Here is a 57,671-nt window from a genome sequence, read left to right on the forward strand (position 1 = left end):
CCTAATCTCTAAACCCTAATCTCTAAACCCTAATCTCTAAACCCTAATCTCTAAACCCTAATCTCTAAACCCTAATCTCTAAACCCTAATCTCTAAACCCTAATCTCTAAACCCTAATCTCTAAACCCTAATCTCTAAACCCTAATCTCTAAATCCTAATCTCTAAATCCTAACCCCTAACCACCATGCCTGACCCGCCGCCGAATCGACGTCGTACTCCAGAGCCGCCGGTGACTTTGCCGTTTCCGCAGCCGCGGGGGGATTGCGTTGTCAAGACAGACGATTCGCGACCGCTGCCAGAACACCGTCCTACAGAAGCCCAGTCCACACCATCCATTCGGTACGCCGAGCTGCATTGCCGCACGAACTTTTCGTTTCAGGAAGGTGCCTCGCACGCTGATGAGTTGGTCAATCAAGCCATTCGCAACGGGTTGTCGGCGTTGGCGATTACCGATCGGAATACTTTGGCCGGTGTGGTGCGGGCTCATACTGCGGCGAAGGCAGTCGGATTGAAACTCTTGATCGGTGCCGAAGTCACACCCGCTGATGGTCCGCCGGTTGTGCTGTGGTGCACCGACCGAGCTGCTTACGGTCGGCTCTCTCGTTTGTTGACCGTCGGACGACGACGTTCCAAGAAAGGTGAATGTCATCTGACCTGTGACGATATCGCCGAGTATGCCGACGGATTGATTGCGGGCGTCGTGTTGCGATCGTTGTTTACTGCCGATGACGAAACCCACATGGAATCTCTGCTGGCATACCGGGATCTCTTTGGCGATCGCTGCTATGGTTTGGTGTCTCGGCATCTGGGACCGAATGATGTGGTTCTCATGCGGAAGCAATTGCAATGGGCGAAAGCGGCCCGGCTTCCGTCTGTTGCCTCGAATGATGTGCGGTTTCATGAGCCAAATCGGCGATACCTTCACGATGTGCTCACGGCAGTCAAACACCATTGCACCGTGGCGGATTTGGGTCGACGCGGTTTGTCGAATGCCGAGTGTTATCTCAAGTCACCGGATGACATGGCTGCACTGTTTGCCGAGCATCCAGACATGATTCGCCGCACTGTTGAAATTGCCGACCGCTGTCATTTCAGCCTCGATGAACTGCGATACGAATACCCCACCGAACTCTCGCCGCCTGGTCAAACACCGCTGGAGTATCTCACCGAATTAACTTGGCAGGGAGCAAACCACAAATACCCCGAAGGTGTGCCAGGGAAAGTTCGGCAACTGTTGGAACACGAACTCGCGTTGATCGGCGAACTAAACTACGAAGCGTACTTTCTCACCGTGTGGGACTTGGTGCGGTTCGCGCGATCGAAAGGCATTCTCTGCCAAGGTCGCGGGTCGGCGGCGAATAGTGCGGTCTGTTACTGCTTAGGAGTGACAGCGGTGGATCCCTATCGCATGGACACGTTGTTCGAGCGGTTCATTTCCAAGGAACGCGATGAAGCCCCCGATATCGACGTCGACTTTGAACATGAACGTCGCGAGGAAGTGATTCAGTACGTCTACAACAAGTACGGTCGGCATCGCGCGGGATTGGCAGCCACGGTGGTGACGTATCGTCCCCGGTCGGCGATTCGGGACATCGGCAAAGCGTTGGGCTTGTCGCTCGACCGGGTTGATCTGCTCGCCAAAACCATCGGCGTTTACAAGATGGAAGGCGACCCAAACGATCGTCTTCGCGAAGCGGGTCTTGATCCTGACTCCACGCTCGCCAAACGACTGCTGTTTCTGCTGAATGAACTGCAGGGATTTCCCCGGCATCTCTCACAGCATACCGGCGGGATGGTGATCACCGAACACCGTTTGGATGAACTGGTCCCGATCGAAAACGCCGCCATGCCGGATCGCACCGTCATTCAATGGGACAAAGACGATCTCGAAGCGTTGGGCCTGCTCAAAGTCGATGTGTTGGCGTTGGGAATGCTCTCGGCCATTCGGCGTTGTTTCGAGTTCCTCGAACGCGACTACAATTTGCCGATGACACTCGATGATATCCCCGCTGAAGATCCTGCCGTCTATGACATGGCTTGCCGGGCGGACACGATTGGTGTGTTTCAAATCGAGTCTCGTGCTCAAATGGCGATGCTTCCCCGTCTGAAGCCGCGATGTTTTTATGATCTGGTGATTGAAGTTTCGCTCGTCCGACCGGGACCGATTCAAGGGGACATGGTGCACCCGTATCTCCGGCGACGAGCCGGTTTGGAAGAAGTCGACTTCCCGAACGATCGTGTGCGAGACGTGCTCAAGAAAACGCTCGGCGTGCCGATCTTTCAAGAACAGGCGATGAAGTTGGCCGTTGTTGCGGCGGGTTTCACACCCGGAGAAGCCGACGAACTTCGACGAGCGATGGCCGCCTGGCGACGGAAAGGTGTGATCGAACGGTTTCAACAGAAACTCAAGGACGGATTGCTAGCCAACGGTTACTCCCCCGAGTTTGCCGACCGGTTATACAACCAGATTCAGGGATTCGGTGAGTACGGTTTTCCCGAAAGTCACGCAGCAAGTTTCGCGTTATTGGTTTATGTCTCGGCTTGGGTCAAGTGTCATTATCCGGCCGTCTTCACCGCGGCATTATTGAACTCACAACCGATGGGATTCTATGCACCGTCGCAGTTGGTGTCCGATGTTCGTCGGCATGGTGTGGAAGTTCGACCGGCAGATGTGAATTACAGCGATTGGGATTGCACACTGGAACCGATTGGACGGAATCAGGAATTCGCCATTCGACTGGGTTTCCGCACGATCAAAGGGTTCTCCCAACTTGATGCCGAACGTTTGGTGACCGCGCGTGGCGGAACGCCATTCCGTTCGTTCCACGATCTTTCACACCGCAGCGGATTGACCTCCACCGTCCTCAAACGCCTAGCGAATGCCGATGCGTTTTCATCGCTCCAACTCAACCGCCGCGAGGCTCTCTGGCAAGCCCTGCCGGACCAAACACCTCAGCCGCTCTTAGACCTCAGCGAACCTGACCCAACCGTTCCAGACTTGCCAAAGTTGTCGAGTTGGGAAGAAGTCCTGGCCGATTACCGCACCGGCGGACTGTCACTCAAAGGCCATCCGATTCAATTCTTCCGCGATCAACTTATCAAGCACGGTGCCATCACCGCCGCCAGTTTGGCTCAACGCCCGGACGGTTCCCGTTGCAAAATTGCCGGGTTGGTATTACTGCGTCAACGTCCCGGTAGCGCGAAGGGTGTGACGTTCATCACGTTGGAAGACGAAACCGGAACCGCCAATCTCATCGTTTGGCCCGACACCTGGGAACGTCATCACACCGCTGCCCGTCGCGCTCAAGCCATGCTCATCACCGGCAAAGTTCAACGCCAGGGCATCGTGACTCATGTCGTCACCGAAACCATCGAAGACCTCACCCAAACACTAGCCGGCGTACCGATCCCTGCAAGAAATTTTCATTAATTCACTCGAAGTATGGATGATCGAAGCCGCTTTATCATCGATACTGATCGAAACGCGAATCAGTCACCAGGTTTCATCGAAAGAATTGAGCCTCAGTAAGGCATCACTTGATTCGTTTCAACAATCAGAGACCTGGTCCCAATCAACCGCCCAATTGGTCTCTTTATTTGGCTGGCATAAGTGAATATCGTAGGGCACGACTACTCACGACAAACGTCACGATGAAGACGAAAGCGGACACGATGACCGAGCATGCTGATGATCTTCTGGTCGAAAACGCCGGTCCCGTGACCACATTGACTCTCAACCGCGCGAAAAAACGAAATGCTTTGTCGCTCGAAATGTTGAAGGCGATCGACAAGGCCTTGGTGGAAGTCGGCGACGACAAAGCGACTCGCGTCGTCGTGTTACGTGCCGACGGTCCGGTGTATTCCTCCGGTCATGATCTGAAACAAATGACCGCCCGCAGCGAGCAAGAATACAGCGAACTGTTTCAGCAATGCCATGTGACGATGCAACGGCTTCGACAAATCCCACAACCTGTTATCGCACGTGTTCACGGATTGGCGACAGCGGCGGGTTGTCAGTTGGTGGCCTCTTGCGATCTGGTGGTGGCGTCGGAACAGGCTCGCTTTGCCACTCCGGGCGTCAAGATTGGTCTGTTCTGCACGACCCCGATGGTTCCCTTGGTTCGAAGTTTGCCGTCGAAGATCGCTATGGAAATGTTACTCACCGGCAACCTGTTGTCCGCCCAGCGAGCCTACGAATTGGGTTTCATCAATCGGGTTGTGCCGGAAGACCAACTCGACACCACAATCGCCGAGTTGGCGGAGCAAATTGCGTCAGCGTCTCCCCTGACAATCGCGACCGGGAAAGCAGCGTTTTACGATCAGCTCGCGTTGTCGGAAACCGAAGCATACGACCACGCCGTCAAAGTGATGACGAAAAATTCCATCAGCAGTGATGCACAAGAGGGGATTACCGCGTTCCTCGAAAAACGTCCGCCGCAATGGAAAGGTGAATAGCCAGGTCTCGCTATGGGATTGATCGGATTTGATAAACTCTTCGCCGCCGCAGACGAACGGAAACCGCAGATACCGGTCGCTGTCGCAGGCGGTGCGGACTCGACGGTTTTGTCAGCCTTGGCGGAAGCCCAAAACCGTGGATGGATTCAACCGATGATCTGCGGAAGTACAACCGCCATCGAAACTCAGGCACGTCAGATCAATGTCGACCTTTCTCGATTCACAGTCATTGACTCGAACTCACCAGCCGCAACTGCGGTTGATCAAGTTCGATCGGGCAATGCCCAACTCCTGATGAAAGGCCAAGTGGCCACACCCGATCTCATGAAAGCGGTTTTACATCGCGAAACCGGGCTCCGCACGGGGAAGACGATCTGCCAAGTCGTGCTGATGGAAATCCCACGTGACAGCCGTCGTTTTCTGATGGCCGACACAGGAATTACCATTGCTCCCACAATCGAGCAAGCTTCTGAAATATGTGACGCAATCGCCGAAACTGCAAACGGTCTGGGTGAGACGAATCCCCGGATCGCGATCATGGCAGCAACCGAAAAACTGACCGACGCCATGCCTGAAACGAACCTCGCCAATCAACTTCGTAAGTTGCGTGGCGAGACAAACCTCACCATCGAAGGTCCACTTTCGTTTGATTTGGCGTACTCCGCGAACGCCGGTTCGAAGAAGCAACTTTCGGGCGAAACCATCGGCTGTGCTGATGCCATGTTGTTTCCCAATTTGCTTTCCGCCAATCTGACGGTCAAAGCCATCATGTATACGGCCGACTGTCGATTCGGTGGCGTGCTGCATGGAGTGGCCTGTCCGGTGGTTTTCATGTCACGAGCAGACGACACCATCACCCGCCTCCGCTCACTCGCATTTGCGATCAGCCAAGTCGATTGACATCGCAGAAGTTTAGTCGAGGTAACCGCACTTTCGCAGATGATTCATACTGTCTGCCAGTCGTTGTTGACACCGTGCCAGTTCCGGGGGTTCGTCGGTGATGCCTTCGATTTCGAGACTGTAAGGACCGGTGAATCCAATCTCGTCGAGCGTTTCCCGAATGCGAACGAAATCCACGGAACCGCCTTCGCCCAACGCGGGAAAATACCAATCTTTGAGTTGGCCGTTATGATCCTTGAGGTGCACGTGTCCCACGTATTCCCGCACCGAACGCAAGCCCTCTAAGACATCGGTATCGCGATTGTAATAGGTGATGTTGCCGGTGTCGTAATTGAGACGCAAATGGGGGTGGTCCAACTCACGCATCGTGCGTTGCATTTCCGTCGGATTCACACTGACACCGGGATGGGTCTCGAAGCAATAAACAATTCCCAACTCGGCGGCTTGGTTGCCAATGACTTCCAGGTGCTTCATCAATTGCGGACGGTCTGATTCCGTTTCACACTCGCCCGCTCCGCCGACAACACGGGGCACTTTCAACAGGGCCGCGACCTGGAGTTTCCGCAATGTGACTTCCAAAATCTCCGACTTCAATGGATTTCCACTGCTAACATTCGCCGTCGTAATATCCAAGCCAGCGGCATGGACTCTCTGAACGGCGGATTCGACTTCGGTTTCGGTCGATGCATCGGTTAGCCAAGGGGTATCACCGAAAAATGTGGGAACGCCATGCGTCCGAATCGGGAATTCGACGTTCTGAATCCCGATTGTCGGCAAGTGCTCGACAGCTGCGTCCAGTCCAAACTTGAGATAAGAATTGGTGAAACAAGAGATCAAACGGTTCATGAGTTTTTTGCTTCGATACAACGGATGCGATTTCGCGGTATGCGGTCAGTCGAGGAACTCGGTGATGTCGAGCGGCGGACGGTGACGGTTCATATAACGTCGTCCCACCGTACCGAGAACGATCAGATTCAGAAAGTGCATCACGCCCAGAATCAGCAAGACCAACCCGATTTTGTCGGCCAACCGTTCGACCGCCTGAGACAACGTCTCCACCGTCGTTCCATACCGTAACGCCAACGACACATACGCGATATTCACCAGGTAGAAACCCACGAGCAGCAACATATTGACCGCATCGGCAACACGCTCGTTGCCATCGAAGATGTCCACAAGAAACACGCGGCCCCGCGACGACAACGTGCGACCAACAAAAACCGTAATCGCGATACTGGCAAGCAAGTAAACAATGTGAACAGTGAGCAACATCGCGATTCTCCTTTCCTCGTCATGACATTTGAAGTGGATTGGTTCCTAAACCGGTTCTTCACCCCAGGCTCTTCGACGTGGCGGGGTGTGTTTATCTGCGTTCCGAGCTTTCGCCAGAGACGCAATAATGATGAAGTGCATCACGCCGAGCACCAACAAAACCAAGCCGACTTTGGTGCTCAGCAGTTCCACCGCGGATTGCACGTCCCGCACGGCGTCGCCATACCGCAGAGCGAGGCTGATCACACCGAAGTTGATCAGGTAGAACCCGACAATTAACAAATGCGTGTAGGCATCGCGGTACACTTTGAGATCTTCACGGTTATCGCCCTCGACCAATCTTGGTCCATGTTTCCGAAGCGTGCGACCGACCCACCATGTCGCCAAGCAGCTCAAACCCAAATAACCAGCGTAGGTTGTCAGCAAGATGTCCATCGAAGTTCCTCCCCGAGATGTCCCAAAAATTGCAACTTTCAGAACCAATCTGAACAATTGCCATCTTGAATTCCGGGGACCTACCCGCAAAAGAACGACACCATTAACGACCGATTTGTAAGAAATCCCCACTTCGCAGTATGTCGATCAGATGACGTTACCCAGCGGGCGACTTGGGACGATGTCCCAGCCAACGGTAACGGATGGCCGAGTCACATGCGATCCAAAGTTTCTTCGGCTTCGAGAGTCGAACACGGGCGGAGTACACGTCGTAGTGCTTGCGTTCGATTCGCGTCAGAAGTCCACCGTAAATCCGGAGCATCGCCCCAAAGATCGGTCGGCCTTCGGGATGCAGACATTGAAATAGCCGCTCCGCTTCCGCGTAGAATTCCCGCGCCCGGGCGACTTCAAATTGCATCAGTTGTTGAAACGCGGGGTTGATTCGTTGCTGTCGAAGATCATCGAAGGAGTAACCGAACCGATCGAGATCTTCCTGAGGCAAGTACAGCCGCGACATCTCCGCATCTTCGGCTAAATCGCGGAGAATGTTCGTCAGTTGGAATGCCGTCCCACAGGCGATGGCGTACTGAATCGCTTCTTCACCGTCGAAACCCCACACGTGAATGCAACACAAACCGACCGCGCCAGCGACATGGTAGCAGTACGTCTCCAACTCGCTGAAAGTCTGAATGTGTGTCGTTTCGAAGTCGCACGCCACACCGTCGATCACCGCCGTCAAATACTCAGTGGGGATGTTGTGTCGTTCGATGATGTCGACCAACGCCGGATACAACGGATGCTCCGGTGGGTTGCCATCGACGGCGGAGTTCAAATCCTGACGGAATTGTTCCAGGTTGACACGGCGTTGTTCGAGTGGGACGGTTTCTTCATCGCCGATGTCGTCGGCCATTCGCATGAAGGCGTACAACGCACACATGTCGCGTCGCAACGGACGTGGCAACGTCAGGAAGGAGAAATAGAAATTCCCCGCGGTTCGCCGAGCGAGACGTTGACACCAATCGAACGAATTATCCAGGGGTGTGCTCATGCGTGGCGATCGAACGACGCGGCCGAAAACGCCGGCCAGTGGCTCGGATCACGCAACCGGCAAGCATCCGGACGGCGTCGGCTTTTGTCACTACGGGGCGAGTGTCCCACACACGATAACCGATCGCTTCGATGCGCTCTAGAATCTTGAGTCCGCCACGGACAAACAATTCAATATCCACCTGCAGTCGCCCCGGCAACCGAGTCACCAGAGGCAAGCCATTCAATAAGAACGTGCGAGCTCGATCGACTTCGAACTCCATCAGGTTCAGGAAGGCCGTGTTGGTGACGCGGTTCTCAAACTCTGCCTGCGAATAACCGAAGCGTTCCAAATCTTCGAGCGGCAAGTAACGACGACCGATGTCCCAGTCGCGATCCACATCTTGCCAAAAGTTTGCTAACTGCAACCCGGTGCAGACATGATCGGACAGGGCCACATTCTCTTCGGTGTGTTCTCGTCCCAGATACAACACCAGTCGTCCAACCGGGTCGGCACTACGGCGACAATAGTCGCGGAGTTGGTCAAAGGCTTCGTATTGCAGCAGATGTTGATCCTGTCGAAACGCGGACAGCAAATCGGCGAACGGTTCCATCGGAATTTCGAATTCCCGAATCGTTTCCGCGAGTGCGACAAACACAGGATGCCGAGTCTGACCGCGATAACAAGCTTCTAGTTCAGACTGCCACCATTCGAGCAATTGCTCCGCTCGTTGCCGATCTCCGACTTCATCCCCCAAGTCGTCCGACCACCGACAGTAGGCATACACATTATGAAAGTGTGGTCGCAAATGTTTGGGCAATAGCCAAGAAACGACCGTGAAGTTCTCGTAATGCGTCGTCGCAATCCGCTGGGTGTAGGCTGTCGCTTCGTCGAGCGTGGCCGTGCGGCCATTGGCCAAGGACTCCGGGCCCCAATCCGCAAGCTCTCGTTCGAATTGCTCACTCATGAGACGCTTATGAATCTGCCAGGGCTTTCGTGATATCGACAATCGCAGCTTTACCATCGCCGAACAGCATGAGTGCGTTATCTGCGGCAAACAACGGGTTTGGAATTTGGGCGAACCCGGGACTCAAACTCCGTTTGATGACAACCACCGTGCGGGCTTTATCGACGTCGATAATCGGCATCCCAGCGATTGCACTTTGTGGATCAGTTCGGGCGACCGGGTTCACGGTGTCGTTCGCACCCAGCACGATTGCCACGTCAGCTTGGTCCATGGTCGGGTTGATATCGTCCATTTCTTTGAGCTGCTCGTAAGGGATGTCCGCCTCGGCGAGCAACACGTTCATGTGCCCGGGCATCCGACCGGCGACGGGGTGGATCCCGAATTCCACTTCGCATCCCCGACTAATCAACTCGTTCGCCAAGTCCCGAACCGCATGCTGAGCCTGTGCGACCGCCATGCCGTAACCGGGCACGACAACCACCCGATGTGCGTCTTCGAGCAACATGGCGACTTCGTCTGCTGACGTCGATTTGACGTTGGCGTAGATGTCGTCCGCCGAGTCACTTGACCCGCTGGACTGCAACGTGCCGAATAACACGGCCGCCAGCGACCGGTTCATCGCTTTGCACATGATCTGCGTAAGAATCAACCCCGACGCACCAACCAGCGAACCGGCTGTGATCAAGACATTGTTGCCAAGCACGAATCCGGTCATCGCGGCAGCGAGGCCGGAATACGAGTTGAGCAGGGCGATCACCACCGGCATATCTGCACCACCGATGGAAACCACCAAGAAAATGCCCAACGCTAAACTCAATGGCACCATGATCCAATAGGCCAAATTTGCGTTGGGTGCGTCGAACGTCATCCACGCCGCCAGTGCAAGGCAACCAATCGCTAAAACGGCATTGAGGGCTTGTTGTCCGGGAAAGCTGATATTTCGTAGCGATTTCAATTCCCGCAGTTTCCCGAACGCAATGATACTGCCGGAGAAAGTGACGGTCCCGATCAATCCAGACAGTGCCGTCGCCGCGAGCGTGGGCGTGTCGACATCGCTCGCCATTCGTGAGAGAAACGCGCCGGCGACCAACGTCGAAGCAATCCCCCCAAAGCCGTTGAACAAAGCGACTAGCTCGGGCATGGCCGTCATTTCGATTTTGACCGCCAAAACGACGCCGGCAATGGTGCCCACAATCAAGCCGGCGATGATCAATCCCCAGCCGAATTCCGGCCCGATCAACGTAACGACCACCGCGACCAACATTCCCAGCGCACCGTACAGGTTCCCACGCACGGCGGTTCGCGGGTGAGTGAGACCTTTCAATCCGAGGATGAAAAGTACGGCGGCCACGAGGTAGGCCAAGTCGGTCCAAGCCGGATTCACTCTGCTGACTCCTCAATTTTGACGCGTGGATTACCCGCGGAAATTATTTGCGTTTGCGGAACATCGACAGCATACGGTGTGTGACGAGAAACCCGCCGACCACGTTCATCGTCGCGAACGCAATCGCCAAGACCCCGAGGACTTTCGCGGTGGTTGTTGCCCCCAATTCCAGAGTCAACAACGCGCCGATCAAAGTGATCCCGCTGATCGCATTCGATCCCGACATCAATGGCGTATGTAACGTTGGCGGAATCTTCGTGATGATTTCCACACCCACGAAAATCGCCAGTACGAAAACCGTCAGCAACATGATCCACTGCGTCGCCGGTGTGCTCGCGGTCGTCGAAGCCGTTTCGGCGAATAACATCGACATGGGGAATTTGCTCCTCAGTGGAGATTGGAAATTTGATCGCAGCGTTTTTTTGATCAGGACGATGGCGTCGGGCTCAACAGCTCGCTCACACGTGTATTCGTTACGTTTCCGCCATGCGTGATCAGCGTGTCATGGATGATTTCATCTTCGACATCCGCAGATAACTCGCCACCGTCCAGCACGGTTTTCTTCAAGTGAACCAGGAAAGTCGCCAAATTCTTCGCGTACATTTCGCTGGCGTGTCTTGGGATTGCCGAAGGCAAATTCAGCGGACCGAGAATCTGCACGCCTTGCTCGATGACGGTTTCTCCCGGCTGCGTGAGTTCGCAGTTACCACCACGCTCGGCGGCGACATCGACGACAACCGAACCTGGTGCCATCGCACGGACCATCTCAGCGGTGATCAGCGTCGGCGCTTTCTTTCCGGGTACAGCGGCGGTCGTGATGACGACATCGTTCTCGCCAACGACTTTCAACATCATCTCGCGTTGTTTGCGGTAGAACTCCTCGTCCATCGCTTTCGCGTATCCACCTTGACCTTCAGCGGATTGCAAATCGAATTCGACGAATTTGCCGCCCAAACTTTCGACCTGTTCTTTCACTGCCGACCGCACATCGTAGGCCCGCACGACCGCTCCCAACCGCTTGGCGGTGGCGATGGCCTGCAAACCCGCGACACCCGCGCCGACGATAAACACCTTCGCGGCGGAAACCGTACCGGCGGCGGTCATCAGCATTGGAAACATCTGTGGCAGTGTGTTCGCAGCAAGCAAGACGGCCTTATATCCCGCGATTGTCGCCATCGACGAGAGCACATCCATACTTTGTGCCCGGGTAATCCGAGGCAGCAGCTCCATTGCAAACGCCGAAACGCCGCAACCGGCTAATTGCTCGATCGCCTGTGGTTCGGACAATGGATCGCACATTGCGACGACAATTTGCCCCGAGCGGTACAACTCCAAATCCGGTACGCCCGCGGATGGATTCGCGCCACCGGCTCGAACTTGCAGAAGAACATCGGCTTGCGAGAAAACGGCTTGCCGGGAATCGACCAGCTCGGCGTCTTTTTCGACGTAACTTTCATCAGTGAAACCGGCAGCCAACCCGGCTTCCTTCTCGATCAGCACACGGCAGCCGGCTTTGGTCAGTTGGCCAATCGTTTTCGGGACCGCCGCAACGCGGGATTCGCCAGGAAACGTTTCCTTCGGAACTCCCACAACCAACGGCGATGGTGCGTCCGCCATAACTCGATTCTTTCTCTTCGACCAATTTCTGTCGAACGATCGGACCCGGCACGCTTGGAATCAGTGAAATTCACTGACCAAAATACCCGGATACGATTTTGAACCCATGCAATATTGGATGCCGTTATACAGAATGCCGAACGCGGACGGTAGCGCACGACGGGAGATTGCTGAGATTCCTGGCCCGATTTGTCAGCGTTAAGTCTCCGACCGGGTGTCGATCTCGGCTTCCAACAGGCTTCGTTTGCCTGTGAAATTGGGATTGTCAGCGTCGAGTGAAAGGACTGCTGTCCGCAAGACCGGATTCAAGAACGCAACCCGCATGGCATTGGGGATCCCCTTCAAGCTATCTGAAATCTCTAGCAACTGATCGGAGACACGCAGCAATTCTTCGTCGGTCGGCATATCTACCCGGTCGAAGTACAGTCGGATTGCGGTCAGAATCACTTCGAGATTACGACGATCGACATTCCGAGCATCGACCGCCTCAATAAGTTCGTAAAGTTGGTTGGTACTTTTCCGTGACCGCTGCTGACGCAAGACTTCGGCGATAGCCAATTCGTAAACGAAGTACCGCTCGACCGAATCGATCGTGTCCTGCGAACGTTCATTGAGGGATTCGAGCGCCTTATCCATGGCTCGATCCGCTTCTTTCACATTGACGGTATTCGTACTTTCCTGAACAGCAAGTTCCAACGCGATCACACGTTTGCAATGGAGTCGTGTCAGGTGAAACCACAGCGTGGTGCTGTTCTGAAACTGCAACTGGGTCGCTTTGCCAATGCCTTTCTCGAGTGCTTCAGCCGCGAGTTCATAATGGGGAGTTGGCCCGAAGAGGTAACAGTCCGCCAGACGTTCGTAAAGGTTCGGCAATCGACGTCGCCGTTCCAACTTTTGCCCAGCTCCCAGATTCGGATCAGCCTGTGATTGGAGGATTCGGTCGATTAACTCCTGATAGACCGCCACCGCACCATCTTTGGGAGGGGAGCCGTCCTGGTTGGAATCTCGTCCGAGGAAGTGCAGGGCCATGGCTTGCCCTTGACGATCGAAGACCCAGTTTTCATAGGCAAAGAGATTTCCATGAGCAATGTGACATCGATCGCGAAACTTGGCCGCCATGCCAAAACGATCTTGGGCGGTATCGAGCCGCCAACTATCCAACGCCAACCACCCCAGCCGCTCGGATATCTCCGCTTGCAACGGGTGTACGATCTCAGTTCCATCGCGTGAGGGGAACGTTTCATTTGCGAACTTCTCGATGGCTTCGAGATCGGCCGCCGCTTTTAGAAGTGTTTGCTTGGTCGAGGTGTCGGCCAATCGCATGACATCCGCCCGCTGACATGCCAGATGAATGCGAAACAACGGACTACCATCTAATTTCTCGGCTTCGTCCAAATGCACGCGACTCTCCAAGCTTTGCTTACGGTCGCTGAGGAAGCGTGCAAAATCCGCATGGAACAAAGCCAACAACGAAGGTGCCGCAGTCGGGTCGGTGTCGTAGGCATTCAGAGCTTGTTCATACATCAGCTCCGCGGCCAACTCGGCTTTTTCGTTCGTGCGAGTCATCGAATGCAGCATGACCGCGAACAAGTGAAGTTCTTGAGCCGAGGAGTCCGCCGGAATGGCCTCGAGAATTCGTTTTTTGTCCAAGTCGGGACCACTCGAGCTACCATTCAACGAAATTGGTTGCAATGGCTCGAGGGTTTCTTGGACTTCTTTAAGTTCTAACTGCTTCGCATCCTCGGCCAGTTTCTTCAAACCGCTCACACGACGACGGCACTCGGCGGGAAGTTCCGTGCTGATCGATTCGACGACCGATCCTAACTGCTGATACGTTTCCATGATTGACGACTGCCGAAACCGTTGCCGGAGTTCTTCCAACGAGTTCCCGCTGACCTCGGTTTCGCCATCTTGGATTTTGTCGAACACCAATTGTCGAGTTGCCGGTGTGAACCATGGTGTTTCGTCAAACCACCATCCGCCGTTAAGTCCCGGCAACGAGGCGTACTCGTGAGCCATCGCGATCTGAGCATCCGAGACTCTGCCGAAAAACTGACGCAACCCGAGAAACACCCCAATAGCCGCGATCATGCCCATCAAGCCGATCAGCACTCGACGACGCTGAAGACGCTTCGTGCGTTCGAGCATCCACGGAATCGGCAACACTTCCGTCGCGCCTTGCGATCCCGTTTCGATATCGCTGGCGTCAACCGGTATTTTGCTCGAACCACGATCGACACGTCCGGACGGAACCGTTGAGGGCGGTTTAAGTCCGATGGGTCGGCTGCGACCAGAGCGAGCCGAACCACGCCCGGAAGTGTTCTCCACCACACTGGGTGGCTCGGGATCGGGAACCAACTTTTCGAACTCAGTTTTGTCAGCAAACGCCTCTAAATCGACCGCTGCAATTCCCGGATGCAGGGGACGGTCTTCCGGGCGTTTTGCCATCATCCGATCGAGCAGCGTTTGCAACTCAGGTGGGCAGTCGCTGCGAAACTCCTTCAGCTTCGGTACCGGGAACGTCTGATGCGCACTTTGTTTGTAGATGAGCGTATTGAGTGCGTTCTCACTGTCGACATTTCGCGGAAATGGGACGGCACCGGTCAATAGGTAGAAAAGCGTGCATCCCAAACTGTACAAGTCGGCTTGAATCGTGACCGAAGCGGCATTCCGCCACTGTTCGGGAGCCATGAAATCGACGGTCCCCAACAAAGTTCCGTCTTTAGTCGTCACTCGGGAAACGGCGTCGTCGTGTTCGGCGCGAAAGCGGGCCAAACCGAAATCGAGAATCTTCACGCGTCCGCTGGAATCGAGCATCAGATTCGACGGTTTGATATCCCGGTGCACCAAAAAATGCTCATCGGCGTGTCTTAAGCCCAAGGCGGCTTGTCGTACCATCTCACACGCCGCCCCGACGGGCAGCGGGCCATTCTGCTTAGTCAATCGCTGAAGATCGTAGCCGTCGACGTATTCCATCACCAAGTACAAACGGTGCTCATCGTCGCCGGCATCGTGAACCATGACGATGTTCGGATGGACGAGTTTGCCGGCGTGTTCCATCTCCTGACGAAAGCGTTCGGCGGCGTCGACATCGTAACGATCCCGTAGCACTTTCAACGCACACAACCGACGCAGCACCATGTGCCGAGCTTTATACACGACACCCATCCCGCCGTAGCCACATTCGGCGAGAATTTCGTAGGTGTCGAGTTGGTGCGGTGTTTCGAGCATTTTTAACTTCGAAGCCGCTCCTGTTCCGACTGTTGGGGGCGAAAATTGGCTGAACAAGTCCTCAATTACCGTTTCGAATTCCGGGAAACGATGCAAATAGGAGTCGGCGGAAATCGAATCCCCGGCCTGTTCACGATAATCGAGTTCCAGCCCGAGCAGGTGCGGAAAGAGATCGCTCCGTTTGTCCTCGGGGACTCGGTTTAAGAAGTCTTCCAGGGGAGGCCGTGCCCCGCCACTCAGTTGCCGCTCGAATTCGTCGCAGATTCGATCGAATTTTGAATCGTCTGATCCCGAATCCAGCGGCCGTTCATCCGTCAATTGCCACTCTCTCCAAATCATCATTTGTTGAGTCCCTTGCCCAGGGCGTCGGGGCTTCCATCTTCGCGGGATTAGTGTTCGCAAGCAACGGTAAATCGAATTGACAACGGAAGTTGCTTACAAAAGAAAGGGCATGTGCTGGTCAGATCAGTTTTTGAGAGCAAAAGCGGACTTACTCAATCTCGTCGGGTGCGTCGTCGAGTTGGGCACCAGCTTGACTCCAACGACGCCGAATCAGGTTCAGTTTCCGCTCGACCGTTCGGGGCACGCAGCCAAGTTTCTCGGCGATTTCCTCATTCGTGAACCCGTCAAGTTTGAGTTTGGCGACTTCGCGTTGAGTTTCGTCGGAGAGCATTTCGAGGAGTTCCTCACAACTCTCGGCAGCCATCGAAGCCAACTCGGGCGTTGGTTCGTCACCAAGCACCTGCCCGATTCCCGCTTTCCCGTCCTCGTGACCGGGTCGCACGAAAATACTCTCGCCCCGGACCATGCCTTCACCGCGTTTTTTCGCCCGTTGGCGTTTACTCTCCGCGTAAGCTTTGCGGACGGTGATCGTCACCAAAAGTTTCCACAATTCCTCGCGGTCGCCCAGTTCAAATCGACCATTCGCGGCATGCCGGTAGAAACTGTTGAGCGCACTAAGAGCCACGTCTTCTTCATCGGCAGCCCGACGATTGATACCGATCCGATCAAATTTACGCTTCGCAAGACGGACGAGTTTGTCGAAATAGCGATCCCAGATTCGCTGAGCCGCCTGCTCATCACCGCCGCTGAGCTTTTCGATCCACACGGTCACATCATCGTTCTGATAATCGTCCGCCGACATCGTTGCGGTCTCCTCACCCTGCGACGCTCGTGAAACTCCGGCCCGGCATCTTCCTGCGGAATACGCGGACGTTTCGTATTTTAGGGGCCGAACGTTCGAGAGTCCAAGCCGATGTTCGTCGGCAACCCGGCTCAGCGGGGTTTCCATGACGAATTGAACGGGACACCTTACGCGACCGGCACAGATCCCCTGAATTCGCAGACGCGTTGTTCCGCTCGATTTGTGCCATGACGCTGCGAGCCGTGCCCCAGTGAATACGCCATCAAACACGGCTCACAGAGCCGTGGCACACGGAATCGTGGCATGCACGTGGTCAACCGTGCAATTCAGGGATCGGGTCGTGAGCGGCCATTCGGAGAATATCGTCGGGCACGCCACGACGGACTCGAAGTTCGCCAACGTCGAACAATGTCCGGAGAATTGTGGAGATCAGATGGGGAATCGTCACCGGCGTCGTGGCGGGTTCCGCGACATCGCGGGTCGATTGCCCGATGACTTGCCCCATCGGCAAACCACCACCGGACAGCATGAGCGGCGCCAGATTCCCCCAGTGATCGCGACCGCCGCGGTTGTTGATCTTCGGTGTCCGCCCCATTTCCCCACACACCACCAGCAGAATATCGTCGTGCAAACCACGGGCGGCGACATCTTCCAAGAACGCACTCACGGCGTGATCGAAAGGCGGAGCCATATACCGCATGCCTTCGTCGATCGTCGCGTTGTTGGCATCGGCGTGCATGTCCCATACGAAATTCGTCGTCACTGTCACGAACCCGCAACCGCGTTCGCACAACCGCCGGGCCAACAGCATGAGTTTGCCAAGGTACTTCACGTTGTCGATGTAACGCTTGAAGTTGTTCCACTTTTGATCGATGTGTCTCGGGTCGATCAAAGGACTCGTATCGTATCGGGCAATCGTCTGCGGGTCTTCTTGATCGAGATCGAATGCCTCCGCGACACCACCGAGAATCGTATCAAACGCCTGTCGCCTCAAAGGATCGATTGTCTCATTTTCCTGGTCGGCAAAGGCACGGAGTCGATCCAACCGATTGAGTAACGAGCGCCGATCCGACAGTCGATCCAAGGGCAACTTCAGTTCCATGTCTCGCTGCAAATCACCGCCGCTGCCGGGAATTAATGGAGCCGTTGCGGAACCGAATCCACCGGTCGACGTCAGTTTGCCAAACTGCGTGACTTCCGGTTCGGCTTTCGGGTTGATCGATTGTGGGATCAATAAGGTGTTGGTTGGCATTCCGGTTTTCGGATGATTCGCCCCAGCCACACGCGAATACAACGAGCCCAAATTCGCATCGGAACTGAATCGGCTGACAACCGGCTTGATGTCATGGCGGGCATCACCGGTCGTGAAGGACCGCACCACCGTCATGGACTTTGCCAAACTAGACAACCGCGGCAACGTACCGCCAAACGTGACCCCGGGAATCGACGTCGACAATTCCCCCGTAACACTGCGGATGTTCGACGGCGCGGTCATCTTGGGGTCGAAGGTTTCGATCTGACTCGGTCCGCCGTGTAAGAACAGGAACACCACCGATTTGCCGGTCGTCAGTCCGGGTACCGCCGACGCGATCTGTGCAGCGGACGATTTGCCGGACATGAGGTGCGGCAGCGTCAGTCCCCCCAGCCCCAAACCGCCGATGCGGAGAAAGTCACGTCGTCCGAGTCGCGAAGATCGATCGTAGACAGTCAGCATGGAAATCTCCCCTCAATCCCAATGAGCCTCCATTCGTATCAAAACATCTCCATTTGTTCAACACGCTGACTAGAATCCACAAGAAAAGCCGACCGGTCATCACAGTGACAACCGGTCGGCTTTTGGCATTCTCAGAATTCGGCCGAGCCGAAAACTATTTGGTCAATTTCGATGCGGCAGCAACGATGCCTTCGATGTCTTTTTCGCCCAGCTTGCCTTTGCCGAAGCCAAAGTTTTCTTTGACGCGGGAGCTGTTCCACATCAAGACGGTGACGTCAGCTTCTTTGTCGATTTGATAAGCTTCAGGACCAGCTTGGCCATCGAAGATGGTCAGCGGGGTGTGCTCGATTTTGTTCTTCTTAGCAACTTCGGCGAGCTTGGCTTCCGAGGCATCAGGATCGTCGGTCAACAAGACGACGAAAGCTTTCATGTCGGAGTTTTTGCCGATTTGGGCGTCGACCTTCTTCACCAGATCGACGGTCTTTTCGTCCATTTCCCGAGCGAAAATGCTAACAACCGGGCTTCCGCCATATCGGCAGCGGTAGCAGAGGGTGGTGCCTTTAGCCGGACCGGTGACGTCACGGACGTTGAAGGCGTTGACGAACGCGCCGGTTTTCAAGCCGGATTTTGGGGCTTCGGCTTGGGCTTGCGATGCAACCGCGACACAAACGGCGAGGGCACCGGCGAACAATTTGGCAGCTTGCATTGTCTTCTCTCCTCAAGAAATGGGAATGGGTTTCCAAACTGCGTTTTCCATGAAACGCTGGAATTTTACTGCAATTCGTCCGAAGTCAATAGAGCTTGGGGAACGAACATTTGAAAGAATTTTGATCTTTCCAAAGTGTGATTTACCTCACTGAATACCAAGCTGACTTCTCGGCGAATTTGTATAGTGTGTTTTACTGCAACTCTTGGACCTTTTTCAGAATGGCTTGGCTATCGCCCGCCGCTTGGACCTTCGTATTCTTCAATGCGATCTTACCATCGGGCCCGATGAGGAACGTCCAACGCTTCGCCGTGCCACCGCGAGCGAGAACCACGTCTTTCCCGTCCACGGTGCGGACGATCTGCTGATCTTTGTCATCGAAGGGCACACCGAACGCTTTCGCAACTTTGCCATCCGGGTCGGCCAGGAGCGTGAAATTCAGGTCCTCAGCTTTTTTGAACCATTGGTGATTTTGTACGGTGTCGCCACTCACACCGACCACGGTCACACCCGCTTCTTGCAATTTTTTCATGTCATCTCGGAAACCGCAGGCCTGTTTCGTGCATCCGCCGGTCATGTCGGCCGGATAGAAATACACGACCAACATTTTACCCTTGCCGACATAAGCCGCAGACTCCCATGTCTCGCCAGTATCGTCCTGAGCCGAAAACTTCGGAGCCGCATCTCCAACGCTCAAATCAGCCGCCGTCACAGCCTGACCAAACGCCAATAGACACCCCGCAAACGCGAACACTCGTAACATCGTTGTTTTCCTTACTGCTGATAAACTCGCAAAAATCATCCCATACGCATCAGAATACCCGGATTTGTTCCGAACGAGAAGTCGGTGGACCGTCCCGACTTGGCGTTTTATGATCGAGACAGACCGCGATGTATTATCGCGAACACTGAGAACTCTTCTCGACGGATGGAATCGATGACGAACCGAAAACGTTCGCTGACGGTCGGAGCCGTAGCGATTGGTGTGGGCATCTCGCTCGGCGTGGGCATTTGGTTGATGTCCAGCCGAGCCGAAAGCCCCGACTCGAAAACGACAGCAGCGACCACGGAACACACCGATCACTGGGGCGTGATTTACATCGGTCGGCAGCGTGTCGGTTATGTACATGAGACCGTCGAACCCTACGAGCAGAAAGATCAAAAACTGCTGCGAACAACGCAGGAGACCCACCTCAACTTCCAACGCTTTGGCCAGCCGACAATTATCCAAACGCGATTGGAAACCGTCGAAACCGGTACCGGCGAACTTCATTCGTTGATGTTCGAAACCAAGAACCCGCCGGCAACCGTGACGCGAACTTCCGCTGTCGTGAAGGGCGATCAATTGCAGCTGACTTCCGAAACTGCCGGCAAGATGGAGACCAAAACGATCCCTTGGAATCGGGAAACAAAATCGCCGTCATGGTTGGAACGCAACTTCCATGTCGATCCGCTCACCGAACAGGAATCGCGGGAGTTTCGCGTCTACATTCCGGAGTTGAACGACGTCGCAACGGTCACGATTGAAGCGGCGAAAATGGAAACCGAACGCATGCTGGACGGCGAACGGAAACGATTGCTCAAAGCGAAAGCCCAACGATCCACCGATCCGTTTCCGATCGACATTTGGTTGACGGAATCTGGCGAAGCGTTGAAGACCTCGCTCCCGATCTTCGGCAAGGAACTTACGACCTACCGCGTGAGCCAGGCGGAAGCATTGCGAAAAATCGCCGGGGCGGAATTAGATTTGTCGCTCGACACAATGGTATCCGTAAAGCCCATTCCCAAAGCGCACAACAGCCAGAAAATTGTGTACCGCATTCAAACGCCTGGTTCGGACGCCACCACGCTGATCCCCCAGGAGCCGTACCAGACGCTTCGCCGAATCGACGATCATACCGTCGACGTGACGGTCACTGCGATCGATCCGCATGACAAAGGAAAGTCGACCACCACCGAAGCTGTCTACTTGCAAGGCACGCGATTCCTACAGACTGACGATGCAAACGTGCTGGCACTTGCAGACCAAGTCTCGAACGACATCACCGATCCCGCAGCGATTGCAGTTCGCTTGGAGAAGATCGTGCATGAGTCGCTGACGAACAAGAATTTCTCGACGGCTCTTGCATCCGCTGCAGAGGTGGCAGCGTCCCGGGAAGGGGATTGCACCGAACATGCGGTGCTACTGGCGGCGTTGTTGCGAGTGAAGAAAATTCCTTCGCGGATCGCCGTCGGATTGGTCTATGTGCAATCGCTGAACGGGTTCGGCGGGCATATGTGGACGGAGGCATTTCTCGGCGGACGATGGGTGCCTTTGGACGCGACACTCGGGCAGGGCGGCACGGGCGCAGCTCACATCAAACTCGCCGAGTCCAGCTTCGCCGACGATGCCCCGGCTCCCGTGACCACATTTCTCCCGCTGATGAACATTCTCGGACGGATCAATATCGAGGTCTTGGAAGTCGAATGAGCGACGAACCGCCGAGATCGTCATTCGAGGACCGCACGTTCGGTTTGATGTCGTTGGGCATGGCGCTCTGCACGGCCCTGGCGGTGGGTCTGGTTGCTCTCGGCGCCAGACCGGTGTGGTTGATCGTGATTCCGATGGCGATCTTCGGAGCCGTTGTTGGGCTGACGCTCGAATTTTGTTGGCCGGCTGTTCCGCAAACGGATTCCCAAAACGAACCCGATCCGCCGACCACAGCGACCAGCGATTCGACATCTCAACTGGAATGTCTGGATTGCGGGGAAGCGTTCCAACTCAATCCGCAGCGTTGCCCGATGTGCGGGGGAAACACGACGAGCGTGGTTGCCGAACGTGCCAAACGATGATCAAACCATTCGACGACGGGTTTGACTCAGTGCTTCAAATAACGCTTCGAGCACCATCTTCGGCGGATTATTGCGGGTGAGTTGGCGTTCCGCGTGCATCGCTCGTTCGAGCATGCTCATCAGCATTTCCCAAGCTCGTGCCGAGTCGGCTTTCCACACCCCCGCGAACTGCTTCACCTGCGGGATGACTGTACTCGACGGGTTCGACTCCTCCGCGAGGAACTGTAACGTCCGGCGGTAAAACTCGATGACAAACCGCACCAACCAAACCGCATTCTTCCGCTGAGACGCTGTATCGGTTGCTAATTGTTCGATGCCGTCTTCAATCATCTGCTTCGAAAGAGCCAGCGGATTGTCGTTGTCGCGGGCCAACGCAGTGTAGAGCTTATCGCGGAGTTGTCGTAATTCGGGATCGAGCAACTGCAACGCGGTTGTCAGACTACCCTCGCTCAGTGAGGCAACGGCGGTGGCTTCGTCGACGTCTTCAAGCTGACCGGTCTCGACCAATAACGCCGCAATTTCACTCGGCGGCAATGGTGCAAACCGTACCGGTTGACATCGCGAACGAATCGTCGGCAACAAGGCAGATTCGTTCGAGGTAATCAAAAACAACGTCGCATATGGCGGAGGTTCTTCGAGGGTTTTGAGGAATGCATTCGCGGCTTCCGCGTTCATCTGCTGGACATCATCAATGATGGCGACACGACGTTCGACCATCATCGGACGTAAAGAAATATCGTAGCAAAGTCCTTCGCGACCACGACGTTCTTTGGCACCAGCGATAAGCTCGATTGGGAATACCGTCTTCCCCGCAGGCGGTTCGGCAGTGAGTAAGTCGGGGTGGGAATCGATCAGCACTTGGCGACACGACGGACATTCGCCGCACGCTTCGAGTTCCTCATCGGCGAACGTCGTGCATAGCAAACACTGGGCAAGCTTGTGAGCAAACAAACGTTTGCCGACGCCATCCGGTCCAACGAACAGGTAACCGGAGGCCAACCGCTTTCGCTTGAGTGATCGACGGAACAACTCGACCTGGGCTTGATGCCCGCGAACGCTGGTCCAGACGGAGGAAGTTGACATCTCGCGACACACTCATTCAGGAAAGTTCGGGACTTGTCCCAGGACTGATGAAGCCCAGGCAATCGCCGCGAAACACGGTCGCGCCTTGCGGACGTTCTCGCCGAACAAAGATTCCCGAAGACGTTGCCGAGACGTGAAACACAATCCCCGGCAACACAATCTCCGCCAACCGATCACCTTCCTCGACGGCATCGCCGGGTTCCACGAGCCAAGTGCACACGCTCGCGGGGCGGTCGTCTTGCCCCAAGTCCGGCACACACACGGGGATCGGCGATTGCCCGGCGGAGGTCATCATTCGGTTTCCGTGGGTGAGGGGTACTGTTCCAAAACCGATGCCATTTCGCCCGCGTGATAACTTGATCGCACGAACGGCCCGCTCGCAACTAACGCGAAACCCATCGCGCGGACAAGGTCCCCGATTTCGTCGAACTCTTCCGGGGGCACGTACCGTTCAACCGGCAAGTGTTCCGGGCCGGGTTGGAGATATTGACCAAGTGTGATCATGTCACACCCGACAGCACGCAAGTCGGCACACACGTCGAGCACTTCCTCCATCGTTTCCCCAAGTCCCAACATCAGCCCACTTTTCGTGACCATATTGGGGGCTTTTTCTTTGACGCGAGCGAGCAGATTCAGCGTGCGATCATACTTCGCATTCCGACGCACCCGGTGATACAGCCGTGGAACCGTTTCCGTGTTGTGGTTAAACACGTCCGGTCGGGATTCGATCACACGATCAATGGCGGCGTTATTGCCGAGGAAGTCTGGCGTGAGAACTTCAACTGCGGCTCCTGTGCGTTCGCGAACGGCGATCACACATTCGTAAAAGTGCTCAGCACCGCCATCCGGCAAATCGTCACGCGTGACGGATGTGATCACGACATGCTTGAGCCCCAACCGAGCCGCCGCTTCCGCGACACGTTCGGGTTCGTCGACTTCTAGTTGCTCCGTTTTGCCCTTCGGCACCGAGCAAAAACCACATGGCCGGGTACAGACATTGCCGAGGATCATGAAGGTCGCGGTCTGATGCGACCAGCATTCCGTTCGGTTTGGACAACGGGCACTTTCACAAACGGTATTCAACCGCAAGTCGGCGATGGTCCCGCTCGTGTACGCCATACCGGGTTCGGGTAGCGGACGCTTCAACCACTTCGGCAACCGACGCCGAGGTTTGTCGGCAACCGAATTGGAGGCAGGCGGGTCGGAGGGCAGAATGTTCAGTTCGTTCAGCACGGTGAGACGGTCTCGTTCGAAAGTTCAGATCGCTTGGTTTCGTCCAATGATGACATTGTAGACGTCCAAACCGCAATCGTCACCGTCACGGGATACGGATCACAAGAAAAATCGAGTCTCGAGCGCCCTCAATCTCCTATGCTCGCATCGCAACAGTTTGATACGTGCGTTTGAGCATCGGATGGCTCGTGTAGAGATTGGTGTGTCGATAGCGAAAACGCTCGGCCACATGACGAACAACAGATTCACGAACCTGCGACATTTCCGTCACACGGGTCCGTTGAGCCGCAAGAGTCGTCGGGCGATCGGCGATCGAATTGGAACTGACCAACTTTAACCAATTCAAATCGAGATTGACGTTCAGGTAAACACCTTGGCAGGTCACCCAACGTTTGATCGTGATCCCAGTGTGCGCAACCTGCCCGTGATGGCAAAACACACCCGGTTTTTCCGCCTTCCGTTCGGCGGGAACCATAAGTTCTTCACAAACATCGATGATGGCTTCTTCCAACAACTCTCGAAAATGAAACGCTGATATACCCATCCGACTCAGTGGAAGCACCGGATAGATGGCCAATTGGCCGGGCATATGCATGAACGTGCCACCACCACGACCGAGCCGACGCACCGGCACTCGACGGGCTTGTAATTCCTGATCATCCGCAACGATATGTGCCCGGCTACCTTCACGTCCGATGGTAATCAGCGGAGGATGTTCGCAGAGCAGAAGTGCTCCCTGCTGATCCGATCGCCCAGTCAACTCGTACACCAACCGATCCTGTAACGCCAAAGCGGCGTCGAAGTCGACGATGCCGAGCAAATGCACCTGCAAGGCAGCATCTCGCGGGTCCGTTGAAGAACTTGAGTCGTCCGTGCTCATCGAATCCATCCCTTCATCAATTGCGGACTATATGTTGGCAAAAATCACAACTGTGCTGACACTATCGAATACACGGCTGCATCGGTTTGTCAAATCTTTTTTCGAATCGCAAGTGGTGACATGCGGTTTCCCGGTCACCAAAATTGCTCGGTCGAGCCCAATTTTGACACATAATCCGGGCTTGGACAGACTCGCTTGAGAGAACATCAGAAAGAAGTCGTGTCCCGTTAATTATCGGTCGACACGCTCGTCGCATCTTGCAAGAGTGCGTGCATCACGACATTGATTCCGATTCGCAGGGCGTCTTCGGGGATATAACCCGGACAAGCCACCGTCACCTGACGTTGCAGGGCACAACTAATGTCGTACTTGCTGTACACGACAACAAGTCGACCGTCGATCGTGATGCCTTCCAAGAATGGTTCCACTGCCTCAACCGCAACGTTCGCCGGTTGATTCGGCTTTGGCAAACCTGGCACACGACGGCGGACACGACGAATATCATAGAACGTCTTGTCAGTGAAAATCTCATGGTCGATCGGGATTCGCTCTAGATTTTCGTTCGGAAAAAGCTTCTGCACGAGTTCCCGAAAACTCGCGTCAAAAGCATCGGAACCACAACAGGAATCAGTAAACAAGACTCCGCCACGTTGGAGATGCATGCGAAGCTGTTTCACTTCTGCGTCACTGAAATCGAACCCGCTTCGGCCGTGCATGTACACGAGCGGATACTTGAACAAGTTACCGTTCGCTGGTTCGATCGGTCGTGTTTTGGTGGTGGCGGCTTGGCCGACAACGCGGTTTAGGCCCATCAACAAATTGCGAAGTGCCTGCGGTGCGACATCCCAACCGCCACCGTGTTTCAACTTCGCGATTTGTAGCAAACCACGTTCGATTTTGTCTTGTTGGCCGTCGGCGAGGTCGTCCGCTTCGGCTTCCAACTTGTTTGGCGGTTCGCGTCCGGTGGCGTAAGCGACGATGTTCACGCCCATCTGAAACGCACCGTCAATCGTTTTCGAAAGTTTTTGACTCCGGCCCTTGGGTTCGACGCGAGACATCTTATCCCACAGACAGGACAAGTCCGTCCGCGAAAAAATGATTGGCGTGCGACACCCCAAATCGGCCCCGAACAGTTCGTACTCATCCGGTTTGATAAGAAATTCGCTCCGCCATACAAGATGATCTTCGGTCAGCGGATTCAGGGCCACATCGCCGAGTGGATACATTTTCGCCACGAGATCGCGGAAAGAATCTTCGAACGCGTTATCGCTATTCTCCGGGCAGTTGGCGACACCGAGGATAAAGCCGCCTTGGTCGACATAGGTTCGCAGAAGCGAAGCGTCGGCATCGGTGAACTTGTGCGAATCTTCGCCACTGAGGTACAAAATCGGTGCTTGGCGAATGGATGCTACCGAGTTGTTCGCAACCGCTTGGTTCAAATTCAGGACTTGCCAAGTCAATAGTTTCGGCCACATGGGACGACCGGCGATACGTTCCGTGAGTTGCCTCACATCCCAGCGATGACGCGTCCAATTCTCAGATTCGACCGCCTGCAAACCCACGTTTTCGCCGAACATTCCCTTTTGAATGAGAACCGGCGCCAAGCCTTTCGAGAGGAACAGCAACGCCAAACTCGTTCCCACGACCGGTTTCTGTTCCAGCTTACCCACACCGGTCCACTGACCGTTCGAGCGACGTTGGGCGGCCACAAGATATGTCGCACCTCGACGATACCAATCATGCGGACCGAAGAATCGTCGCGCACTCAACCGCCCGGCACGTTCAAGACCATACAGGTAATACAGGACGTGTTCGGTTTGAGCGGCCGGACCAGGATTGCGACCAACGGCAAAATGTCGCGCCAACCACTCGACGGCTTTTTCAAGACTATCGTCCTCGGGCAGGGCACCACAGCAGATTGGTTCGCCGTCGGGTGTTTCGTCTTGCGAGGGATCACGCAACATGGCATTCGTGATGGCCAACGAAGCAATCCCAGCAACCGTCATACTACCGGTACTCGGAGATCGCAAACCGGCATTGTTCACATAGTCCCAGCCGCCGTCGATGTTCTGCGAATCGATCCAGTGTTGTCGGGCACGTTCAACCACGCTTCGGTCCACTTCCAACCCAGCTTCGCTGGCCGCGTGAAGACCGAGAATCGCATACTGGGCATTACTACGATCGCCCGTCCAACCGGCGGCGAACTCACCATTGATCGTGTATCCCCACGAGCCACGGTTGGTGCCGTTCCGCGTTTGCGATTCCTCCAATTTCCCTAGCAGTTTTTCCATCCGCAGCACATCACGTTCACCGTCCTTCGCGGCGGAGAACGTCATCAACATCAGAGCAATATCGTAGGTGTAAACCGGATTCGGTTCCCGAACATTCCGCAGGAATGTCAGCCCTTTGTTGATTTCCGCATCTTCGGGTGTCATGCCGGAGTTGATCAACGCCAGCAGCGCCAAACTCGTGACTCCAATCTCATACAAGGAACTGTCGTCGACCCGCCATGCGCCGTCATTTGATTGTTGACTGAGGAGGAATCGACGTCCACGTTCGATCGAAGTTAGCACCTGTGAGGCGGTGAGTTCGTCCTCTTGTGCAACCGCCAGACTCTGGAACGGCCCGAGGAAAATCGGCCACATAACCAACACGATGAGCCAGCGTGGAAGTTTTCGCATTCGTTCCACTTTCGTTGGGACACGCGAGTTCGCCTGGAGAACTTGACACGACCATGCAGACACCACTCGACGAGTGGACACTAACCGATTCATTCTACCCCGGTTGATCGGCAGAAGCGACAGCGGATTCGACTTCCGCCAGCAATTGATCCAACCGGAACGGCTTGTAAAGCACCGAACGCAATCCTTCTTGCCGAGCTTTCACAATCGAGTGCGTGGGATCGTAACCGAAGCCCGTCATTAGAATCACCGGAAGATCCGGGCGGAGTTCCTTAATTTGATGGAAGCAATCGTAGCCGGTCATATCCGGGAGCCGAATGTCTGCGATTACCGCATCGTATTCGAACCGTCGCACCATCAGAAACGCTTCGTCGCCATGGTGAGCCGTTTCGACTTCGCACCCGTAACGACCCAACAATTCATGAGCAGCACGGCGAACGCTCTCGTCGCTATCGACGACTAGCAACCGTTTGCCCTTTAGTTTGGCCCGCTCCGGTCGGGGTTGCAGCAACGGATTGCTGACTTGCGGCGCGATCGCTTCACCGACACGTTGAATCAACTGTTTGATCTGTCGCGTGTGATCGAGAATCCGCAGCAAACGGTCGGAGACATTCGGTTCGTGCCCGATATATCGTTCCAGTACCCAGGCGGCATCGTTCAAAATCTCATCGACTGGGTGAGCAACTTCCTGCAACATGCGTTCGGTGCTGCGGTTTGCCGTCGTGACTTTTTCGGCGAGCAAGAGTTCCAGCGTGTTCAACGCCATTGCCACTTCGCGGCTGAATAGCTCGAGAAACTGCAAATCGTTCTCAGTAAACGCACCCGGCTTCGGACTTTCGACGTTGAACGTGCCGAGGATCGTGTCGTGTAGAATCAAAGGCACCGTTAGTGAACTGCGGGCCCCCGGCGCTCCTGGCAGATAGAGCGGATCGCTGTCGGTGTCTTCACAAAGATAGCTCTTGCCGGTCGCCGCAACGAACCCGGTTACGCCGTTGTTCTGAGCATCCGCGGTCAAAGTTCGCGAGGTGGCGTCACTTTGCATTCCAACCGCTAACAACGGATCGAGTTGCTGGGTGCGTTTGTCGAGCAAGCGAATCTCGACGGTCTCGAATTCCAAGAGATCCTGTGTGTAATGCAGAATCTTTGCCTTGAGAAGTTCGATTCGCTCCTCGACAGACATATCCAGAATGTCTTGCGGTGCAAGATCGCCGAGTTCCAAACCTGCTTGGTAGATCGCGTTGAGTTTCTGACGTTGCAGGATTTCGACGGAAACATCCCGCACGATCACCACGAGATATCCCGGTAGATCACTCTCGCCATCGAAGACGGGTTTGGCGTGAACCTCGAAGTACGATTTTTCACCAACACGCAATGTGCTTCGGGCCGATTCTCCTGACCCGATCGCGGTATGAAACGGGCAGAAATCCGGGCCGAGAATTTCCGGAGAGCCAAACGCATCGTAAAACTTCAACCCTGCTAGTTCGTCTTGCCGACTTGTCAGGGTTTGCATTCGCCGATTCGACCACAGGATTTGTAATTCCAAATCGAGCAGCACGATTCCGTCGGGGATTTCATCCAGGATGCCACCGAGTTGCAGCATCCCTCCGGCGACCGGAAAACCGTTCCCCAACAGTAGAACACAACTAATGGCTTCCGAGTGCAAGCATTTCAAACCTTCGTTGAGGTTCGAACGGAAAACCAGTTCGTTCTCGGCCCGCAAGCGGTCGATCCACTGGTCCGTCTGCGAGTCGGGTTCACCAACAACTAAAATGCGGTGTGATTGGCCCATCGGACCCACGACATCTCCCAAGGTTGGTTCCAAACCGTTGTTGTGTAGTCTGCATCGACAGTCGTCGAAAATACCGGAGTTTAACGCTCGCCCTTGCGAATGGCTGCGTTTACGAATGTCTGCGTTAGGGCGTAATTTGAATCGTGCCAGAGTATTGGTCGGTGAAACGAGTTTGAATAGGGATTATACGAGTGACGGTCATGTTGACAAGCCAGAACACGACTGGTGATGCACCGGTCTAGCATTTCGCAATTCGATTCAGAATCTCGACACCGCGTTCCAATACCGAATCTTCCGCCGCATAGGACACCCGGAAATGCGTGTCCTGAGAACTAAACACATTGCCAGGAATAATCAACAAGTTATTGGCAATCGCTTCCTTCACGAATTCCGTGCCGGTGCCCCATGGTGTCTTGATGAACAAGTAAAACGCCCCATTGCCCCCGTGAATCTCGAAGTTCTCACTGAGAGCATCGCGAACGAAATCGCGTTTACCTCGATATTCGCGGGCAAAGTGGGAAATGTCAGTGTCCCATGCCGCGACCCCAGCCCATTGAATCGGATGCGGAGCACACACAAATGTAAACTGCTGGAGTTTGATCATCTGTTCGACGATGTGTTTCGGACCATGACAATATCCGAGCCGATGTCCCGTCATCGAATGCGACTTGCTGAAGCCGTCGATCACGATCGTTTGATCGTTCCACTTCGCCGGGCTGACGAAGTCACCGTCGTAACAGAACGAGCGATAGATTTCGTCGCTGATCAATGCGACATCGCGTTCACGGGCCAACTCCGCGAGGGCTTGCATTTCCTCAGCACTCGCCACATGCCCGGTCGGGTTGCTCGGGCTGTTGCAGAGAATGACCTTCGTGCGATCGGTAATCGCATCGGCGACCCGGTTCACATCGAAACGGAAGTCGGGGTACGTGCTGACTTCGACAATCTTGCCGCCAACAAGCGTCGTCAGATGCTTGTACATCACGAACCACGGATCGAACACAATGACTTCATCACCGGGTCCGACCAACGTCGACAACGCGAGCATCAGTCCGCCACTTGTCCCACTCGTGACAAACGCTTGTCGATCGGCGTGTCCGTAGGTGGCGGCAATATCGTTTTGAATCCGCTCCAACAGTGGTTTGATGCCTTGGCTTTGGCTGTAAGCGTTCTTGCCGGCATCGACGGCTTGCTTGAGTGCCTCTTTGATCGGTTCCGGCGTATCGAAATGCGGTTGTCCGATGGAAAGGTTCACCGGCTCCGTCATATTCGCGGCCAAATCGAACACTTTCCGGATTCCGGAAGCATCGATCTTGTGCATCCGATCCGCGATCCAATGCTGACTCATAGAAACGCTTTCGCAAATTCGTCCCGTGGATTTCGTATCGCCCGATCATCTCGAAATCGGCCCGCGGTTGCTAGTCAACTTCGAATCGGCACGGGGTGGAATAGAGAATTCTTGACTCGACTATTGCTGCAAGGTGCTGGTGAGAGCGACCGCCCGAGACATTGAGATCTGTCGGCGAGTCAACACTGTCAGCAAGTGGGCCAGGATTAACAGGGCATCGGACGTGGGTGTCGGGTTCGCAACCCACACGCGACCGCTCGCGCCGCCTCCAAGCACAGCGGAATGATCTTGCATGGCTCGGAACATTTCCGCGTGCGTTTGACCTGCCCTCGTCCAGGTAATTCCCTGACGAACCAATTGCGGTTCCACGTCTCTTGCTGTTTGCGGTTCGAGGACAATGGGGCGACGTGGTACCTCGGTTTGCAAAAACTCTGCAATCAATGGCAGTATCGTCCAGGCAGCGAGAAGTTCGCCACGTTCTGTCACCAATGAGAAACGTTGGCCATCATCGTCGATCAGCATCCCGAGATCCGCTTGCGATTCGTGGACGGCATTCGCAACCCGACCGACATCGACATCGTTGACCTCGTGCACCCGTCGCACACGACGCGGAATCGCCACCGGCACGAACTCGTACGATCGTTCTTCTGAGATTGTTGCGATGGCCCGCATCACCAACGGGACGGAACATCCCACTACGATTCGAAAGGGTGCCAACATCGGAAAATGCTGCAAACGCTCTGCGACGTAATCCGCCCAGACATTGCTCGCAGTCTGGGCTCCCGCCTGTCGTGTGGGACGGTGATATGGGTCCCGAATTGCATCTTCGATGTCCGTCAAACTGACCGAATCCCACGTTGCGTGCTCCCGCGAAATCGGCATTCCCGCTGTGCGGACAAAATCCAGACCAATCCGCGATGGATCGCAGCCCGATCCCGTTACCATCACACCGCCATCAGCACCAAACTGCTCAACCGCAAACTGCCACGCCGGTTTCGTTGTGAGTCCGATGTCCACCACATCGCAACTCATCCGTCGCAACGCCTGGGTAACGCCCGTGAAAACATCCGGGGCAGATGGTCGCTCGTCGTATCCAACGACCAGCGACGGATTGACGCGACTTTCCTTGCTCCCCTGATTGTTTTCGGTATGCGACATGCACCCTGTCAATGGAGTTCGCGACCACAACACGCTGGCGTAACTGGCAGCAATCAATTCCGCGTGTCGTCGTGACAACTCGTTGAGGTACACACCACGCACGCCTTCGCTTTGAAAAAGACTTGCAGGAATCGCCCGGCGTTCGGTTTGCTGGAGTCGGTCAATCGTGTCTTGGGGCAGATGCCCGGTCTCGGAACGGAACGGACAATCGCGACAGCCGGGGTAAAATGACGCCATTCGCGCTAGATGAACCGACCGCGAAATCGGGTGGGTTTCACCGGGGCAGATAAACGTGGGTTCGTTCACGACATCCAGCGGCATGCGTTCCGATTCGTCATTGGGAAGTACGTTGCAAGTTGTCGTGCGTTGACCGACAATCGGCGAACTCTACGTCCATCTTGTCATTTTCGTCAAGAACGATTGATCGATGCCCACGACCGCATCCGACTTCCTGAAATCCCCCAAGACCGAGATTGGCCCGGTTGTTGCCGCCTTTGGTGCGGAACGATTCCTGCAACACGCCGTCATCAAGGAACTCACAACAAAGATCCTCGGGGACGATGCCGAAGACGAACTCAGTCTGACTCGATTTGATGGCAAAGACGCGGAATTTCAGGCTGTCTCTGATGAACTTCGAACCATCTCGATGTTCGGAGATCGTCGAATCGTGATCGTCGACGGTGCCGATGATTTTGTCACCAAACACCGCAGCGGGCTGGAACGATACGTGAAATCTCCCGCGAAAAAATCGGTACTGATTCTGGTTGTCAAGAAGTGGCCGAAGACGACAAAACTGTACAAAGCCATCGAAAAAAGCGGGCTGAACATCGCCTGCGAAGCCCCGAAAGAAAGCGATTTGCCGCGTTGGTTGGGGTCGCTGTGTGAACTCCGTTACCAAAAGAAACTTCCGGCCGCCTCGGCGATGGTTCTACTCGAGTTGGCGGGAACCGGTTTGAGTCAACTGGACATGGAGTTGGCGAAACTTTCGTCATACGTGGGCGATCGAACCGAGATCACACGCGAAGATGTCACCACGCTTGTCGGCGGATGGCGGGCCGAAACAACCTGGGAATTGATCGACGATGTCCTCGCCGGTCGCGCCGATGGAGCCATTACAAGTCTCGACAAACTTCTTGCCGCTCGGGAAGCACCGCTGCGAATTCTTGGCGGTTTGACCTTCAAATTTCGCCAGTTCGCGATTGCGACTGAAATGTCGAGACAGGGGAGTTCGCTCGCTTCTGCACTACAGTCCGCGGGAATTTGGCGGAATCAAGTCGCGGATGCCGAACGCTATTTGCGACGAATCGGTCGGCCACGTGCGGAAAAGATTCAAACGTGGCTGTTGGAAACTCGCGACCGACTCGGCGGCGGTGCAGGCACGATGAACCCGACTCAAAGCCGCATCGAACTCGAACGCCTACTTATTCGCCTCGCCGGTCTCGAACCAACAACCATGTAAGTTCAGCACATGCGTTGGATTGTACATCGGCCAGGTCGTGACCCAAAAGTTACTCGCCTGGAAGTGGCAACGGGATGGGTTCGGGACGCGATTTGTACAGCGGCATGAAACGGTATGTGCCTTCAAGACACAGGATCGACATCGCCGTCGAGTACACCCGCCCGCCATATCCGCCCCAGCGACCGCGGGGATCCCAACTGCCGACGAATTCTTCGTCGTTGCGTTGATCGATCACCAGCATGTCCCGCAACGGACTGTACCACTTCTGGAACGATACGCCGCCATACTGGAACATCGCGAGCGTTCCGTAGTACCAGTAGTAAACATCGTACTCAGTTCGCGTCGGACGATGTTTCGCCAGAAACTCGACGGCTTCTTCACTGGCGGGGTTGTCGCGTAACATGCCGAGCATCTGCTTACAGAACAAAGCTTCCGCGGTCATCGTTGGTGTGGGCGTTTCCTGTCCCGCAATCTGAATGTGATAAGCAGCCAGCCCGTTCCGTTCACCCATGCTTCGATCTTGAAGGAATTTGATCATCAGATCTTTGGCCCGCGATGGTACTTCGATTCCGGCCAACTCGGCACTTTTGAGCGCCATGAGGTTCCAACCGAAAATGCTCATGTCGCTGGTTTGCCCTTTCTGGTACCGCCAACCCCCGTCCGTTTCGTTTTGTTGATTCAGGATGTAATCGACCGCTTTCTGCAGCGGCAGTCTCAGCGGACTTTCCTGCGTGGGTGATTCTCGCATTCCGTAGGCTTCTGCCATCGCGTAAGTCGCCATCGCATGACTATACATGCGGGCGTAGTGGGTGGCGTTCGCACCGAGGAAACCATCGGCCTGCTGGTTCTCGACCATCCAACGCAACGCCGATGCAACTTCTTGCTGGTATTCGCCCCGTTCGTGCGTGTAATTCGCCCCAAGAAACGCTAGCACAGCCAAGGCAGTCACGCCTGCATCGGCTCGCGAGCCTGGAATGCCATCCTTGATCGGTGCTCCCCGAGTGTCCAAACCACTGGCCCCGATGACGACGTTCCCGCCCCCAAAATCGCTTGCAATCCATGCCCCCGATGGAGACTGATTCGCCGCCAACCACTCCAGACCCAATTCGACAGCCCGTTCGGACTCCGCCGTTCCTCCATAACTGAGCACCGCTTTCTCACGAGCCTCAGCATTTCGGAATTGATACAACGGCGGCAAACCATCGCGACGAATCGGATCGAATTCCGTCCGACGTGCCACTTGTGGCACATCCGGTTTGGGGACTTCCGGCAAGTTCGGCTGACGAGTGGGCGACGTCGGTAACAGGTCGGTTTTCGTGTCGTTACGTCGATATCGCTGAATCGGTTCATCAAGCCGCGTCATCCGATCCGGTTGATTTCGCACGGGGGTTCGCGGCGACTCGGTGTTCGATTTCTCCGGCTGTAAGGGAGCCAAAGGGACCTCGGATGCAACTCCAGGCGTGTCGAGTTTTGCAATTGTCCGGTCCGGCTTAGCGAGAAATCGTCGTGGGTCATCGACGGTCTCTTGACGAGCGATCTCAGATCTGGGATCGAACGTGCGTGGTTCCGAGGTGGGCACCTCTTGACGCGGTTGGGGCGTGACTTGCGTACCGACTTCCATCTCACGATCCGGTGTCGACCGCGTTTTCGGCGGTTCCGGTCGCACCGCGTTCGGCACGGCAATCTGCTCGGGATTTGTCGTCGGGATGTTTGCAACTGCCTTGGCAATCGCGTTCTGCAAATCTTCCCGGAATGCTTGAGGCACATCCGCGGGCATGGCGGGAATTGCCCCTGCGTCTGTCACAAGTGGCGTTTCCTGCGGGCGATCGGTTCCGGTCCGATCCGGCAAAGTCGTTTCGATGCCACGTCGATCTTCCGGAATGGCCCGACTCACAACGGGTGGCTGATTCGACGTGTTCCCCATTTCCAACGGTGCCAACGGCGTCATCATGTTGGCAGCCGGGTCGGTCAATTTCGTCAGGGAATCATTGGGCAATCGAGCCGTCTCGGGATCAGTCTGTAATGCATCCGGCAAGACATTCAAATCCGAAACAGCCTGGGAATCGAGAGGATTTTCCTCACGCGACATTCGTGCCGTCTCAGGATCTGTTGGCGTACGATCTGGAACAGCACGTGGGGGCACATTCTGTGGCCGCGGTTGCGGTCCCAACGGAAGCTGGTCTGGTTGTTCGAGCCGGTTTGGAGCCACGCTCGCATGCATTTCCGTAGCCGAACGTTCCACGTCCGGTGTCTCACGCGGATTGTCAGGCAGGTTGTTTAAATCTGGTTGAGCGATGGAGGTTTCCACTTCCACCTGCTCCCGATCCGGTCGATCGATTGCAAAAGGATCAGATGCTTCCCGATCGGTGCGATTCGACTCGCTGTCCGCCGGTGTCGGCAGATCGTTCCAGAACTCCTCCGCTCCAACCTGAGGTCCTTCGTACGAATCTTCAGAGAGAATCGTCAGTTCCAGAGTCTCATTTTCCTCGGGTTCCGCTGGCTCTTGCTTGAAACGATCCGAAATCGAGGGAGCAACCGCCACCCAACTGAGTGTCGAGAATACGTGCAGCATGGCGGAGAACACTAACGCTTTCACCAGGGCGTGTCGTTCGCCCCAACGTGTGGTCAACAGCGTCAGCAAATACAGGATCGACAATGCCAAGCCGATCCATAAACCTTGCGTGACTTCCGCCCGCCCGACACCCATCGAGAGCGACAGCCAGTCAACGAGGTCATGTCCCTCGGCTTTCAATGGCATGGCTGGATTCCTTTCGACGCTCTCAACGCGTCCACAAACTCGGGGATCATCGCTCGACCGTGATTAGGTGCCCGATGAACTTAGCGTGCGGGCTGCCAACGTAAACCGTTTAATTTTCAAGCGTTTACAGACATCGATAATATCGACGACGCGCTGCAAGTTCGTCTCAGACTCACCACCAATGACTACCGCTTGGTCCACGTAGTTTTGTTTTTTGGCAGCGAGAATCTGTTCAAGTTCCTCAAGCGTGACGACTTTTTGATTCACTAACAGCAAACCGTCTTGTCGAATCGCAATCCGTACCGGATCCGGCCCCGGCGTCAGTGCAGTGGCCTCGGTCCGCGTGGCGGCCAATTCGATATCAAACATCGTCAAGTCATCATCTGCGAATTGCGTGCCGACCATGAAGAAAATGATCAACAGGAACACAATGTCGATCATCGGCGTCAAATTTAGCGACGGTTCTTCGACCGACTCGGTTTTCAGAGGCATAGCTGTAAAGTCGTCGCCAAAGGATCTATGACATAACTCTTGACAAACTAACAGGTTACACCCACAATCAGCAGCAAGTTCCGTTCCAAACCTAACTGCAAAGTACGGTGCTCCGTTATAGGTATCGGAAATTCGCTACAAAACAGCAAGGCTAAAACCGCTTCCAGTGGCGGCCGTTGCAATTCTAAGGAATTTGCCTCATCGACGAATCCAGCCTGAACACAGTTCCCGATCTCTTCGATTCTCCCCAAAAAACCAAGCTCCGGCGAAGCCTAAAAAGTTGGTATCGGCAAAATCGTCGCGAACTGCCATGGCGGGAAACGACCGATGCCTATCGAATTTGGATCAGCGAGATCATGCTGCAACAAACGACTGTTGCCGCCGTGATTCCCTATTATCATCGGTTTTTCGACCGTTTGCCGAACTTGGTCGATCTAGCGGAAGCGGACGAAGACACCGTTCTCCAACTCTGGGAGGGTCTCGGTTATTATAGTCGTGCTCGGAATCTTCATAAAGCAGCGAAGTTGCTTCTCGCCGAATTCAATGGCCAATTTCCCAAGGAGGTGGCCACGCTGCAGAAGTTGCCGGGGATCGGTCGGTACACAGCGGGTGCAATTGCCTCGTTTGCGTTCGGGGTGCGAGCGCCAATTGTGGAAGCGAACACGCTACGCCTCTACAGTCGACTGCTGGCGTACCGGAATGATCCGAAATCGACGGCCGGCCAACGTGTGTTATGGCAGTTTGCCGAGGACATTCTCCCACGAACCGATGTGGGCGACTTCAACCATGCGTTGATGGATCTTGGAGCGACGGTCTGTAAACCTTCCGAACCGGACTGCCCAAAGTGCCCACTTCTTCCCGTGTGTCGGACGGCGGAACTTGGGTTACAGACAGAGATTCCGTACGCATCGCCAAAACCGGTCATAACCGATCTCACCGAAGTATGCTTTGCGATCCGCAAGGATGATTGCTATCTGCTGCGGCGTCGGGAAACTGGGGAGTGGTGGACCGGATTGTGGGATTTCCCGCGGTTTTCGCTCACGCCCGAAGAAGCAAAATCGCTTCATATTGGTTCCAAAACGGGGAAACGATCCCATTCGAACCAGCTGCCAGGATTCGACGTCATTCCAAGAGATATCGTCGAACGTTTGCAAGGCGAGACCCAAGAACTCACCGGCATTGAGATTCAGCCAGGCAAACTTTTAGAAGTCATCAAACATGGGGTGACTCGATATCGCATTCGTCTGGTTTGCCATTCCGCGGATTTCGTCCGTGGAACGGTGCGGAAAGATTCGGAACTTCAATGGGTGAATCCGAAAGATTTTGGAGACTTTGCTCTGACAAAGACCGCACGATCACTAGCAAATCGGCTCACGCACGATCAAACGGGAAGGCAATAACATCCGCGATGTCGTCGCGGTTTTCGGCTAACAGAAAGAGCCGATCGAATCCCAACGCCACTCCCGAACACTCCGGCAGACCGTGCTCCATGGCATCGAGTAGCCGGTTCGATGTCGGTAAGGCGGGTTTGGCATTTGCCATGCGAATGGCATTCTCGCGATCGATTCGTCGCCTGAGTTCCGTCGGGTCGGTCAATTCGTTGTATCCATTACAAATCTCGGTCCCGCGAATGTACAACTCGAACCGCTCGGCGACCGGTGGCGTATCCGGTCGGACTTTCGCCAAGGCCGCCTGACTCGCGGGGTAGTCGTACAGAAAACATGGTGTATCCTGCCCGAGATGCGGCTCGACCAATTCCGACAATAGAAAATTCAGCCACTCGTCGCGGTCGTCCGTGAACGACTCGGGCGGTTGTAATCCGTGATGAATCGCAATGGTCCGAAGTTCTTCAGCGTCACAAATCAAGACCCGTTGTCCAACGAACTCCACAAACGCCTCGTCATAGGTGAAACGTTTGATATCAGCACTTCCGAGTAATCCAGGACAGACCTGTCGCAGGAGATCCGCTGTAAAATCCATCTGGCGGTGATGATCGTCGCCGACACGATACCATTCAATCATGGTGAACTCCGGATTGTGCAGTCGCCCGGATTCGCCTTGTCGAAACACCTTTCCGATTTGAAAAATCGCCGTCGCTCCACCCGCTAGTAACCGCTTCATTCCGAATTCGGGAGACGTCTGCAGGAAGATCGGGGAGCTGGAAGAGGTCTCGGCGGCATGCGTGACGAACGGATCGAGGTGGGCATCCACGACCGTATCATGCGAGAGAATCGGCGTTTCAACTTCCAGATAGCCTGCCGCATCAAACGCATTTCGGATCGTCTTCAACAGATTCGCGCGACGGCGGAGCGTTTCCAAATCAGCGGTGGGAAGAAAGTCGGAATGAGTCATTGGCGTCTAAACTTACGTGGAAGTCCGTTCGAGCAATTCAGTGGGGTTATGCCTGACGATTCTGGGTGCACGAACATGGTTGGGTCAGGCATGACCTGACGGATGTGTTTGACCCTTTTCGATCGATAGTCTTCGGACTAGGATGCTTCGTCGGATGCATTTCAACAAGGTGAAGGTTATGAGTGAAAGCTGTGATATCCCGGTAATCCGCACGACAGAAGACGACGCTGACGAGTTGCTCGCCGAGTTGCGGGAGAAACTTAGCCCGCGTGGGGATGTGGTCTCGCCCGCCGGTCGTCAACGTACGCAGGAACTCTTCGGCGAACCGCTCACGCCGCAACAGGTTGTCGAGCGAATCTGCCGAGACGTGAGTTCAAACGGTCTGTCTGCGGTGGTGGACTATACTCGAAAACTCGACCAGGTCGACCTTCGCCCGGAAACCATTTGTGTTTCCCCTGCCGAATTGGCTGACGCGCACGCCGCAGCGGATGCGGAATACCTCGAAACGATCCGTCGTGTGCGGGACAATATCCGTGAATTTCAATCCGGAATGCTCAATAGCGATTTCGAATTGAACCGCGTTGCGGGAACGGGCACGGTTCAACTTCGGCAACGGTATCGTCCGTTGCGACGGGTCGGCATTTGCGTACCGGGTGGAGCGGCAGCGTATCCATCAACCTTATTGATGACTGCCGTACCTGCCCAGACCGCTGGTGTGAAGGAAATTGCGGTGGTTGCTCCGCCGACGCCTTTCGGGAGTTACAACGGGCATTTGTTGGCGGCTTGTCACGAACTCGGAATCAAAGAAGTGTACCGAATTGGCGGGGCCCAAGCCGTTGCTGCGATGGCATACGGTGTTGAGGGAATCGAACGCGTCGACAAAATTGTCGGACCAGGGAACCTGTTCGTCGCACTAGCGAAACGGCATGTCTTCGGGGAAGTCGATATCGACAGCATCGCCGGTCCCAGTGAAGTTGTGGTGATTGCCGACGAAACCGCCCGGCCAGATTTTGTGGCATCGGACCTGATCTCTCAGGCGGAGCACAGCCCGGGTTCCGGTGTGCTAATCACGTGGCACGAACCGCTGATCGAGGCGGTGCAAGAACAACTTGTTTCGCAGCTTGCGAAACTCGAGCGGGGGGAGATGGCTCGGCAAGGCTTGGAGGATTTCGGAGCATTGATTCTGGCACGAGACGCCGCCGAAACCGCCCGGCTGACCGATGAAATTGCCCCCGAGCACCTTCACATTTCCATGGACGATCCCGAACCAATGTTGGATCAAATCCAGAATGCCGGCGCGATTTTCCTGGGTCATTTCACGCCGGTCGCCTTCGGAGATTACGTCGCCGGCCCGTCACACGTCCTCCCCACCGGTGGAACCGCCCGCTTTGCACATGGCTTATGTGCGAATGATTTCCTCAAACAATCGTCCGTCATTCACTATGACAAAGCCGCTTGCGAACACGGGGCCGCTGACGTGGAACGATTGGCTGGTATCGAAGGACTCACCGCGCACGCAGCGAGTGTTTCGATCCGGCGTACCTGATCATAAACCGGAGTAATTAGTCTTTGTTCGTGACAGCGGCAGGGCGAGGGATTGGTTGGGGTTCGCCGGTCTTACGAAACTCTCCTGCTTCGAAAAATCGCAGCACGGCGTCGATCGTGTTTTGGTCCCGCAGCAGAAATGTATGAAGACAGGTGACCTCGAGAAAGTCGCTCGCACCAGGCAAACGTGTACTGGCGACGGAAACCACGCCATCGTCATCACCGGGCAGCAGGGGGTTGAAACCGCCCGGTTTGCCACGAGAACCGGCAATGATTCCGAACTCGAAATCAGGAATCGGCAGAGAATCGACATACCGCGAATTAATTGCCAATTGCTGTCCGCCGGGTCCGAAGATCAAACGAAACGCGATATTGCGTTTGAACGTTTGGGCGATATGAGCCCCAAGATTCGGCGTGCCCACCATCACCAGACGATGAATACGTTCATCCGGATCGTGCTGCAAATACTCTCGGACAACGATCCCCCCCATGCTATGAGTGACAATATCGATCTGCTCGATGCCCTTCAATGAGGCGATCACTTCCCGGAGATAACCGGCCGCGACCTTGATCTCAGCACGCGTGCTCGGGTAATCGAACACGACGACCGTATAACCAGCCTCCCGCAACGACGCTTGCATCTTCTCGAACGATTTCGACGAGCGAATCAACCCGTGAATGAGAAGTGCCGCCTTGCCCTGCATTGGCGGAATGGACTTTGCTTGCGCTAATTCCGCTAGCTTGGCCTCGCACTCGGCGCGTGTGCCGGACGCATGACGGAAGTCATTGGGATCGAGCAGTCGAAAATGTTTGGTCGTGATGTGTTGTTGGATTCGCCAACCCGACCGGAAAGCGACATCGCCCCAGAATTGTCGACCGCCCATCGTTTTCATGAAGACGCTCCGTTCCGGAGTCACAGAGGGTTCTGCAGCCATTACCGACGCTGCTCCCAGGAATACGACAAACGATGTGGTCCAGATCCTCAACATGTTCACTTTTCTCCTCCGGTGACAATGTGGGAACACGAACACGACGCCGGTCACTTTTGCCGGACCGTCTTGTCATTGTATTCCGGATCCTCCCCGAGCCAACTGGCTTTGACGATATCGAACCGACGATAGCGATAAGGTTCATTCGAACCATCGGCTCGCACGGTCGTTTCCACCCGGACACATCCGAACGGTACCTGATCGGTGATCCATACATCGCTACGATACCAGTATGCTTGGGAACTCCCCTTGGGTTCGAAAGAAACGCGAGAGGCCGCCTGTTGACAGCGAATCGCGTTTTCACGGAGTGGAGTTTTCAGATAGCGGATATGGTCGGCATTATAGCCACGAGCTTTGGGCATGTTCCGGAAAAACGTTCTCGCGGCTTCCTGTTTCGCCTTCGAAGGTTTTTCCCCCGGCCAGACGAGAAACTCGCGTGGTGGGCGACCGGCGTGAAAACGATCTTCGAGCACATGATAGGTTTCCTGACGAGCTTCCGACGTGCCCGCGTTCCAATCGACGACAATCTTGCGGGTATCCCGTTTGGCGTACTGAATCCGTCCGCCATCGGTCAGTCGCAGCGTGGAAAGCGTTCCGTCTTCCTCGCTCGATTGAAATTCCACCCAGCTTTTCCGATTCGGATCGGGGGGCAATGCGTGAATCCAGGTTGTTAACTGTCGTTCAAATTTCGGAGCAGGGGTGTTGTAGTCGATCCATTCGGCTCGCTTCATCACATCGAACAACCATGACGGTTTCCACGGGTTACCGATGGCGGAAGACATCGAATACGCGGAGATCGCTAAACAAACTCCGACACTAATTTGAAACCACCGCCGTTGTCCCCAAGCTTCGAGCATGGGGATCATTCCGATGAGCCAAAACGGGATCAACCAAAATGCCCAACGAAGTCCCGCGGTGTTGCCACCGTAGTTGTAGTTGGCGGTACGTGTCATATAGAACGCAAGAATAGCCAACGTCAGCAGTGCCCCCATGCCGTAGAGAACTCGTAATGGGGACTTCCACGTTCGCGGTAAGAACCACCCGAACCAACTTAATAGAAAGACTGGCGTCAGCGACAAGATTCCATGATGCCCGATGACACAGTGCATGAAATAAACAGCGGTCGACTCCGTGTTGGCGTCGATACCGCGGGGGAACATCCAGTAACTTGGAATGCCCTGATGAATGTATTCGTAGGTCTCGGTTCCGTAGTAAGCGTAGAACGGTTTGATGCCCCCGGTCACCAGATAATTCGTGACGAAGAAAGCCGCAAGCGGAACCAACGCGGCCGGCACGAACCACACCAATGTGCGAAGCCAGTCCCGTTTGACGAGCAGCAGAAACGTCGCCAAACCAAACAAGGCCGCCGGTAATTCGCAGGTGCAGGCAAAAGCGGCGAACAACCCGGCCACGATAAAATGCCATGGCGAACGACTACCGTCTATCGAAATCCGTGCCAGGGCGGACAGTACAAAGATTACGCTGATGGCAGCAGGCGTGTGGTTGTTCAAAGTCACAGAAAACGTGCTGAGATAGGTTCCAAACGCGGCAGACAGGAATACGACGTTCGCCGTAGTTTCGCTTTCGGAGTACCGTGTTACGAACCGGGATAGTACTGCCAGCGCGATCAAAAACGGAACCAGATTGACAAAGACCAAAACCGTACGTGCTGCATACTCAGTATTGTCGGTAAGCGTCCAACCGGTCGCCGCCCGCACAGCTTCATACACGCCGGCAACAAGGGTGGCCAACAATGGCGGTTTCGACGAATAGAAGTGCCCGTCATGACGGACTTTGTCGATGGTATCCCAATCGTCGTTCTGGATGATCTCGTCGATTTGGTAGGTGCCCCGTTCGGACAGTGACCACACTGTCACCCACCGCGATCGGTCGTTTGCACTCAACAGCGGATCGACGTTCAGAATCGCCGCCGTTCCCAACCCGGCGGTCACACAAATGACGAACCAGAAGATCGAACGTTGCAAGAATGGAGCACTCATCAGGTTGGTCTAACTGGCAAGTAATTCACGGAGATGGAAGTGGAATGGTCCGAGATCTCCGCCGTAGTTTCCGGCCGTGATTTGGGTCAACCCTGGCATTTCTGCAGCGGCGTGGAGTCCCGCACGCATGGCTTCCCGAACGGGTTCTTCGGAGAGTCCATCGATCACAATTTCGTAGACGCATGCGGTCTCGGCTGACAATGCCGAGTCGGTCAACGGGCGAACGGTGGGACAATAAGCGTCGTTGGTGCTGGCCTTCAGCTTCTTGTACTTCGAGCCGACTTTACTCCCACTACGAACGATTCCACCAGGAAACGGCAGCACAACGCTCGGGATCGTTCGCATCGCATTGACGGCGGCTTCGGTGGCTGCCAGAGTTTCCGCTTGCGAGCGTCCGCAGAGAATCAGGTTCCCGCCGGCAACCCCTTTGACGGTGCCAAAGCGATCTTCGCAGAGAAACTCTCCGTCCATCACAGGCAATCGCCAGAACCGCCGCGAACCCAATTTCTTCGAGAATTGCATTCCATCACCGAAGAAACGCAACTGGCCCCCGACGGAGATTTGTTTCTCGCGGGGGGTGTCATCCAAACCGTTGTAGCATGCGGTCGTCGGACAAGTGAGCACACACTGACCGACACGGTTACTGACCGCGTTTTGCAGCGCATCGCGACTAAACGCATACGCAAGCACACTCACACCGGGACGACCGTCGGGAGTTTCGTCCGCGGTCAAAGTCCGTTCGATGCCAGCTTCGATGTCGCAAGCAATCACACTCGTAGCGAAGCCGCTAAACTGCTCTGCGGCTATACGAGCCCAGTGTTCGGTACAGGCTGTGATGACCAACCGCGTCCCCACGATTGGAAACGCTTCGGCAAACGTGTCGACAATCGGAACTCCGTGGAGTTCCAGCAGGGCAAGCGACTCGGTCATGGTGTCTGTGTTACTCGGTTCAGCCGTCTCAAGGCGATGGGGAAGTCCGTTGTTAGCGGCTTGTAGATTAACCAACCCCTCCGCAAACAGCCACCGTGACCGATCCACGTTCCGTCGAACGACTTATCGTTCGTCGTCTGGAATTTGTCGCCGCATGTGAATGAGATGCGGAACGCCTTGGGCCTCCATCTTCCTCATGATTCGCGCCCGGTGGGCTTCGACAGTCTTGAAACTGATTTTGAGTTCGTCGGCGATCTCTTTACTCGAGAGCCCTTCGACCACGTATTCCATGACCTCATATTCACGAGGCGTGAGCGTATCGATCCGTTCGGCGATTGCTTGATAGGCAATTCTTGCTTCCCGATTTCGCCGATCCACTTCCAACGCCCAGTGCACATGCTCAAGTAACACCTGATCGCTGACAGGCTTTTCGAGGAAATGGATAGCACCGGACTTCATCCCGCGTACCGCCATCGGGACATCCGCATACCCAGTGAGGAGAATAATCGGAATATCGATACGATCGGCTCGGAGTCGGTCTTGCAGTTCCAACCCGCTCATTCCTGGCATCCGCACATCGAGCACAAGACAACCCGGCTGGCTGCGGTCATATGTTTCTAGAAACTCAAAGGCGTCGGCGAACGTCTTTGCTTGGAGCTGCACCGATTCAAACAGCCAGCACAATGATTTGCGCATGGCCTCTTCGTCATCCACGACGAACACCGTCGGCTGTTCGAGTGTTGGCTCGTCTAAGGGCGGTTCCATTTTCGTCATGCTCTGCTCGGTATTACTGGACACGAGGGGGTTCTCCTTGTGAGATCGGCAACTCGAAATGGAACACAGCACCCGATGTGGATTGATCGTCCCACCAAAGTCGGCCGCCATACTGTTCGACGATCGCCTTGCTCATGGTCAGACCCATTCCAAACCCGGTTTTTTTGGTCGTATAAAATGGTTGGAACAAATTGTCCAAAACAGTTTGGGAAAGTCCAGGCCCAGTATCCTCGATGGTGAAAAGGACTCGGCTATCCCCTTGAACCTCAGCCAACAGACGAACAGACCTGGCCATTTTGTAATCAGTAGTATTCTGACCACTCTCAGCGACCGCGTCCACTCCATTCAGGATAAGATGGACTAAAACTTGTTCAATTTGTAGGGGGTCAGCCGCGACAAGCGGAAGCGTTTCGGCCATTTCCACGTGGAGATCGACGCCACTGGCCCGCACAATCGGTGTGACCCAATCGACGGCTTCTCGGATGATTTGGGTGGTTGCAACGGTGTGACTCGCCGAGCCCCGGGAACTCAGGAACCGTCGTAGTCGGTGGATCGAACCGCTGGCTTGCTTAGCTTGCTCGGTTGTGTCTTCCAATGCGCCGACCAAGCCGGAAGCTTGACTGCGAAACGATTCTCCCACAGTCTCGACCGGTTCAGACATCATTTGCTGAATCCGCCGAATGCATCCTTGTGCATAGTTCGCGATCGCCGCGAGCGGGTTATTAACCTCATGAGCCACCATAGTTGCCATCTGGCCAAGCGAAGTCAGTTGGGCCAATCGTTCGAATTCGAGTTGCCGACGCCGAATGGCTTCCTGAGCTTCATGAAGCCTCGTGACATCGGTCGCAACGACAATCACTGCACGCACACGACCGAATCGTCGCATCGGACCAATCCGACACGAATAATGTCTCGTCACACCGTCCGGGCCGGGGCTTTCAATCTGATGAGTCATGATTTCGCCGGTCTCGAAAACACGTTCGATGACCGCACGTGATTCCTCGGCATACTGTGGGGATACCAGGTCGTACGCCGAAGCCCCGACAATGTCTTCGGTCTGCGTGGTGAGATGGGTATGGTTCAAGTACAGAATCGTGCCAGTCCGATCGATCGTGCAAACCGTATCGGGTACACATTCCAGAAAATAATGGAGCGCACTCTCGCTGAAACGCGATTCCGAACTGGCTTCCGATTCAACATCTTCCACAACACGGGAGGTGCGACGCTGGATTAACGATTGCAGTTCGCCGGCAAACTGTTTCCAATCTGCAAACGGCTGACGCAACTCAGCATTCAATTCGGCTTGGTGCTCCTCGAAAAGCTGCAGAACCCGTCGGCGTTGTGTGGTGTTTTGAACGCTCAATACGACGTACTGCTCGTTTGCAATTCGCAGACGATCTGCAGCAACCCGCACCGACAATTCGCCACCTTTCTTGGTCAGAAACGTGGTATCGACGGCATTAAAGTGAGCGGTGGCCGCCACCTCGTCCTGAATAGTTGCGATCAACTCCGAATCCTTGAATACACCCAATTCGGTCAGAGACCGGCCGACTAGATCCGTCGAATCGCGGTCTACGATCACAAGAAATTCGAGATTGGCACTGACGACATCGAGTGTGTCTTCCTTGAGAACCAGTAGACCGAGCGTCTTCTCCGTGAACAAATCTCGGAATACGGCGCCGGTTTGCTGAAACGCGGTGCGTGCGATCTCCCGATCGGTAACCACCACTGACATCCCTCTCACGCCGATCGGTTCACTTCCCGACGATGCATAAATCGGGGAGTAGTAGGTATCGAAGAACGCCCCATCGAGGTACACCGTTTCCGACAGTTCCTCACCGTCCAACGCACGTCGGATCGTCGCAAGAATCTCCGGGTACTCGCGATACATCTGCCAGACCGACGCCCCAACGGCTTCCCCTTCCCGCAATCCGATTAATTGCAAACCACGTCCGCGAGATTCCGTAAAAATCCCATCCCGATCCATGCTCCAGAAAATAATCGGGGCCTTGGCATAAACGAGATCCATTTGCAATTCGGCTGTCGACTTGGAGTCTGCGTCGTCGGAAGTCGGCTGTCCTCCCAGCCATGATTGATAGCGCAACACGTCTTGACTGAGCTCGCGGTTTTCCGCTTCGAGTTCCGCCAGTCGCTTTTTGAGTGCTTGGTGTTCCGCCTCATGGACGGTGTCGTGCTTCGACATCGAAGCCCTTCGTCATCACTGGAATGGGATTTGTAGACATTGCCGAGATTGATAGTGACAGACCAACCGTAGCATTTGCTCAGCATAGTAAAACCTATGTGATGAAGTCGTCAAACCAATGCTGGATGATTGTACGGTGTCAGCCTATGTCACTTCTATGTCCTCCAAGTCTATTGTACCGACATTCTGCACTCCTAGGTGACAAGTCCTTGATCTTGCCCGTTTTTGCAATTTTCGTCATGATGTGGCCACCGATTCACCTTCTTGGAGAATGATTGTGCCCAACGAAATCGATCAGCCGCAAACTTCTCAACGGCGACGTTCCGTATCGGTGCGTCGCTTTGGTTGCGTCGTTGCTGCCGTTGGGCTGATTTGGTGTTCTGCCACTGCGTTCGGCCAAGTTCCCCCTGACGCCGGGAATCCGACGCCCGCACCGATAGCGGGTGAAGACGTTGCCGCTCCCGCGGACGACTCCAACGCGACTCAGCCAGTCAAACGAAATGCGATTCCACTCACGCCACGTGAATTCGCTGATGCACTGGGCTGGTATTTCTTAGCCCCATTCGCGCTCGCGTCGTTCATTGCAATATGGTTTGGAATCGAACGATTGATCGTGCTTCGACGTGGGCGAGTCATTCCCCGGGCGTTTGTCGAGCGGTTCCTCGATCACATGGAGCAAGGCAAACTCGACGCAAACAGTGCGCTCCAGCTGTGTGAAGAAAACGGTAGCCCAGTCGCGGAAGTCTTTGCGCATGGCGTGCGGAAGTGGGGCAAACCGAGCGTGGAGGTTGAGCAAGCCATCATCGACGGTGGCGAGCGACAAGTCAGCCAACTTCGTCGCCATTTGCGGGTTTTGAACGGTGTGTCGACCGTGACACCGCTACTCGGATTGTTGGGAACCGTTGTCGGGATGATTATGGCGTTCAATCGGATTGCCTCCGGCGATGCGATGGGCAAACCCGAACAACTGGCCTTCGGGATTGCATTGGCGTTGCTGACGACAGCGGTCGGACTTGCGATCGCGATCCCGGCGTTGATTCTTTATCTCTATCTGTCTAGCCGAGTCGACGCCCTGGTAATGGAGATGGACCTGCTTGCGCAAAATGTCGTCCATCTGATCTCCTATGAAGCCCTCGCGAAAGAAGCTGCCGGCGGAGCGAAACCCCGCAGCCGATCCACGCGAAAAAAGGCGGTTTCGTAGTTTTCGCCGCAGGTGAAAGTCTTACGAATTTGCGGTTTCTGATGACTGTACTCGCTTGCCGGACCGGTTGCGCTTGGGTATCGTAAATTGTGTCGATACGGTTCGACTCTTGCCGGAAGACCGCAATGCCTCCTGCCTGGTGGCGTTGCCACTTTGAATTGATCGATGACATGTCAACAACTGCACGCCCACCGGTCTGCAGTTCGAACGTGGTATCCCTCGTCAATTCGGCATGGTCACCCCGCAACCCATGAATCGGTCGACACCCCGATTCATCCCACCACCGCCGTTACCCACGGACATAAAGCAACCGGCTCCCACATCGACCCGCACACCCTCAAGACGAAAGCAACACTATGAAATCAAGATGCCTTGACCGACTTCGATTCACCTGGCTAGCGGTTGTTGCCGTTGGCGTGTCGTCAGTCACCATGCCATCACTCTGGGCGGGCGAACCGTGGGATGCCGCCGAAATGGATTGGCCGCACTGGCGTGGTCCTGAGATGAACGGAATCTCTCGCGAGAAAAACCTGCCAACCACTTGGGAACCGGGTGGTGAGAACATTGTTTGGGAACGCGAAGACCTGGCAGGCCGGTCGACTCCGGTCGTCATGGACGGACTGCTCTACACGATCGTCCGCCACAAGCCGGGCACGAAACTTGAAGGCGAGAAGGTCGTCTGTGTCGACGCAGCCACGGGTAAGACGAAGTGGGAAAGCATCTTCAATGTCTTCCTTTCTGACGTGCCTGATACCCGCGTCGGTTGGTCGAGCGTCATCGCCGACCCGGAAACAAACAAAGTGTTTGCCCTCGGCGTATGCGGATACTTCCTCTGTCTCGATGCCAAGACCGGTGAAACCCTGTGGTCCCATTCGCTGAGCGAAGAATACGGGTTGCTCTCCACCTATGGCGGCCGCACCAATTTCCCGATGACTTACAAGAACCTCGTCATCATCAGTGCGGTTGTCATCGGTTACGGTGACATGGCGAAACCGGCTCACCGGTTCGTCGCTTTCGATCAACGCAATGGCCAACCCGTCTGGTTCGAAGGAACCGCCTTGCTGCCGGAAGACACGACTTACAGCTCCCCCGTGCTCACCGCATTTGATGGCGAAGCCGCGATGGTCTTCGCTTCGGGAGACGGTGGCGTTCACGCGTTCCAACCCGAGACCGGCAAGAACATCTGGACCTACAACGTTTCCGCACGCGGGATCAACACCACACCCGTGATCGCTGGTAATACCGTGATCTGTGGGCATAGTGAAGAAAACCTCGATACCACGAAAATGGGCGCGTTGTTCGCCATTGACGGTACGAAAAAAGGCAACATCACGAAGACCGGCGAAATCTGGCGACAAGCCGAATGGTTCGTTGGCAAGAGCTCTCCGATTGTGGTTGACGGTCGCGTCTACGGATGTGAAGACACCGGGACGATGATCATCGCCGACCTCGAAACCGGTAAGAAAATCGACGAAGTCCGGCTCGGCGGGCCGATGCGGTCCAGCCCGATCTATGCTGACGGGAAAATCTACATCCTCACCGAAAACGGTCGCTGGTGGGTCTTCAAACCTACGGAAGACGGCGTTGAAACTGTCGAACGTGCTCGGCTGCGAATTGGGGAATCGTACGGTTCCTTGATCGTCTCTCATGGGCGGATCTATATCCCAACGACCTACGGTCTCTACTGCATCGCTTCTCCAGACAGCGAACCCGAAGCCGACCCGCGTCCAGAGCCACCAACCATCACCCCAATCAGTGATGACGACCAACCGGCGATTGCCGCGGTGGTTCCAGTCGAGTCCGTGTTACGCCCCGGTCAGAAGCAAGAGTTCCAAATCCGCTTGTACAACGAACGCGGACAGTACCTCGGCTTGGCTGATGAAAACCATCCTGCAAAACTGACCCTGACAGGTGCCGGAAAAATCGGTGACGACGGGCAAACTTACTTGGCTCCAGCCGGCAACGATGTTGTGGCTGCAACCGTTATTGCAAAAATCGGCGATGTCGAAGCTGACGCCCGCGTCCGAACTTTCCCGAAATTCCCTTGGAAGTTCACTTTTGATAACGGTGTCATTCCTGAACCGTGGGTTGGGGTGCGATATCGTCACATTGTGATCGACTACAATCTCTTCCGAGAACTCAACCAAGCCGATTCGCAGACCGCCCAATTGTACTTAGCCGTGATGACCAGTTTCACCAACGGCAACCCGAAACAAGCCGTTTACGACGACAGCACGCCGCGAAAAACCTGGAGCGACTTTGTCGCATTCTTGGGAATTGGGGAAAGTGCCGGTAACGTCGAAGCAGCGACCAAAGCCCTGGGACCAGCATTGCAAACCCTCAAGGACAAAGGTGTCATCTCGTCTTCGAAATTCGAACGATGGGAGAAAGAGATCGGCGCATCGAAACTTGCTGGTGTGCGTCTGACGGTGGATCGCGGTCCTCGCAAGATCGAAGGCAACGGCGTGATGGTGAAGATCAGCACGATTCCCAAAGGTCAACGCAGCCAGGGTTGGATCGGACCGATTGAACACGCCAACTACACCATCGAAGCTGACGTCATGGGGCACGCTAAAGACGACAAGCTTCCAGACATCGGCATCATCGCCCAACGTTACACGATGGATATGATGGGCGCGAGTCAGCAACTCCAAATTCGCACATGGCCTCCGCAATTGCGAATGGCGAAAACCATTAACTTCGCATGGAAGCCCAAAACGTGGTACACCATGAAGCTTCAGGCCTCTGTCGAAGGCGAAAAAGCCGTTCTGCGTGGCAAGGTCTGGGAACGCGATCAGGAAGAACCCAAAGAATGGTTGCTGGAAGCTATCGACGAAAGCCCGAACGTAATCGGTAGCCCTGGCGTCTTCGGAAACGCTAAGGATTCTGAAGTGTTCTACGATCGGATTGAGGTCTACCCGAACGAAGGGTAGTCTCGGCCACCGCGGTCTGGTTCACGTATTTCACCGATATCATTTTAAGAACTCGCAAACAAATTGAGCGAGAATCATTTAGGAGCATAACAATGCAGCGATTGTTCTCTGTGGGACTGGGCGGAGTCGCCCTCTTGATTACGGGTCTGGTGCTGCAAGCCGCCGACCCATTCGCGCAAGAAGGAAAAGGCAAAGACCCGACTCAAGAAGCGTTGGATCAAATCGCCACTCTGAAAGTTGGCAAACTCGATTGGCCCATGTGGGGCGGAACAACCTTCCGTAACAACACTCCCAAGGGAGAGAACATCCCAACCGAATGGGACGTCGAAGACGGCACCAACATCAAATGGCAAGCCGAACTCGGTTCGCAAACCTATGGCAATGCCGTGGTGGCCAATGGCAAAGTCTACATCGGCACCAACAACGCAGCCGGCTACGTGTCTCGGTACCCGTGGAACGATCAAATTCAAACCGACTTAGGTGTCTTGCTGTGTTTCAGCGAAGAGGACGGCAAGTTTCTTTGGCAACACTCCAGTCCCAAATTGGCATCGGGTCGTGTTCACGACTGGCCATTGCAAGGCATTTGCTGTGCACCGTTCGTCGATGGCGAACGACTTTGGTTTGTGTCCAGTCGTGGTGAAGTCGTCTGCTGTGATACCGAAGGTTTCCACGACGGCGAAAACGACGGTCCTTACAAAAGCGAAGACAACGAAAACAAAGACGAAGCCGACGTCATTTGGAAGTTCGACATGATGGGCCAACTTGGCTCCAGTCAACACAACATGTGTTCTTGCTCGGTGATCGGCGTTGGTGATGTCTTGTTCGTCAACACGTCAAACGGTGTGGACGAATCGCATATCAACATCCCGGCTCCGAATGCCCCAAGTTTCTTTGCCATGAATCGTGACACCGGCAAAGTTCTGTGGACAGACAAAAGCCCCGGCATTCGGATTCTCCACGGACAATGGTCCTCACCGACGTATGCCGTTCTCGGCGGTCGCGCACAGGTCCTCTTCGCTGGTGGCGACGGTTACCTTTACAGCTTCGATCCGAAAGGTGACGGCAAAGGCAACTCGAAATTACTGTGGAAATTCGACACCAACCCGAAAGAGTCCAAATGGATTCTCGGTAGCCGTGGCCGACGAAACAACATTATCGCGACCCCGGTTGTGTACGATGGACTCGTTTACGTTGCCACCGGTCAAGACCCCGAACACGGTGAAGGCGACGGCGATTTGTGGTGTATCGATCCGACCGGCGAAGGCGACGTCAGCCCGACATTGGGTGTCGATGCTGATGGCAAACCGCTCGAAGACGTTCCGCGATTGCAGGCCGTCAACACCGAAGCCGGTGAAAAAGTCATTCCGAACCCCAATAGCAAAGTGGTTTGGCACTACGACTGGTTCGATGCTGACGACAACGATCGGAAAGATTTCGAAGAACTCATTCACCGCTCCTGCGGTACGGTCGCGATCAAGAACGACTTGCTCTACATCGCCGACTTCAGCGGTTTGTTCCACTGTCTCGATGCGAAAAAGCATAACGATGGCAAAGCGACCGTTTACTGGACCTACGACATGTTCGCCGCCGCTTGGGGTAGCCCGCTGATCGTGGAAGACAAAGTCTACATCGGTGACGAAGACGGGGACGTGGCGATCTTCGAACTGTCGAAAGAACAGAAGATGATCGAAGAAATCAACATGAGCAACGCGGTTTACTCCACACCGGTCGTGGCCAACAACACGTTGTTCATCAGCAACAAAAACACGCTCTACGCAATTAGTGCCGACGGAAAATAGTTGAGAATCCGTCAGGAACAGCCATCAAGCCAAACGGCCCACCAAATCAATTGGTGGGCCGTTTTCTGTAGGGTGCGTCGCGACGCACCGCATGTTGCGTCAAAACGTGATGCGTTACCTGCCATTTCGCACTTGCAAAATGGATCGAGACTCCCTGGCCCATGCCCACCCCAAGCTGTGGGCATGCCACCCAACTTTCTCTCACATCGAATGTTTCGCGCGATTGTCGGCCCCATTTCAGAGCGTGCAATCATTCGCTCTTTGCCCGCACCGCTTGGGCTTCTTTCCATAGCGGGCCGTAGATCTCTTTGTCGAACGGCGGGCAACCGGTGGCGTATTGACCGAGCGGATGATCTTTGGTCCGCATGAGGTTCGTGCAGTAGGAAAACGTCCGGCAGATCTTTTTGCGATTCATCTCGCCGGTTTCACGAAGCGTGTTCACAAAGTCGGGATGCGAAAGTGTCGCCCGCCCCATACCGACCAATTGGATTTTCCCAGTCGCTACGTTCCCAGCCGCGGCATGCATGGCAAAGTCTTGCAGCCAACTGTAACCGCTCCCCATGACGGGAATCTCGGGAACCGCCTGTTGAATCGCTGCTGCGAGGCGGAAGTGTCGTTGCACACCAATCAAGGGATGTTCAGGGGCATGATAACCATCAACCGGCGGGAACTCGGCTGGCCGCACAAGATGCGGGTTTGCATACGGGTTGCCCATTGAGACGTTAATGAGATGCACGCCCCAGTCTCGTAGCCATTTCGCCACTTGAATCGGTTCGGCCAGATTTTCTTTTTCGAAGTCGTTTGGGTCTGTGCCGAATGCGACCTGCAATGGGTAGGCGTGTCGCACCGGTTGGCCGATGAAGTCATCACCTTGGCCACGGAACGGGATGCCATCGTAGACGTTCATCCGCGTGGCGATGATCAGGTCTGGGAACTCGTCCCGAATGCGTTCGATGACATTGCGGATCAGTCGCGTGCGATTTTCAAGACTCCCGCCATATGCACCTGGCCGATTTTTCGCGCCGAGCAACTCCGAGAGCAAATAACGGTGACATTGCTTGAGATCGACAAAGTCGGCCCCCGCCTGCTTTGCGAGTCTCGCGGCGACAAGGTACTCATCTTCAATCCGCTTCAGATCATCGTCGCTCAAGACAGGATAATCGCGATCAATCGGTTCGCCGGTCTTCTTGTTAATGGTCAGCGGATCGAGCAGGGGGTCCCGGACCGCAATCTGCGGAAATCGGCAACTGAACCGGCCGGAATGCGTGAGTTGCAAGCCGACCAGGAAATCGTCCGGCGATTCGTTCGCCTGCTGATGGGCAGTCCGACATTCTGCGAGCATCCGCGTGATATCGGAGACCGTATCTTCATGAATCCAAAGTTGTCTGGGATTCATCCGGCCGGCATCGGAAATCGCGGTCGCTTCGCCCCAAATCAGTTTCGCACCGCCGGCACCAAAACGCTGATAGCGGCGAAACGTCAATTCGTCAGGGCGACCGTCCGGTGTGCCATCGCAACCTTCCATGGGTTGAATCGCCAGTCGATTTCCGACTGTACGATTACCGATTTGGAGCGGTTGAAACAGAACGGAAAAATCGTCTGAGAGATCCAGCGATTGGCCGAGTTCTGTGGCTTCCTGGGCCAGATCGCCGAGCGATTTGTATTTGAAATAGCGGGCCATTGTGTTCGATCGGGTTCGACGGTGAGCGCGTATTCCAGCGACTCACCAGTGGCGGTGATTAATGTCCATCCGGGTCCGAAGTATGGACAAGATCCCCGATCAGAACAAGCATCCGCAGTGTCGAAAACCGGATCGCGGGCATCCGTGTCCGCGACTAGACGGTGGACACGAATCAGGCGATGGGATGTTCGTGTCGTTCCATGAGTGAACTGAGATAAAGCAAACCGGAGTCGCGACTGGTCGCCTGGGCAAACGTCCGATGAACAGCTTGTAGCAAATCGCGGCGGCTAAGCTGACCAACAAGCTCTCCGTCTCGCAAGACAGGCAACCGGCGGTAGGTGGTTTCCTGAAAAATCTGAGCGATGGAAAGCAGGTCCATGTCTTCGTCGATGGTGAGCGGCGAAGTATCCATGAAAGCGGCTACATCGTTTGTAGGGAGCTGTTGATAGGCCCCTTCGAGCACGACCGACATCGAACAACGCTCGGAAAAGACACCAATCAAGCGTCGCGATGCATCAATAACCGGGGCACCGGAGATTTTGTGCTTGAGCAACAATTCGATGGCGTCGAAAGCATCCATATCCGGGCGAAGTGTAATGAGTTTCTTCACCATGATATCGCGGGCAAGAATGGGCTTAGCCAGCATGACGAGTCCTCCGATGTGTGGTGAGATCGCCTGAGAAGTTGGCAATCCAGAGTGGTGGAACTGGTTCACGCTACCACACGAGATGGGGGAAAATCAAATGTTTTCCACGCCGAAGACCACATCCGCACTCTACAAGTCAATAACTTGACGATCTTTCGCCAATTCCACATGACGTCCAAGACGACTGGATTCCTCACGACACCACTCGTCGAGTTTCATACGGTCGAGCCATTCGCGATCAGGGTCATGATGCCCGATGAAAGTCCGGCCGATCTCACAGACTCGCGCGCGTTCGACGACATCCTCGATGGCACTGTGTCCCCAATCGATGCGGGGCACTCCTTGGGAATTACCAGTGCCGACTTTGCCGAGATACTCATCCAGAAGATATTGCCCGTCGAAGTATGCGACATCGACGTTCTTGCAATACGAGCGAACAGATTCCTCGGTTTTCTCGCTGCGAATCTGGTTCGGATGATCGGGGACACTGCCATGACGAAGTTCGTGATCCGTGCAGAACACGAACGACTTCCCTTTGTGCTCGAACTTGTACGCCAGACAGGGCGTCGATCCGTGATAGGTCGGGAAAGGCGTGATGACGGTTTCCCCGATCACGATGGGGTCTGCGGTGTCGTGCGTGGCACAGTTGGGCACACGCTGGTCGGTTTCCAGCGGACACTTCGAACAAAGAATCTGGGTCCCGGTAAATTCGGCACTCATCATCCGGTAATCGAGTGGATCATCCCGATGCGTCGCTTCGGTGACTTCTTTCGAGAAGACCGCGAAGCGATCATCCAAGGCAGCGAGGAACCGATAGTTTCCATAAACTTGCAAGCGAAACGCCGGCTTGGCGAAGCACATACTTGAAAACGGCAGACCGATGCGGTGATCAAGATGGTCGTGTGTTCCGAAAATGGTGATTTCGCGGTCCTCGCGGTCTTTCCAATCCTGCACCCGCTTCTTGGCGAAGTGACGAATTCCGCTGCCGCCGTCGATGACGAACACGTATCCATCGGAAGTTTCAATTTCGGCACAGGTCGTTTCACCGCCATAAACGGCAGGTTCTGCACGGCCGATGGACTGGTACAGTTGGGCCAGCGTGTTTTCGTCGAGTGCTCCACCCAATAATTCTTGAGTGGTGAAAGGTCGGTCGCCGAACCGTTCCTCGGCCAAGGCAAAGACCCGCCTGAGGCAATCTCTGGCGATAAGGTCGGCATATTCGCCAACTTGGGCCGGGTCGGGGAAATATTGCAGACTTCCTTGCGTACCCCAGAACGTGACTCGCAAGGACTCGACGCTCCGGCTCATACCCAAGACTCCCCCAGTCAATCAACTCTCGAACGTTGTTCTAACTCGTACGGAGAGGCCGATTGACACCTCACTGCCACGAGCAATCACGTTCAGATGTCGACCCCTCCCAGAGAATAGACCAAACCCATTGGGGCATCGATGCCAGACTGAACTCCGCGATCACACGCAGAGTCAACGAAACGAGGACTCAATCCCTCACTTCTCAAGAATGACGCGAACAAGCGTGGAGTTCAACCTCGAAACCGACGGATTCTGTGTGCTGGCAATGAATTCCGTTTGCCCTGCGAATTCTAACAACGATGCGGAATGGAGTAGCTGGGCAAGTCGAAGGGCGTTAAAAGTCGTACCAAATGCCGACCCCGTAGGATTCCTCGTGCTCTTCGATGAAGGAATATTGCAGCGAATTTCCGTTGTAATATTGCAGCCCGAGTCGGAAAAGTCTGCCGGGACCGTCCGAACGCCATTGCACACCGGTCACGACATTCACGCCGCCGGAGAAATCGACTTCCTCCATGAGAGTGCCATTGATAGCGAAAAACGGATCGGGCCAAAAACCGATGCTCGGCCGGATGGGGGAATAATCATAACCGAACTGGAAATGCCAGGGTTCGGAACCGCCCATATGATGGTATCCGTACTCGACTTCGCCATACACGCGGGAATCCGGATCTGGAAAGAATCCCACCCCGAGCACCGCTGCATCGCGGAAGTACTCGCGAAAGTAGTAATCCGGGTTGCGAA

44 protein-coding genes (1 of these 44 running past the window's edge) are annotated in these 57,671 nt (G+C 55.0%); 11 read left to right on the top strand and 33 right to left on the bottom strand.

The genetic code is table 11. From position 1 onward, the window contains the following. Nucleotides 1–185: 185 nt before the first annotated feature. The 3 genes from AC5DDB_RS06170 (at nt 186) to AC5DDB_RS06180 (ending at nt 5,356) form a co-directional block, all read left to right on the top strand. Nucleotides 186–3,431, top strand: a complete 3,246-nt coding sequence (locus AC5DDB_RS06170; RefSeq protein ID WP_491738820.1) for an error-prone DNA polymerase — start codon at nt 186–188, stop codon at nt 3,429–3,431. A gap of 221 nt (nt 3,432–3,652) precedes the next feature. After that, entirely contained in the window at nt 3,653–4,456 is an 804-nt protein-coding gene (locus AC5DDB_RS06175; RefSeq protein ID WP_491738821.1) for an enoyl-CoA hydratase, read from the top strand. Nucleotides 4,457–4,468: 12 nt separating this feature from the next. Beyond that, the gene (locus AC5DDB_RS06180) at nt 4,469–5,356 is read left to right on the top strand and encodes a phosphate acyltransferase (protein WP_491738822.1); all 888 of its coding nucleotides are present in this window, start codon (nt 4,469–4,471) and stop codon (nt 5,354–5,356) included. A 12-nt stretch (nt 5,357–5,368) separates the two neighbouring features. Here the strand turns inward: AC5DDB_RS06180 and AC5DDB_RS06185 are convergent, their stop codons facing one another. The 13 genes from AC5DDB_RS06185 to AC5DDB_RS06245 all read right to left on the bottom strand — a co-directional run bounded on the left by AC5DDB_RS06185 (nt 5,369) and on the right by AC5DDB_RS06245 (nt 19,616). Next, entirely contained in the window at nt 5,369–6,202 is an 834-nt protein-coding gene (locus AC5DDB_RS06185) for a sugar phosphate isomerase/epimerase family protein (protein WP_491738823.1), read from the bottom strand. A gap of 45 nt (nt 6,203–6,247) precedes the next feature. Next, nucleotides 6,248–6,628 carry a hypothetical protein gene (locus AC5DDB_RS06190; protein ID WP_491738824.1) on the bottom strand — a complete coding sequence of 127 codons (381 nt, stop codon included), beginning with the start codon at nt 6,626–6,628 and terminating at the stop codon, nt 6,248–6,250. Between the two features lie 45 nt (nt 6,629–6,673). Then, on the bottom strand, nt 6,674–7,063 hold the full coding sequence (locus tag AC5DDB_RS06195) for a hypothetical protein (RefSeq protein ID WP_491738825.1): 390 nt from the start codon (nt 7,061–7,063) through the stop codon (nt 6,674–6,676). Nucleotides 7,064–7,220: 157 nt separating this feature from the next. Continuing rightward, entirely contained in the window at nt 7,221–8,111 is an 891-nt protein-coding gene (locus AC5DDB_RS06200; protein WP_491738826.1) for a phytoene/squalene synthase family protein, read from the bottom strand. Continuing rightward, nucleotides 8,092–9,057 (bottom strand): squalene synthase HpnC, encoded by a 966-nt coding sequence (hpnC, locus tag AC5DDB_RS06205; protein WP_491738827.1) that lies wholly within the window; start codon nt 9,055–9,057, stop codon nt 8,092–8,094. Before hpnC ends, AC5DDB_RS06200 begins: the two co-directional genes overlap by 20 nt. A 7-nt stretch (nt 9,058–9,064) precedes the next feature. After that, nucleotides 9,065–10,441 carry an NAD(P)(+) transhydrogenase (Re/Si-specific) subunit beta gene (locus tag AC5DDB_RS06210; RefSeq protein ID WP_491738828.1) on the bottom strand — a complete coding sequence of 459 codons (1,377 nt, stop codon included), beginning with the start codon at nt 10,439–10,441 and terminating at the stop codon, nt 9,065–9,067. A 43-nt stretch (nt 10,442–10,484) separates the two neighbouring features. Further along, entirely contained in the window at nt 10,485–10,751 is a 267-nt protein-coding gene (locus AC5DDB_RS06215) for an NAD(P) transhydrogenase subunit alpha part 2 (protein WP_491739135.1), read from the bottom strand. Between the two features lie 116 nt (nt 10,752–10,867). Beyond that, a complete protein-coding gene (locus tag AC5DDB_RS06220; RefSeq protein WP_491738829.1) occupies nt 10,868–12,058 on the bottom strand; it encodes a Re/Si-specific NAD(P)(+) transhydrogenase subunit alpha in 1,191 nt (396 codons plus the stop codon). A 198-nt stretch (nt 12,059–12,256) separates the two neighbouring features. Continuing rightward, nucleotides 12,257–15,631 (bottom strand): serine/threonine-protein kinase, encoded by a 3,375-nt coding sequence (locus AC5DDB_RS06225; RefSeq protein ID WP_491738830.1) that lies wholly within the window; start codon nt 15,629–15,631, stop codon nt 12,257–12,259. A gap of 148 nt (nt 15,632–15,779) precedes the next feature. Further along, the gene (locus AC5DDB_RS06230; RefSeq protein ID WP_491738831.1) at nt 15,780–16,433 is read right to left on the bottom strand and encodes an ECF-type sigma factor; all 654 of its coding nucleotides are present in this window, start codon (nt 16,431–16,433) and stop codon (nt 15,780–15,782) included. Nucleotides 16,434–16,746: 313 nt separating this feature from the next. Further along, nucleotides 16,747–18,147, bottom strand: a complete 1,401-nt coding sequence (locus AC5DDB_RS06235; protein ID WP_491738832.1) for a DUF1501 domain-containing protein — start codon at nt 18,145–18,147, stop codon at nt 16,747–16,749. Nucleotides 18,148–18,301: 154 nt separating this feature from the next. Further along, on the bottom strand, nt 18,302–18,853 hold the full coding sequence (locus tag AC5DDB_RS06240) for a hypothetical protein (RefSeq protein ID WP_491738833.1): 552 nt from the start codon (nt 18,851–18,853) through the stop codon (nt 18,302–18,304). Nucleotides 18,854–19,046: 193 nt separating this feature from the next. Next, the gene (locus tag AC5DDB_RS06245) at nt 19,047–19,616 is read right to left on the bottom strand and encodes a peroxiredoxin (protein ID WP_491738834.1); all 570 of its coding nucleotides are present in this window, start codon (nt 19,614–19,616) and stop codon (nt 19,047–19,049) included. Between the two features lie 174 nt (nt 19,617–19,790). Here AC5DDB_RS06245 and AC5DDB_RS06250 point away from each other — a divergent pair, with 174 nt between their 5' ends. Both AC5DDB_RS06250 and AC5DDB_RS06255 read left to right on the top strand, forming a co-directional pair. Further along, nucleotides 19,791–21,323 (top strand): transglutaminase-like domain-containing protein, encoded by a 1,533-nt coding sequence (locus tag AC5DDB_RS06250; RefSeq protein WP_491738835.1) that lies wholly within the window; start codon nt 19,791–19,793, stop codon nt 21,321–21,323. After that, entirely contained in the window at nt 21,320–21,685 is a 366-nt protein-coding gene (locus AC5DDB_RS06255; protein WP_491738836.1) for a hypothetical protein, read from the top strand. Before AC5DDB_RS06250 ends, AC5DDB_RS06255 begins: the two co-directional genes overlap by 4 nt. On the opposite strand, the gene holB is transcribed toward AC5DDB_RS06255, so the two are convergent. The 8 genes from holB to AC5DDB_RS06295 form a co-directional block, all read right to left on the bottom strand. Further along, complete coding sequence (gene holB / locus AC5DDB_RS06260) at nt 21,686–22,768, bottom strand: DNA polymerase III subunit delta' (RefSeq protein ID WP_491738837.1); 1,083 nt, start codon at nt 22,766–22,768, stop codon at nt 21,686–21,688. Between the two features lie 16 nt (nt 22,769–22,784). Further along, nucleotides 22,785–23,063 carry a lipoyl domain-containing protein gene (locus AC5DDB_RS06265; RefSeq protein WP_491738838.1) on the bottom strand — a complete coding sequence of 93 codons (279 nt, stop codon included), beginning with the start codon at nt 23,061–23,063 and terminating at the stop codon, nt 22,785–22,787. Continuing rightward, nucleotides 23,060–23,998, bottom strand: coding sequence for a lipoyl synthase (gene lipA, locus AC5DDB_RS06270; RefSeq protein ID WP_491739136.1), 939 nt, complete (start codon nt 23,996–23,998; stop codon nt 23,060–23,062). Before lipA ends, AC5DDB_RS06265 begins: the two co-directional genes overlap by 4 nt. Nucleotides 23,999–24,137: 139 nt before the next feature. After that, a complete protein-coding gene (gene lipB / locus AC5DDB_RS06275) occupies nt 24,138–24,881 on the bottom strand; it encodes a lipoyl(octanoyl) transferase LipB (protein ID WP_491738839.1) in 744 nt (247 codons plus the stop codon). 227 nt (nt 24,882–25,108) lie between these two features. Further along, the gene (locus tag AC5DDB_RS06280; RefSeq protein ID WP_491738840.1) at nt 25,109–27,562 is read right to left on the bottom strand and encodes a DUF4159 domain-containing protein; all 2,454 of its coding nucleotides are present in this window, start codon (nt 27,560–27,562) and stop codon (nt 25,109–25,111) included. Between the two features lie 94 nt (nt 27,563–27,656). Next, entirely contained in the window at nt 27,657–29,351 is a 1,695-nt protein-coding gene (locus AC5DDB_RS06285) for a response regulator (protein WP_491738841.1), read from the bottom strand. 238 nt (nt 29,352–29,589) lie between these two features. After that, nucleotides 29,590–30,699, bottom strand: coding sequence for a pyridoxal phosphate-dependent aminotransferase (locus AC5DDB_RS06290; protein WP_491738842.1), 1,110 nt, complete (start codon nt 30,697–30,699; stop codon nt 29,590–29,592). A gap of 120 nt (nt 30,700–30,819) precedes the next feature. Continuing rightward, nucleotides 30,820–32,178 (bottom strand): hypothetical protein, encoded by a 1,359-nt coding sequence (locus tag AC5DDB_RS06295; protein WP_491738843.1) that lies wholly within the window; start codon nt 32,176–32,178, stop codon nt 30,820–30,822. A gap of 106 nt (nt 32,179–32,284) precedes the next feature. On the opposite strand from AC5DDB_RS06295, the gene holA reads away from it, so the two are divergent. Next, on the top strand, nt 32,285–33,316 hold the full coding sequence (gene holA, locus AC5DDB_RS06300) for a DNA polymerase III subunit delta (RefSeq protein ID WP_491738844.1): 1,032 nt from the start codon (nt 32,285–32,287) through the stop codon (nt 33,314–33,316). 49 nt (nt 33,317–33,365) lie between these two features. Here holA and AC5DDB_RS06305 read toward each other — a convergent pair whose 3' ends face one another. Then, nucleotides 33,366–36,074 carry a prenyltransferase/squalene oxidase repeat-containing protein gene (locus AC5DDB_RS06305; protein WP_491738845.1) on the bottom strand — a complete coding sequence of 903 codons (2,709 nt, stop codon included), beginning with the start codon at nt 36,072–36,074 and terminating at the stop codon, nt 33,366–33,368. A 63-nt stretch (nt 36,075–36,137) separates the two neighbouring features. Beyond that, nucleotides 36,138–36,566 (bottom strand): ExbD/TolR family protein, encoded by a 429-nt coding sequence (locus AC5DDB_RS06310; RefSeq protein ID WP_491738846.1) that lies wholly within the window; start codon nt 36,564–36,566, stop codon nt 36,138–36,140. Nucleotides 36,567–36,781: 215 nt separating this feature from the next. Here AC5DDB_RS06310 and mutY point away from each other — a divergent pair, with 215 nt between their 5' ends. After that, entirely contained in the window at nt 36,782–37,966 is a 1,185-nt protein-coding gene (gene mutY, locus AC5DDB_RS06315; protein ID WP_491739137.1) for an A/G-specific adenine glycosylase, read from the top strand. Here the strand turns inward: mutY and epmA are convergent. Continuing rightward, nucleotides 37,938–38,918 carry an EF-P lysine aminoacylase EpmA gene (gene epmA / locus AC5DDB_RS06320; protein WP_491738847.1) on the bottom strand — a complete coding sequence of 327 codons (981 nt, stop codon included), beginning with the start codon at nt 38,916–38,918 and terminating at the stop codon, nt 37,938–37,940. The two genes, mutY and epmA, sit on opposite strands and share 29 nt — an antisense overlap. Before the next feature lie 178 nt (nt 38,919–39,096). Between epmA and hisD the strand changes: the two genes are divergently transcribed. Continuing rightward, nucleotides 39,097–40,464, top strand: a complete 1,368-nt coding sequence (gene hisD, locus AC5DDB_RS06325; protein ID WP_491738848.1) for a histidinol dehydrogenase — start codon at nt 39,097–39,099, stop codon at nt 40,462–40,464. Between the two features lie 16 nt (nt 40,465–40,480). On the opposite strand, the gene AC5DDB_RS06330 is transcribed toward hisD, so the two are convergent. The 5 genes from AC5DDB_RS06330 to AC5DDB_RS06350 form a co-directional block, all read right to left on the bottom strand. Further along, nucleotides 40,481–41,452, bottom strand: a complete 972-nt coding sequence (locus AC5DDB_RS06330) for an esterase/lipase family protein (protein ID WP_491738849.1) — start codon at nt 41,450–41,452, stop codon at nt 40,481–40,483. A gap of 50 nt (nt 41,453–41,502) precedes the next feature. Next, nucleotides 41,503–43,452, bottom strand: coding sequence for a hypothetical protein (locus tag AC5DDB_RS06335; RefSeq protein ID WP_491738850.1), 1,950 nt, complete (start codon nt 43,450–43,452; stop codon nt 41,503–41,505). Between the two features lie 9 nt (nt 43,453–43,461). Then, nucleotides 43,462–44,382: a formylmethanofuran--tetrahydromethanopterin N-formyltransferase gene (fhcD, locus tag AC5DDB_RS06340; protein ID WP_491739138.1), complete on the bottom strand. Its 921-nt coding sequence runs from the start codon at nt 44,380–44,382 to the stop codon at nt 43,462–43,464. A 123-nt stretch (nt 44,383–44,505) separates the two neighbouring features. Next, nucleotides 44,506–45,180, bottom strand: coding sequence for a response regulator transcription factor (locus tag AC5DDB_RS06345; protein WP_491738851.1), 675 nt, complete (start codon nt 45,178–45,180; stop codon nt 44,506–44,508). After that, entirely contained in the window at nt 45,170–47,359 is a 2,190-nt protein-coding gene (locus tag AC5DDB_RS06350; RefSeq protein ID WP_491738852.1) for a PAS domain-containing sensor histidine kinase, read from the bottom strand. Before AC5DDB_RS06350 ends, AC5DDB_RS06345 begins: the two co-directional genes overlap by 11 nt. A 277-nt stretch (nt 47,360–47,636) precedes the next feature. On the opposite strand from AC5DDB_RS06350, the gene AC5DDB_RS06355 reads away from it, so the two are divergent. The 3 genes from AC5DDB_RS06355 (at nt 47,637) to AC5DDB_RS06365 (ending at nt 53,292) form a co-directional block, all read left to right on the top strand. Continuing rightward, nucleotides 47,637–48,560 (top strand): MotA/TolQ/ExbB proton channel family protein, encoded by a 924-nt coding sequence (locus AC5DDB_RS06355; protein ID WP_491738853.1) that lies wholly within the window; start codon nt 47,637–47,639, stop codon nt 48,558–48,560. Between the two features lie 431 nt (nt 48,561–48,991). Then, nucleotides 48,992–51,493, top strand: coding sequence for a PQQ-binding-like beta-propeller repeat protein (locus AC5DDB_RS06360; RefSeq protein WP_491738854.1), 2,502 nt, complete (start codon nt 48,992–48,994; stop codon nt 51,491–51,493). A 92-nt stretch (nt 51,494–51,585) separates the two neighbouring features. Then, nucleotides 51,586–53,292, top strand: coding sequence for a PQQ-binding-like beta-propeller repeat protein (locus AC5DDB_RS06365; protein ID WP_491738855.1), 1,707 nt, complete (start codon nt 51,586–51,588; stop codon nt 53,290–53,292). A gap of 250 nt (nt 53,293–53,542) precedes the next feature. Here the strand turns inward: AC5DDB_RS06365 and AC5DDB_RS06370 are convergent, their stop codons facing one another. The 4 genes from AC5DDB_RS06370 to AC5DDB_RS06385 form a co-directional block, all read right to left on the bottom strand. Then, the gene (locus tag AC5DDB_RS06370; protein ID WP_491738856.1) at nt 53,543–54,973 is read right to left on the bottom strand and encodes an oxidoreductase; all 1,431 of its coding nucleotides are present in this window, start codon (nt 54,971–54,973) and stop codon (nt 53,543–53,545) included. 172 nt (nt 54,974–55,145) lie between these two features. Next, nucleotides 55,146–55,619, bottom strand: coding sequence for a CBS domain-containing protein (locus AC5DDB_RS06375; RefSeq protein ID WP_491738857.1), 474 nt, complete (start codon nt 55,617–55,619; stop codon nt 55,146–55,148). 129 nt (nt 55,620–55,748) lie between these two features. After that, nucleotides 55,749–56,927 (bottom strand): MBL fold metallo-hydrolase, encoded by a 1,179-nt coding sequence (locus AC5DDB_RS06380; RefSeq protein ID WP_491738858.1) that lies wholly within the window; start codon nt 56,925–56,927, stop codon nt 55,749–55,751. A 337-nt stretch (nt 56,928–57,264) separates the two neighbouring features. Beyond that, a protein-coding gene (locus AC5DDB_RS06385) for a DUF1207 domain-containing protein (RefSeq protein ID WP_491738859.1) crosses the window boundary here: on the bottom strand, nt 57,265–57,671 show its end. It continues 619 nt past the right edge of the window; only the last 407 of its 1,026 coding nucleotides appear in the window; its start codon lies off the right edge, out of view — the gene reads right to left on this strand; the stop codon is at nt 57,265–57,267.

The organism is Thalassoroseus sp. (assembly GCF_984380535.1).

Coding starts and splice junctions, on each gene's coding strand:
- AC5DDB_RS06175 (WP_491738821.1), top strand. CDS start 3,653: ATGAAGACGAAAGCGGACACGATGACCGAGCATGCTGATGATCTTCTG.
- AC5DDB_RS06295 (WP_491738843.1), bottom strand. CDS start 32,178: ATGCCGCTGGATGTCGTGAACGAACCCACGTTTATCTGCCCCGGTGAA.
- AC5DDB_RS06215 (WP_491739135.1), bottom strand. CDS start 10,751: ATGTTGCTGACGGTTTTCGTACTGGCGATTTTCGTGGGTGTGGAAATC.
- AC5DDB_RS06190 (WP_491738824.1), bottom strand. CDS start 6,628: ATGTTGCTCACTGTTCACATTGTTTACTTGCTTGCCAGTATCGCGATT.
- AC5DDB_RS06335 (WP_491738850.1), bottom strand. CDS start 43,452: ATGAGTGCTCCATTCTTGCAACGTTCGATCTTCTGGTTCGTCATTTGT.
- AC5DDB_RS06230 (WP_491738831.1), bottom strand. CDS start 16,433: ATGTCGGCGGACGATTATCAGAACGATGATGTGACCGTGTGGATCGAA.
- hisD (WP_491738848.1), top strand. CDS start 39,097: ATGAGTGAAAGCTGTGATATCCCGGTAATCCGCACGACAGAAGACGAC.
- AC5DDB_RS06185 (WP_491738823.1), bottom strand. CDS start 6,202: ATGAACCGTTTGATCTCTTGTTTCACCAATTCTTATCTCAAGTTTGGA.
- AC5DDB_RS06255 (WP_491738836.1), top strand. CDS start 21,320: ATGAGCGACGAACCGCCGAGATCGTCATTCGAGGACCGCACGTTCGGT.
- AC5DDB_RS06350 (WP_491738852.1), bottom strand. CDS start 47,359: ATGTCGAAGCACGACACCGTCCATGAGGCGGAACACCAAGCACTCAAA.
- holB (WP_491738837.1), bottom strand. CDS start 22,768: ATGTCAACTTCCTCCGTCTGGACCAGCGTTCGCGGGCATCAAGCCCAG.
- AC5DDB_RS06170 (WP_491738820.1), top strand. CDS start 186: ATGCCTGACCCGCCGCCGAATCGACGTCGTACTCCAGAGCCGCCGGTG.
- lipB (WP_491738839.1), bottom strand. CDS start 24,881: ATGAGCACGGACGACTCAAGTTCTTCAACGGACCCGCGAGATGCTGCC.
- AC5DDB_RS06330 (WP_491738849.1), bottom strand. CDS start 41,452: ATGTTGAGGATCTGGACCACATCGTTTGTCGTATTCCTGGGAGCAGCG.
- AC5DDB_RS06220 (WP_491738829.1), bottom strand. CDS start 12,058: ATGGCGGACGCACCATCGCCGTTGGTTGTGGGAGTTCCGAAGGAAACG.
- AC5DDB_RS06265 (WP_491738838.1), bottom strand. CDS start 23,063: ATGATGACCTCCGCCGGGCAATCGCCGATCCCCGTGTGTGTGCCGGAC.
- AC5DDB_RS06380 (WP_491738858.1), bottom strand. CDS start 56,927: ATGAGCCGGAGCGTCGAGTCCTTGCGAGTCACGTTCTGGGGTACGCAA.
- AC5DDB_RS06250 (WP_491738835.1), top strand. CDS start 19,791: ATGACGAACCGAAAACGTTCGCTGACGGTCGGAGCCGTAGCGATTGGT.
- AC5DDB_RS06305 (WP_491738845.1), bottom strand. CDS start 36,074: ATGCCATTGAAAGCCGAGGGACATGACCTCGTTGACTGGCTGTCGCTC.
- epmA (WP_491738847.1), bottom strand. CDS start 38,918: ATGACTCATTCCGACTTTCTTCCCACCGCTGATTTGGAAACGCTCCGC.
- AC5DDB_RS06235 (WP_491738832.1), bottom strand. CDS start 18,147: ATGCTGACTGTCTACGATCGATCTTCGCGACTCGGACGACGTGACTTT.
- AC5DDB_RS06370 (WP_491738856.1), bottom strand. CDS start 54,973: ATGGCCCGCTATTTCAAATACAAATCGCTCGGCGATCTGGCCCAGGAA.
- AC5DDB_RS06290 (WP_491738842.1), bottom strand. CDS start 30,699: ATGAGTCAGCATTGGATCGCGGATCGGATGCACAAGATCGATGCTTCC.
- holA (WP_491738844.1), top strand. CDS start 32,285: ATGCCCACGACCGCATCCGACTTCCTGAAATCCCCCAAGACCGAGATT.
- AC5DDB_RS06365 (WP_491738855.1), top strand. CDS start 51,586: ATGCAGCGATTGTTCTCTGTGGGACTGGGCGGAGTCGCCCTCTTGATT.
- AC5DDB_RS06200 (WP_491738826.1), bottom strand. CDS start 8,111: ATGAGCACACCCCTGGATAATTCGTTCGATTGGTGTCAACGTCTCGCT.
- fhcD (WP_491739138.1), bottom strand. CDS start 44,382: ATGACCGAGTCGCTTGCCCTGCTGGAACTCCACGGAGTTCCGATTGTC.
- AC5DDB_RS06285 (WP_491738841.1), bottom strand. CDS start 29,351: ATGGGCCAATCACACCGCATTTTAGTTGTTGGTGAACCCGACTCGCAG.
- AC5DDB_RS06280 (WP_491738840.1), bottom strand. CDS start 27,562: ATGCGAAAACTTCCACGCTGGCTCATCGTGTTGGTTATGTGGCCGATT.
- AC5DDB_RS06195 (WP_491738825.1), bottom strand. CDS start 7,063: ATGGACATCTTGCTGACAACCTACGCTGGTTATTTGGGTTTGAGCTGC.
- AC5DDB_RS06245 (WP_491738834.1), bottom strand. CDS start 19,616: ATGTTACGAGTGTTCGCGTTTGCGGGGTGTCTATTGGCGTTTGGTCAG.
- AC5DDB_RS06180 (WP_491738822.1), top strand. CDS start 4,469: ATGGGATTGATCGGATTTGATAAACTCTTCGCCGCCGCAGACGAACGG.
- AC5DDB_RS06375 (WP_491738857.1), bottom strand. CDS start 55,619: ATGCTGGCTAAGCCCATTCTTGCCCGCGATATCATGGTGAAGAAACTC.
- AC5DDB_RS06360 (WP_491738854.1), top strand. CDS start 48,992: ATGCCATCACTCTGGGCGGGCGAACCGTGGGATGCCGCCGAAATGGAT.
- AC5DDB_RS06240 (WP_491738833.1), bottom strand. CDS start 18,853: ATGCAAGCTGCCAAATTGTTCGCCGGTGCCCTCGCCGTTTGTGTCGCG.
- AC5DDB_RS06225 (WP_491738830.1), bottom strand. CDS start 15,631: ATGATGATTTGGAGAGAGTGGCAATTGACGGATGAACGGCCGCTGGAT.
- AC5DDB_RS06310 (WP_491738846.1), bottom strand. CDS start 36,566: ATGCCTCTGAAAACCGAGTCGGTCGAAGAACCGTCGCTAAATTTGACG.
- hpnC (WP_491738827.1), bottom strand. CDS start 9,057: ATGAGTGAGCAATTCGAACGAGAGCTTGCGGATTGGGGCCCGGAGTCC.